Source organism: Streptomyces sp. MA5143a (assembly GCF_900290235.1).
Classification (GTDB): domain Bacteria; phylum Actinomycetota; class Actinomycetes; order Streptomycetales; family Streptomycetaceae; genus Streptomyces.
In genome coordinates this window covers 57672-115342 of record NZ_OLMK01000001.1, presented here as the reverse complement: position 1 = coordinate 115342, position 57671 = coordinate 57672, and the positions used below count along the sequence as shown (strand labels likewise).

At 71.6% G+C, this 57671-nt stretch carries 41 protein-coding genes (2 of these 41 cut by a window edge); 13 read left to right on the top strand and 28 right to left on the bottom strand.

Annotated elements, in window-relative coordinates; genetic code table 11:
* Positions 1 to 134, bottom strand: the beginning of a protein-coding gene (locus tag SMA5143A_RS00440; RefSeq protein ID WP_107460810.1) for a M16 family metallopeptidase. Its footprint begins 1255 nt before the window's first position; 134 of the gene's 1389 nt are visible here — the first part of the coding sequence; it begins with the start codon at positions 132 to 134; its stop codon lies beyond the left edge, outside the window.
* The gene (locus SMA5143A_RS00435; protein WP_107460809.1) at positions 131 to 1561 is read right to left on the bottom strand and encodes a M16 family metallopeptidase; all 1431 of its coding nucleotides are present in this window, start codon (positions 1559 to 1561) and stop codon (positions 131 to 133) included. Before SMA5143A_RS00435 ends, SMA5143A_RS00440 begins: the two co-directional genes overlap by 4 nt.
* Before the next feature lie 341 nt (positions 1562 to 1902).
* On the opposite strand from SMA5143A_RS00435, the gene SMA5143A_RS00430 reads away from it, so the two are divergent.
* Positions 1903 to 4359: a DNA gyrase/topoisomerase IV subunit A gene (locus SMA5143A_RS00430; RefSeq protein ID WP_107460808.1), complete on the top strand. Its 2457-nt coding sequence runs from the start codon at positions 1903 to 1905 to the stop codon at positions 4357 to 4359.
* 70 nt (positions 4360 to 4429) lie between these two features.
* On the opposite strand, the gene SMA5143A_RS00425 is transcribed toward SMA5143A_RS00430, so the two are convergent.
* Positions 4430 to 5611 (bottom strand): CobW family GTP-binding protein, encoded by a 1182-nt coding sequence (locus SMA5143A_RS00425; protein ID WP_107460807.1) that lies wholly within the window; start codon positions 5609 to 5611, stop codon positions 4430 to 4432.
* A gap of 373 nt (positions 5612 to 5984) precedes the next feature.
* On the opposite strand from SMA5143A_RS00425, the gene SMA5143A_RS00420 reads away from it, so the two are divergent.
* Positions 5985 to 6500 (top strand): DUF6082 family protein, encoded by a 516-nt coding sequence (locus SMA5143A_RS00420; RefSeq protein WP_107460806.1) that lies wholly within the window; start codon positions 5985 to 5987, stop codon positions 6498 to 6500.
* Positions 6501 to 6755: 255 nt separating this feature from the next.
* Positions 6756 to 6992 carry a hypothetical protein gene (locus tag SMA5143A_RS00415; protein WP_107460805.1) on the top strand — a complete coding sequence of 79 codons (237 nt, stop codon included), beginning with the start codon at positions 6756 to 6758 and terminating at the stop codon, positions 6990 to 6992.
* Between the two features lie 91 nt (positions 6993 to 7083).
* On the opposite strand, the gene SMA5143A_RS00410 is transcribed toward SMA5143A_RS00415, so the two are convergent.
* Positions 7084 to 8250: a citrate synthase/methylcitrate synthase gene (locus SMA5143A_RS00410; RefSeq protein WP_107460804.1), complete on the bottom strand. Its 1167-nt coding sequence runs from the start codon at positions 8248 to 8250 to the stop codon at positions 7084 to 7086.
* A 97-nt stretch (positions 8251 to 8347) separates the two neighbouring features.
* Here SMA5143A_RS00410 and SMA5143A_RS00405 point away from each other — a divergent pair, with 97 nt between their 5' ends.
* The 4 genes from SMA5143A_RS00405 to SMA5143A_RS00390 all read left to right on the top strand — a co-directional run bounded on the left by SMA5143A_RS00405 (position 8348) and on the right by SMA5143A_RS00390 (position 13255).
* A complete protein-coding gene (locus SMA5143A_RS00405) occupies positions 8348 to 9628 on the top strand; it encodes a citrate synthase (RefSeq protein WP_107460803.1) in 1281 nt (426 codons plus the stop codon).
* Positions 9629 to 9755: 127 nt separating this feature from the next.
* Positions 9756 to 10694 (top strand): sucrase ferredoxin, encoded by a 939-nt coding sequence (locus tag SMA5143A_RS00400; protein WP_107460802.1) that lies wholly within the window; start codon positions 9756 to 9758, stop codon positions 10692 to 10694.
* 114 nt (positions 10695 to 10808) lie between these two features.
* Positions 10809 to 12578: an ATP-binding protein gene (locus SMA5143A_RS00395; protein WP_258193187.1), complete on the top strand. Its 1770-nt coding sequence runs from the start codon at positions 10809 to 10811 to the stop codon at positions 12576 to 12578.
* Entirely contained in the window at positions 12575 to 13255 is a 681-nt protein-coding gene (locus SMA5143A_RS00390; RefSeq protein WP_107460800.1) for a DUF7342 family protein, read from the top strand. Before SMA5143A_RS00395 ends, SMA5143A_RS00390 begins: the two co-directional genes overlap by 4 nt.
* A 70-nt stretch (positions 13256 to 13325) precedes the next feature.
* Here the strand turns inward: SMA5143A_RS00390 and SMA5143A_RS00385 are convergent, their stop codons facing one another.
* The 3 genes from SMA5143A_RS00385 to SMA5143A_RS00375 all read right to left on the bottom strand — a co-directional run bounded on the left by SMA5143A_RS00385 (position 13326) and on the right by SMA5143A_RS00375 (position 17706).
* On the bottom strand, positions 13326 to 14918 hold the full coding sequence (locus SMA5143A_RS00385) for a solute symporter family protein (RefSeq protein WP_107460799.1): 1593 nt from the start codon (positions 14916 to 14918) through the stop codon (positions 13326 to 13328).
* Positions 14915 to 15442, bottom strand: a complete 528-nt coding sequence (locus tag SMA5143A_RS00380) for a DUF485 domain-containing protein (protein ID WP_107460798.1) — start codon at positions 15440 to 15442, stop codon at positions 14915 to 14917. Before SMA5143A_RS00380 ends, SMA5143A_RS00385 begins: the two co-directional genes overlap by 4 nt.
* A gap of 140 nt (positions 15443 to 15582) precedes the next feature.
* Positions 15583 to 17706, bottom strand: a complete 2124-nt coding sequence (locus SMA5143A_RS00375; RefSeq protein ID WP_107460797.1) for a DNA gyrase/topoisomerase IV subunit B — start codon at positions 17704 to 17706, stop codon at positions 15583 to 15585.
* A gap of 467 nt (positions 17707 to 18173) precedes the next feature.
* Between SMA5143A_RS00375 and SMA5143A_RS00370 the strand changes: the two genes are divergently transcribed.
* Complete coding sequence (locus SMA5143A_RS00370; protein ID WP_055512778.1) at positions 18174 to 18404, top strand: DUF7455 domain-containing protein; 231 nt, start codon at positions 18174 to 18176, stop codon at positions 18402 to 18404.
* A 256-nt stretch (positions 18405 to 18660) separates the two neighbouring features.
* Here the strand turns inward: SMA5143A_RS00370 and SMA5143A_RS00365 are convergent, their stop codons facing one another.
* The 8 genes from SMA5143A_RS00365 to SMA5143A_RS00330 all read right to left on the bottom strand — a co-directional run bounded on the left by SMA5143A_RS00365 (position 18661) and on the right by SMA5143A_RS00330 (position 33245).
* Positions 18661 to 19476, bottom strand: coding sequence for a serine protease (locus SMA5143A_RS00365; RefSeq protein ID WP_107460796.1), 816 nt, complete (start codon positions 19474 to 19476; stop codon positions 18661 to 18663).
* A gap of 156 nt (positions 19477 to 19632) precedes the next feature.
* Entirely contained in the window at positions 19633 to 21171 is a 1539-nt protein-coding gene (locus SMA5143A_RS00360; RefSeq protein ID WP_107460871.1) for an RNA polymerase sigma factor, read from the bottom strand.
* 678 nt (positions 21172 to 21849) lie between these two features.
* On the bottom strand, positions 21850 to 22737 hold the full coding sequence (locus SMA5143A_RS00355; RefSeq protein ID WP_107460795.1) for a FadR/GntR family transcriptional regulator: 888 nt from the start codon (positions 22735 to 22737) through the stop codon (positions 21850 to 21852).
* Positions 22738 to 22922: 185 nt separating this feature from the next.
* On the bottom strand, positions 22923 to 25013 hold the full coding sequence (locus SMA5143A_RS00350) for an ABC transporter ATP-binding protein (protein ID WP_107460794.1): 2091 nt from the start codon (positions 25011 to 25013) through the stop codon (positions 22923 to 22925).
* Positions 25014 to 25132: 119 nt separating this feature from the next.
* On the bottom strand, positions 25133 to 25891 hold the full coding sequence (locus SMA5143A_RS00345; RefSeq protein WP_107460793.1) for an NUDIX hydrolase: 759 nt from the start codon (positions 25889 to 25891) through the stop codon (positions 25133 to 25135).
* A 153-nt stretch (positions 25892 to 26044) separates the two neighbouring features.
* A complete protein-coding gene (locus tag SMA5143A_RS00340) occupies positions 26045 to 28264 on the bottom strand; it encodes an amylo-alpha-1,6-glucosidase (RefSeq protein WP_258193185.1) in 2220 nt (739 codons plus the stop codon).
* Positions 28265 to 28598: 334 nt separating this feature from the next.
* The gene (locus SMA5143A_RS00335; RefSeq protein ID WP_107460792.1) at positions 28599 to 30134 is read right to left on the bottom strand and encodes a DUF4192 domain-containing protein; all 1536 of its coding nucleotides are present in this window, start codon (positions 30132 to 30134) and stop codon (positions 28599 to 28601) included.
* 951 nt (positions 30135 to 31085) lie between these two features.
* Positions 31086 to 33245, bottom strand: a complete 2160-nt coding sequence (locus SMA5143A_RS00330) for a RecQ family ATP-dependent DNA helicase (protein ID WP_107460791.1) — start codon at positions 33243 to 33245, stop codon at positions 31086 to 31088.
* 350 nt (positions 33246 to 33595) lie between these two features.
* On the opposite strand from SMA5143A_RS00330, the gene SMA5143A_RS00325 reads away from it, so the two are divergent.
* A complete protein-coding gene (locus tag SMA5143A_RS00325; protein WP_055512474.1) occupies positions 33596 to 34222 on the top strand; it encodes a hypothetical protein in 627 nt (208 codons plus the stop codon).
* Between the two features lie 382 nt (positions 34223 to 34604).
* Here SMA5143A_RS00325 and SMA5143A_RS00320 read toward each other — a convergent pair whose 3' ends face one another.
* From SMA5143A_RS00320 to SMA5143A_RS00310, 3 genes are all read right to left on the bottom strand, one after another.
* Complete coding sequence (locus tag SMA5143A_RS00320) at positions 34605 to 35210, bottom strand: hypothetical protein (protein WP_107460790.1); 606 nt, start codon at positions 35208 to 35210, stop codon at positions 34605 to 34607.
* 68 nt (positions 35211 to 35278) lie between these two features.
* On the bottom strand, positions 35279 to 35980 hold the full coding sequence (locus SMA5143A_RS00315; protein WP_055512478.1) for a ribonuclease HII: 702 nt from the start codon (positions 35978 to 35980) through the stop codon (positions 35279 to 35281).
* Positions 35981 to 36061: 81 nt separating this feature from the next.
* A complete protein-coding gene (locus SMA5143A_RS00310) occupies positions 36062 to 36685 on the bottom strand; it encodes a TetR/AcrR family transcriptional regulator (RefSeq protein WP_107460789.1) in 624 nt (207 codons plus the stop codon).
* A 171-nt stretch (positions 36686 to 36856) separates the two neighbouring features.
* On the opposite strand from SMA5143A_RS00310, the gene SMA5143A_RS00305 reads away from it, so the two are divergent.
* Positions 36857 to 38404, top strand: coding sequence for an MFS transporter (locus SMA5143A_RS00305; protein ID WP_107460788.1), 1548 nt, complete (start codon positions 36857 to 36859; stop codon positions 38402 to 38404).
* Between the two features lie 150 nt (positions 38405 to 38554).
* On the opposite strand, the gene SMA5143A_RS00300 is transcribed toward SMA5143A_RS00305, so the two are convergent.
* From SMA5143A_RS00300 to SMA5143A_RS00285, 4 genes are all read right to left on the bottom strand, one after another.
* Complete coding sequence (locus tag SMA5143A_RS00300) at positions 38555 to 40429, bottom strand: DUF4153 domain-containing protein (protein WP_375136439.1); 1875 nt, start codon at positions 40427 to 40429, stop codon at positions 38555 to 38557.
* Between the two features lie 300 nt (positions 40430 to 40729).
* Positions 40730 to 41635: an ADP-ribosylglycohydrolase family protein gene (locus SMA5143A_RS00295; protein WP_107460786.1), complete on the bottom strand. Its 906-nt coding sequence runs from the start codon at positions 41633 to 41635 to the stop codon at positions 40730 to 40732.
* Between the two features lie 12 nt (positions 41636 to 41647).
* Positions 41648 to 42307, bottom strand: a complete 660-nt coding sequence (locus SMA5143A_RS00290) for a histidine phosphatase family protein (RefSeq protein ID WP_107460785.1) — start codon at positions 42305 to 42307, stop codon at positions 41648 to 41650.
* Positions 42308 to 42450: 143 nt separating this feature from the next.
* Positions 42451 to 43056, bottom strand: a complete 606-nt coding sequence (locus tag SMA5143A_RS00285) for a YdbC family protein (protein ID WP_055512486.1) — start codon at positions 43054 to 43056, stop codon at positions 42451 to 42453.
* 154 nt (positions 43057 to 43210) lie between these two features.
* Between SMA5143A_RS00285 and SMA5143A_RS00280 the strand changes: the two genes are divergently transcribed.
* Positions 43211 to 43744, top strand: coding sequence for a TerD family protein (locus SMA5143A_RS00280; protein ID WP_375136438.1), 534 nt, complete (start codon positions 43211 to 43213; stop codon positions 43742 to 43744).
* A gap of 68 nt (positions 43745 to 43812) precedes the next feature.
* On the opposite strand, the gene SMA5143A_RS00275 is transcribed toward SMA5143A_RS00280, so the two are convergent.
* Complete coding sequence (locus SMA5143A_RS00275) at positions 43813 to 46707, bottom strand: vitamin B12-dependent ribonucleotide reductase (RefSeq protein WP_107460783.1); 2895 nt, start codon at positions 46705 to 46707, stop codon at positions 43813 to 43815.
* A gap of 160 nt (positions 46708 to 46867) precedes the next feature.
* A complete protein-coding gene (gene nrdR / locus SMA5143A_RS00270; protein WP_107460782.1) occupies positions 46868 to 47431 on the bottom strand; it encodes a transcriptional regulator NrdR in 564 nt (187 codons plus the stop codon).
* Between the two features lie 560 nt (positions 47432 to 47991).
* Between nrdR and lexA the strand changes: the two genes are divergently transcribed.
* Positions 47992 to 48768, top strand: a complete 777-nt coding sequence (gene lexA, locus SMA5143A_RS00265; protein ID WP_055512494.1) for a transcriptional repressor LexA — start codon at positions 47992 to 47994, stop codon at positions 48766 to 48768.
* A gap of 138 nt (positions 48769 to 48906) precedes the next feature.
* Here lexA and SMA5143A_RS00260 read toward each other — a convergent pair whose 3' ends face one another.
* The 4 genes from SMA5143A_RS00260 to SMA5143A_RS00240 all read right to left on the bottom strand — a co-directional run bounded on the left by SMA5143A_RS00260 (position 48907) and on the right by SMA5143A_RS00240 (position 56158).
* Positions 48907 to 50901: an ATP-dependent DNA helicase gene (locus SMA5143A_RS00260; RefSeq protein WP_107460781.1), complete on the bottom strand. Its 1995-nt coding sequence runs from the start codon at positions 50899 to 50901 to the stop codon at positions 48907 to 48909.
* 273 nt (positions 50902 to 51174) lie between these two features.
* A complete protein-coding gene (locus tag SMA5143A_RS00250; RefSeq protein ID WP_107460780.1) occupies positions 51175 to 51924 on the bottom strand; it encodes a GNAT family N-acetyltransferase in 750 nt (249 codons plus the stop codon).
* A 70-nt stretch (positions 51925 to 51994) separates the two neighbouring features.
* Positions 51995 to 54136: an IucA/IucC family protein gene (locus SMA5143A_RS00245; protein WP_375136440.1), complete on the bottom strand. Its 2142-nt coding sequence runs from the start codon at positions 54134 to 54136 to the stop codon at positions 51995 to 51997.
* Between the two features lie 531 nt (positions 54137 to 54667).
* Positions 54668 to 56158 carry a diaminobutyrate--2-oxoglutarate transaminase family protein gene (locus SMA5143A_RS00240; RefSeq protein WP_107460779.1) on the bottom strand — a complete coding sequence of 497 codons (1491 nt, stop codon included), beginning with the start codon at positions 56156 to 56158 and terminating at the stop codon, positions 54668 to 54670.
* 376 nt (positions 56159 to 56534) lie between these two features.
* On the opposite strand from SMA5143A_RS00240, the gene SMA5143A_RS00235 reads away from it, so the two are divergent.
* On the top strand, positions 56535 to 57671 hold the 5' portion of the coding sequence (locus tag SMA5143A_RS00235) for a trypsin-like serine peptidase (protein ID WP_181361657.1). It continues 90 nt past the right edge of the window; only the first 1137 of its 1227 coding nucleotides appear in the window; the start codon lies at positions 56535 to 56537; the stop codon falls past the right edge of the window.

The window sequence follows — 57671 nt, the reverse complement described above, 5'->3', positions numbered from 1 at the left end:
TGGCCGGGGCGGTGGCAACGGAGCACCGTCAGGCCGTTGTCCAGGGTGCCGCGCTCGGGCGCCGGGAACGCCCAGGGCCTGGCCTCGCCGGCCTGGGGCTGCGGGTGGAAGTCCATGGTCGCGAGCTCGGTCACTTCGCCGACTCCTCGTTCTCGTCGGTGGTCGCGTCGGCGTCCGTCGCCGCGCTCTCGGCCTCGTCGTCGGCCGCGTCGTCGGCGTCGTCGGCGTCGTCGGCGTCGTCGGCGTCGTCGGCGTCGTCGGCGTCGTCGACAGGCTCGTAGACGAGCACCGCGCGGTTGTCGGGCCGCAGGCGCGCCTTGGCGACCTCCTGGACCTCCTCGGCGGTCACGTCGAGCACCCGGTCGACGGCGGTCAGGGCGAGCTTGGGGTCGCCGAACAGGACCGCGAAGCGGCACAGTTCGTCGGCGCGGCCCGCGACCGTGCCGAGGCGGTCCAGCCACTCGCGCTCCAACTGGGCGTGGGCGCGCTCCATCTCCTCGGCCGTGGGGCCCTCAGCGGCGAACCGGGCGAGCTCCTCGTCGACGGCGGCCTCGATGACGGGCACCTCGACGTCGCCGGAGGTCTTGACGTCCATCCAGGCCAGGGAGGGGGAGCCGGCCAGGCGCAGCAGACCGAACCCGGCCGTCACCGCCGTACGGTCGCGGCGCACGAGCCGGTTGTAGAGGCGGGAGGACTCGCCGCCGCCGAGGATGGCGAGGGCCAGGTCGGCCGCGTCGCACGCGCGTGTGCCGTCCTCCGGGAGGCGGTAGGCGGCCATCAGCGCCCGCGCGGGCACCTTCTCCTCGACGACCTCGCGGTGCTGCTCGCCGATGACGTCGGGCAGGCCGCCGTCACGCGGCTGCGGCTTGCCGTCGTAGGACGGGATGGAGCCGAAGTACTTCTCGATCCAGGCGAGGGTCTGCTCCGGGTCGATGTCGCCGACGACCGAGAGGACGGCGTTGTTGGGGGCGTAGTACGTCCGGAAGAACTGGCGGGCGTCCTCCAGGCTGGCCGCCTCCAGGTCCTCCATGGAACCGATCGGGGTGTGCCGGTAGGGGTGGCCCTCCGGGTAGGCGAGCCGGAAGATCCGCTCGAACGCGGTGCCGTACGGCACGTTGTCGTAGCGCTGCCGGCGCTCGTTCTTGACGACGTCCCGCTGGTTGTCCAGGTTCTTCTGGTCGAGCGCGAACAGCAGGCTGCCCATGCGGTCGGCCTCCAGCCACAGCGCGAGCTCCAGCTGGTGGGCGGGCATCGTCTCGAAGTAGTTGGTGCGCTCCCAGCTGGTGGTGCCGTTGAGCGAGCCGCCGGCGCCCTGGACCAGCTCGAAGTGGCCGTTGCCCGAGACCTGCTTGGAGCCCTGGAACATCAGGTGCTCGAAGAGGTGGGCGAGGCCGGTGCGGCCCTCGACCTCGTGGCGGGAGCCGACGTCGTACCAGAGGCACACCGCGGCGACCGGGGTCAGGTGGTCCTCGGAGAGCACCACGCGCAGGCCGTTGTCCAGGCGGTGCTCCTTCACTGTCAGGCCTTCGGAGCCTGCCTCGGCTGTGGCCGTGTGACCCATGGGCATGTACGTCCCTTCGATGGCGAGCGCGGTCGCTGGAACCGCGGTTGTCCTGCCGGTCCTGCCACTGTATGCAAGCGTGCGGACGCTCGGCGAAGTTCCCGGAGCGCGTACGCCGACGGCGAGAACGCCTTACGCCGAGAGCGAGAACCCCGGATGCCGGGAGCGGGACCGCCGGTGGTCACCGACGGGCAGTGGTTAAGGTCGGCGCACGCGGTTGACGCGGCGGCGCCGGGCACCCGCCCCGGCGGGGAATGCCGGGTCGTGTCCGGGTTGTCAGTGCGGCAGTCCACAATGGTCCGCGTCAGAGTCCGTTCACTTGCAGCAAGGAGCCGGCAGCGATGGCCCGCCGCAGCACGAAGACCCCGCCGCCCGACGACGCGTTCGAGGAGCGGATCCTCGACATCGACGTCGTCGACGAGATGCAGGGCTCCTTCCTGGAGTACGCGTACTCGGTCATCTACTCCCGAGCCCTGCCCGACGCCCGTGACGGTCTGAAGCCGGTGCACCGCCGCATCGTCTACCAGATGAACGAGATGGGTCTGCGTCCCGACCGCGGCTATGTGAAGTGCGCCCGCGTCGTCGGCGAGGTCATGGGCAAGCTGCACCCGCACGGCGACTCGTCGATCTACGACGCCCTGGTGCGCATGGCACAGCCCTTCTCGATGCGGGTCCCCCTGGTGGACGGCCACGGCAACTTCGGCTCCCTCGGCAACGACGACCCGCCCGCGGCCATGCGGTACACGGAGTGCCGTCAGGCCGCCGCGACGAGCCTGATGACGGAGTCGATCGAGGAGAACACGGTCGACTTCGCCCCGAACTACGACGGCCAGGAACAGGAGCCGGTCGCGCTGCCCGCCGCCTTCCCGAACCTGCTGGTCAACGGCGCCTCGGGCATCGCCGTCGGTATGGCCACCAACATGCCGCCGCACAACTTGGGCGAGGTCATCGCGGCCGCCCGGCACCTGATCAGATACCCGAACGCGGACCTGGACGCCCTGATGAAGCACGTCCCGGGCCCCGACCTGCCCACGGGCGGGCGGATCGTCGGACTCACCGGCGTCAGGGACGCGTACGAGACGGGCCGCGGCACCTTCAAGATCCGCGCCACGGTGGCCGTGGACAACGTGACGGCGCGCCGCAAGGGCCTCATCGTCACGGAGCTGCCGTTCACCGTGGGCCCCGAGAAGGTGATCGCCAAGATCAAGGACCTGGTCGGCTCGAAGAAGCTCCAGGGCATCGCCGACGTCAAGGACCTCACCGACCGCCAGCACGGCCTGCGGCTCGTCATCGAGATCAAGAACGGCTTCGTGCCGGAGGCGGTCCTGGAGCAGCTCTACAAGCTGACGCCGATGGAGGAGTCCTTCGGCATCAACAACGTGGCGCTGGTCGACGGTCAGCCCCTCACCCTGGGCCTCAAGGAGCTCCTGGAGGTCTACCTCGACCACCGCTTCGACGTGGTGCGCCGCCGCTCGGAATTCCGCCGCGGCAAGAAGCGCGACCGGCTGCACCTGGTCGAGGGTCTGCTCACGGCGCTGCTGGACATCGACGAGGTCATCCGGCTGATCCGCTCCAGCGAGAACTCCGCGCAGGCCAAGGAGCGCCTGATGGAGCGCTTCTCCCTGTCGGACGTCCAGACGCAGTACATCCTCGACACCCCGCTGCGCCGTCTCACCAAGTACGACCGCATCGAGCTGGAGGCGGAGAAGGACCGGCTCAACGCGGAGATCGCGGAGCTGACGCGCATCCTGGACTCGGACGCCGAGCTGCGCAAGCTGGTCTCCGGGGAACTGGCCGCGGTGGCGAAGAAGTTCGGCACCGAGCGCCGTACGGTGCTGCTGGAGTCCTCGGGCGCCCCGGTGGCCGCGGTTCCGCTCCAGGTCGCGGACGACCCGTGCCGGGTGCTGCTGTCGTCGACGGGGCTGCTCGCCCGTACGGCCGACGCCGAGCCCTTCGCGGCGGACGCGGACGCCAAGCGCACCAAGCACGACGTGATCGCGTCGGCGGTCCCGGCGACGGCCCGCGGCGAGATCGGCGCGGTGACGTCCACGGGCCGCCTGCTGCGGCTGAACGTGATCGACCTGCCCCAGCTGCCCGACACGGCGGCCGCCCCGAACCTCGCGGGCGGTGCCCCGCTCGCGGAGTTCCTCTCCCTCCAGGACGGCGAGACGGTGGTCTGTCTGACGACGCTCGACGAGTCGTCGCCGGGCCTCGCCATCGGCACCGAACAGGGTGTCGTCAAGCGAGTGGTGCCCGACTACCCGTCCAACAAGGAGGAGTTGGAGGTCATCACCCTCAAGGAGGGCGACCGGATCGTGGGCGCGATGGAGCTGCGCACCGGCGAGGAGGACCTGGTCTTCATCACGGACGACGCCCAGCTGTTGCGCTTCCAGGCCTCACAGGTCCGCCCCCAGGGCCGCCCCGCCGGCGGTGTGGCGGGCATCAAGCTCACCGAGGGCGCGAAGGTCATCTCCTTCACGGCGGTCGACCCGGCGGCGGACGCGGTGGTCTTCACGGTGGCGGGCTCGCGCGGCACGCTGGACGACTCCGTCCAGACCACGGCCAAGCTCACCCCGTTCGACCAGTACCCGCGCAAGGGCCGCGCCACGGGCGGTGTCCGCTGCCAGCGGTATCTGAAGGGCGAGGACTGCCTGTCCTTCGCCTGGGCGGGCCCGACTCCGGCCCGCGCCGCCCAGAAGAACGGCACTCCGGCCGACCTCCCGGAGATGGACCCGCGCCGCGACGGCTCGGGTGTCTCCCTGGGCAAGCCGGTGGCCTCGGTGGCGGGCCCCGTCTGATCGGGACGGACAGTGGCCGGGGCGCCCTCGGACGGAAGACGTCAGAGGGTGCCGCGGCCAGGCGGTCGCTTCACGGGGTGTCGTAGGAGGGGTCCGGTTCGCCGGCCTCCCGCTCCTTGTCCGGTACGTAGCGCAGGACGCCCCACATGCTGTGCTCGTCGGCGCGGGGGGCGTCGTCCTTGCACGCCTCCAGCTCCTTGGTGAGGGCGGCGGCGTCGATACCGGTGCCGATGAGGACGAGCTGGGTGAGTCTCGGCTCGTCGCCCGGCGCCCACGGCTCGGGGTAGAACCGCAGGAACCGCCCGACCGCGTGCACGGAGTACCGGTTGCGGGTGTCGTGCGGCCCGAAGTCGACGTACCCCTTGATGCGGTAGAGCCCGTCCGACCTGCCGTCGAGGAAGTCCAGCAGCCGACGGGGGTTCATCGGCAGGTCGGAGACGAAGGCGACGCTGTCGTACGCGGTGTGCAGATGCCCGAGGTGATCCTCGTGGGCGCCGCACTCACCGTGGGCGTCGCCGCCGTGGCCATCGATGGCGTCCTCCCCGCCATGCGGTCCGGCGCCGGCGTTCCCCTGGAGGCCGTCGTACAGGTGGAGGTCGTCGAAGGAGAGCTGCCCGATGCGTTCCTCGCTGGGACGGCAGTCGAAGAGGAACGCGGGGTCGATACGCCCGTACGTCGCGGCCACGACGGCCGCGCCCTCACCGAGCGACCGGACGAGTCCGAGGACACGCTCACCGTCCTCGGCCCGGTCGACCTTGTTGACGACGACGAGGTCGGCGATGGCGAGATGCCGGTCGATCTCGGGGTGCCGCTGCCTGGTGTCGAGGAACTCGGCCGCGTCGACGACCTCGACCAGTCCGCCGTACACGACCCGGGGGTTCTCACTGGCGAGCACCATCCGCACGAGTTCCTGAGGCTCGGCGAGCCCGCTGGCCTCGATGACGATGACGTCGATGCCGGTGGCGGGGTCCGCGAGCCGCTCCAGGTACACGTCCAGCTCACTGGCGTCGACGGCACAGCACAGACACCCGTTGCCCAGCGACACCGTGGAGTCGCCGAGCGCTCCGGCCACCGCCATCGCGTCGATCTCGATGGCCCCGAAGTCGTTGACGACGGCACCGATGCGGGTGCCGCCGCTGCGGTGCAGGAGATGGTTGAGCAGGGTGGTCTTGCCGGAGCCCAGGAATCCGGCGAGGACCACGACCGGGATCTGCTGCGGCCCCCCGGGGCCCGGACTCGACGACTGGCTCAACGCGCGCCCTCTCTCACACGGTTGCGTGCGCCGGCTCGCGGCCGGCCGCCGTACCGGGACGGCTCACGGACCGGCGTTCGCCGGAACACCGCGGCTCCCGTACGGCCCTGTACTGCTGCCCCAGGATACGAGTGGGCACACGGCCCACACGAAGAGAACGATTGTCAGCGGCGCCCGCGGGGCACACGATGTGCATGGCGCCGGTTTCTGACACCCGCACATCCTTCCGTGCGCCTCCTCTCCGCCTCCCAGCCCACCAGGGCCGCTCGGCGACACTGGGAGACGGCAAGCGCGCCGCCCACCGCTCGCCGGTCCCCATCCTGTCGACCCGTGTCCGACGACCGGCGGATGGACGCCTGAACCGGGGGTTGACATGGCCACACAGAACTTTGGGATGCGGAGGCTGGGTTCAGCCGCTCTGGACCGGCTCACCTCGGCCGCGCAGGCCCTGACGGAGAGAGGCGCCCGACGGCGCAGGCACGCCGCGCTCGCCGAACAGCACCGGCTCCACTTCGACCTGCTGTGCAAGGCCATGGAGGACCCGGCCCTGGCGGCCGTGCTCGACACCTACGAGACCGAGGTCCCGGCGGAGCGGCAGCGCCAGTACCTCTTCGCGAACGCCCTGTACGTCAACGCGCTCTACTACCACCGCATCGGTGCGCTCAGCCTGGGCGAGCTGTACGGGCACCTGCGGGTGATGGCGCGCAACCCGATCTTCCGGGAGTACTGGGCGGCCACCCGCCATCACCGGGACAGCCTGCCCGACACGTCGGAGGAGGCGGCGCTGGGCGACATGATGAACGGTCTCGTCGAGGAGATGGACCATCTGGTCGAGGACCCCGACGACGGAGACGAGTGGTGGGTCATAGGGCAACCGCCGGACGAGTGATTCACTCTCAAGTCCCGGGAAGCAGCGAGACGTTGCGACACCCGGACCGGTAATCTCTCCGCATCCTGCTCGGGAAGAACCTCCTGCTCAGGTCCTTGCATGTGCGGCGTAGGGCTGCAGATCCCCACCCGAGGCAGCAGCCCGTTCATGAGCATCCGTGGGCCCGCTCATGAACCGACCGGACGCACCATGGGTCATCAACTCACGCAGCGCCCCGGCTGAGGCCCCTCTCGCCCAATGCCTCTAGGACCGGACTTGAAGATCGTGCGTCGAGTTGGCGCCTCGCCCAGGGAGCGCGGCAGCTCCACGGGCCAGACCTGCCCCGACATCTTCGAACTCAGCGACGGCAACTTCGCTGTCATCGGCACCGAAGCCACCGCCGCCCTCGACGGTGAGCTGCCGCCCGACGCGGCGCGCGCTCCCTACGAACGCATCGTGATCATCTCTCGCGAGACCCTGGTCCGCGCCAAAGCCGACATCCCGGATGCGTGAGACGGCCGCGCTCCTATGAGGTGCGCGCCGCTCGAGCCCGGCACCTCCCCCGTGGTGTCGGGCTCCGTGCGTGAACCGGGACCGGGGAACGTCAGGCGACCAGCGGTACGGCTGCCGGGGGCACCGGTCCCACATAGCGTGCCGCCGGACGGATGATCTTCGAGTCCCGGGCCTGTTCGAGGATGTTGGCGCTCCAGCCGACGACGCGGGCGGCGGCGAAGGTCGGCGTGAACATCTCGCGGGGCAATCCGCACAGCTCCATGACGACGCCCGCGTAGAACTCGACATTGGTGTGCAGCGCACGGCCCGGCTTCAGCTCGGCGAGGATGGCCTCCACCTGCCGCTCGACCTCCACCGCGAAGGCGACGCGCGGGCCGCCGAACTGTTCCGCGATGCCGCGCAGCATGCGGGAGCGGGGGTCCTCGGTGCGGTACACGGGGTGGCCGAAGCCCATGATGCGGTCGCCGGCGAGGACGCGTTCCCGGATCCAGGCGTCGATGCGGTCCGGGGTGCCGATCGCGTCGAGCGTGTCCAGCGCGCGGCTGGGGGCGCCCCCGTGGAGGGGCCCCGAGAGCGCGCCCACCGCGCCCACCAGACAGGCCGCGACGTCGGCACCCGTCGAGGTGATCACGCGGGCGGTGAATGTTGATGCATTGAATCCGTGATCAATGGTTGAGATCAAGTATTGCTCGATCGCCCGCGCAGCACAGGGTTCGGGTTCCGTGCCCGTCAACATGTACAGGTAGTTCGCCGCGTACGGCAGATCGTCGCGGGGCTCGACCGGGTCGAGCCCCCGCCCCAGCCGGTACAGCGCGGTGAGCAGTGTGGGTACGGCCGCCGAGGCGGCGAGGGCGTCCGCGCGGCGCCGGTCCTCGTCGAGGTCGTACACCGGGCGGAAGCCCTTGGAGGCGCCGAGCAGCGACAGCGCGGTGCGCAGGCCGGAGAGCGGCCCCGAGTGCGCGCTCGCCGCCGCGATCGCGGGCAGGGCGACCCGCACGTCGTCGGGCAGCCGACGCAGGGGACCGACCTCCGCCGCGAACACGGCCCCCCGCGCGGCGTCCGGCAGCTCGCCGTGGATCATCAGGTGCCAGACGTCCTCGAAGCCGCGGGTCCGCGCGAGCTCGACGGCGGAGTACTGGCGGTAGTGGTAGAAGCCCTCCTGCCCTCTGACGTCACCCAATTCGGTGTCGGTGACGACGACGCCCGCGAGTCCTCGCGGCACGTCGACGGAGGCGGTCGCGGCCCGGTTGATCTGCATGTCTCCTCCTTGAACTTGATTTGACTGTCCATGCTTGACTCGATCTCTGTCAATATTGATTGAATCAATGTTGTGCTCAACGGATACGGTGACGCCCATGACGGAGCAAGGCGCGCGCGCATCGACGAACCCGGCGAACACCTCCGCCCGCCCGGGGCGGCGGCTCAGCACGAGGGAGACCGCCGAACTGCTCGGCGTGAAGCCGGAGACCGTGTACGCCTATGTGAGCCGCGGCCAGCTCAGCAGCCGCCGGGACGCGGCGGGCCGGGGCAGCACCTTCGACGCCGAGGAGGTCGCGGCACTCGCGCGCCGCAACCGGCGGGAGACCGGTACGGCCTCGCCCGGCGGGGGCGAGCTGTCCGTCCGCACCCGGCTGACCCTCATCGAGCAGGACCACTACTACTTCCGCGGCGTCGACGCGGCGGAACTGGCCGCGCGCCACTCCTACGAAGAGGTCGCCGAGTGGCTGTGGACCGGCGAGCCGCGCCCCGGCGCGACCTTCACCGCGCCGAGGACGTCCGTGACCGCCGCCCGGCGCGCGGTGGACGCGCTGCCGGAGCACAGCGGCCCCGTCGACCGGTTGCGGGTCGCGGCGGTCGCGGCGGCGGCCGCCGACCCCCTGCGCTTCGACCTCTCCGAGGAGGCGGTGCTCGGCACCGCGCGCACCCTGATCCCCACGCTCGTCGCCGCCCTCCCCCCGTTCTCGCGCGGCCAGCGCGACACCGGTCCGCTCGCCCACCGACTCTGGGCGCGGCTCAGCGGACGCGCGCCCGACGAAGCCGCCCTGCGGGCGCTGGACACCGCGCTCGGGCTGCTCGCCGACCACGACCTCGCCGCCTCCACCCTGGCGGTCCGCGTCGCCGCCTCGGCCCGCGCGCACGCGTACGCGGCCGTCTCCGCGGGGCTGGGCGCCCTGGAGGGCCCGCTGCACGGTTCGGCCAGCGCCCTCGCCCACCGGCTGCTCACCGATGTCCTGGACCAGGGCAGCGCCGTCCCGGTGATCGCGGAGGAGCTGCGCTCGGGGCGCGGCATCCCCGGCCTCGGCCACCGTCTCTACACGGGCGAGGACCCACGCGCGCGTGCCCTGTTCGCGCTCCTGGCCGACATGCCCCGCGCGGCCCCCGCCCTCGCGGCCGCCCGCGACATCGTGTCGACCGCCGCCCGGCACACCCCCCTGCACGCCAACGTCGACCTGGCCCTGGCGGTGCTCACGGCCTCCTGCGGCATGCCCCCGACCGCCGGCGAGACGATCTTCGCCGTCGCCCGCACCGCGGGCTGGATCGCCCACGCACTGGAGGAGTACGGCGAGCGCCCCCTGCGGATGCGCCCCAGCGGCCAGTACGTGGGGGTGCGACCGCCGCAACCACTGCCGAAGTGACCTGTCGGGGTGACCGGCCGGAATGGCCACCGCCGAGGCGCGCCGAACGCACCGCTCGCCACGTCGGTTCCACCCCTTCGGCCCGCCCGGAGGCCGTACGAGCCGAAGTCAGGTTAGGCTCACCTCTGTGAGTACGTGCACATCCGCGTCCCGACACCTCGCCGAGCCTCTCGCGGGGACCGCCGCCACGGCGAGGACATGGCTGCTGCTGGAACAGCCGGGCCCCTGGGGCGCCCAGGCGCTCACATCGAGCCACCTGGACCCCGCGCTCGGCCGCGCCCTCGAAGCCGCCACCGAGGGCACCGGCGTCCGCGTCGCGCTCATCCGGCGGCCGGGCCGCCACGCCGACTGCCGCGAGGTCCACGAGCGTCAGGTGTACGTGGCGCACACGGTCCCCGGGAACGTCTGGCTGCACCGCGCCACCACGACCGCCCCGGAGCGCCTGCTCGGCCTGGACTTCGCCGCGCTCGGGGACGGCGACCCCCGCTCCTTCGAGGCGGCCCTTCAGGGCCGGCCCCACACCGGCCGGCCCCTCGCGCTCGTGTGCACCAACGGCAAACGCGACCGCTGCTGCGCCCTCCTCGGCCGACCGCTCGCCGCCGAGCTGGCCGCCTCCGGCGTCGAGGGCACCTGGGAGGTCACCCATCTGGGCGGGCACCGCTTCTCGCCCACGCTCCTCGTCCTCCCCTCCGGCTACGTGTACGGCCGCGCCGAGGCCCACCACGTCAAGGAGGTCCTCCACGCCGTGCGGGAGGGGCGGATCGTCACCGAGGGCTGCCGCGGGAACTCCGCCTGGGAGCGCCCCGGGCAGGCGGCGGAGCTGGCGGTGCGCGCGGCGACGGGCGAGGACGCGGCCGACGCCCTCACCGTCCTGCGCACGGACGGCGCCGCCCCGCGCTGGGAGGTCACCGTCGCCCACGTCGACGGCCGCCGCTGGAACGTCACCGTCGCCCAGGGCGCGGCCCAGCCGCCCCGCCCCGAGAGCTGCGGTTCCCCCCTGGGCTCGCCGGCCCGGATGGACGTGACGGCCGTACGCGAACTGGTACCGACGGCGCTCGCCGGTTAGGGCCCGGCCCGCGCCGGGTCCGCCCTTCGCGCCCTGCCATACCCCCGCACCTCATTGAGATACCCGCCACACCCCTCTACGTCCGGTACACGCCGTCCACGTACCGTCAGGGGTATGAGCCCCACTCCCCCCGCACGTCGCCTGCGTCTCGGGATGCCGCGGCGGGTGTTCTCGCAGGTCCTGCTGATGCAGGTGGCGATCGCCGCCGGTGTCGCCGTCCTCGCGACCGGGCTGTTCCTCGCACCGCTCAGCGACCAGCTGGACGACCAGGCGATGCGCCGCGCCCTCGCGATCGCCCAGACCACGGCGGCCCAGCCGCAGATCGCCGAGGACCTGGTCACGACCGAGCCGTCCGTGAAGGGACCGGTGCAGGTGGAGGCCGAGCGGATCCGCAGGGCCAGCGGCGCCGAGTACGTCGTGGTCATGGACGACCGCGGGGTGCGCTGGTCCCACCCGGACCCCACCGAGATCGGCGGCCTCGTCTCGACCGACCCGCGCCGCGCCCTCGCGGGGAACGAGGTCATGGAGATCGACTCGGGCACCCTGGGACGGTCCGCCCGGGGCAAGGTGCCGCTGCGCGACGCCGACGGGAGGATCGTCGGGGCCGTCTCGGTCGGCATCGAGTACGACAATGTGCGCGCCCGGTTGATCCACGCCATCCCCGGTCTCCTCGCGTACGCGGGCGGGGCGATGGCGGTCGGCGCGCTGGCGGCGTATCTGATCTCCCGACGGGTCCACCGCCAGACCCGTGACCTGGCCTTCTCCGACATCGCGGGGCTCCTCGCGGAGCGCGAGGCGATGCTGCACGGCATCCGGGAGGGTGTGGTCGCCCTGGACCGCGCGGGCCGCGTGCGCCTCCTGAACGACGAGGCGCAGCGCCTCCTGGGCCTCGGCGACGAGGTGGTCGGCCGGTCGCTCGACGAGGCGCTCGGCGCGGGCCGTACGACCGATGTGCTGGCCGGCCGGGTCACCGGCACGGATCTGCTCACCGTCCGCGGCCGGCGCGTCCTGGTCGCCAACCGTATGCCCACCGACGACGGCGGTGCCGTGGCCACCCTGCGGGACCGCACCGAGCTGGAGCAGCTGGGCCGCGAACTCGACTCCACGCGGGGCCTGATCGACGCCCTGCGCGCCCAGGACCACGAGCACGCCAACCGGATGCACACCCTCCTCGGCCTGCTCGAACTGGAGATGTACGACGAGGCCGTGGACTTCGTCGGTGAAGTGGTCGGCGACCATCGCGCGACCGCCGAGCAGGTCACCGAGAGGATCCACGATCCGCTGCTCGCCGCGGTACTGGTCGGCAAGGCGACCGTCGCGGCCGAGCGCGGTGTGGCCCTGACGGTCACCGGCGGGACCCCGCTGCCGGACAGGCTGATCGATCCACGGGGACTGGTCACCGTCGTCGGCAACCTCGTCGACAACGCCCTCGACGCCGTCGCGGGCACTCCGCACGCGCGCGTGGAGGTCGAGTTGCGGGCCGAGGGACGTACGGCGATCCTCCGGGTCCGCGACACCGGACCCGGAGTCCCGCCCGAACACCGTGAGTTGATCTTCACGGAGGGCTGGTCCACCAAGACGCCCCCGGCCCACCGCGAGCGCGGTATCGGGCTCTCCCTGGTGCGCCGGCTCGCCGAACGGCAGGGAGGCAGCGCCCGGGTCACCGAGGCGGACGGCGGAGGCGCGGAGTTCACGGTCGTCCTGCCGGAGGCGCTGGCGGAGCCGGGACTGGTGACGCAATCGTCCGCGTCGGCGCTTACGTCTACGGCACCCGACGAGGGAGCCGGCCCGCGCGACGAGCCGACGGCGGGCCGTGACACGCGACCGGGCACGGCGCACGAGCCGGAGGACGCCGTCCCAGCCGCCGACAAGGAGTCGCGATGATCGAGGTCCTGGTCGTGGACGACGACCTGCGGGTCGCCCGGGTGAACGCCGCCTACGTCGAGAAGGTCGCCGGCTTCCGGGTGGCGGGCGTGGCGCACAACGCGGCCGACGCACTGGAGCAGTTGGAGGAGCTGCCCCAGGTGGACCTCGTCCTCCTGGACCACTACCTCCCGGACGACACGGGCCTCACGGTCGTCCAGGAGATGCGCCGGCGCGGCCACCAGACCGATGTGATCATGGTGACGGCGGCGCGTGACGTCTCGACGGTCCAGGCGGCGATGCGGCAGGGCGCCCTGCAATACCTGGTGAAGCCGTTCGCGTTCGCGGGGCTGCGGGCCAAGCTGGAGGCGTACGCGGAGCTGCGGCGCACCCTGGACGGCGGCGGCGAGGCCGAGCAGGCGGAGGTCGACCGGATCTTCGGCGCGCTCTCCGCGGGCGGCGAGCCGGACCTGCCCAAGGGGCACTCCGCCACCACCTCCGAGGTCGTGCGCCGGGCTCTGATGACCGCAGAGGGCCCGCTGTCCGCCCAGGAGATCGCCGATCGGACCGGCCTGAGCCGCCAGACCGCCCAGCGCTATCTGAAGCTCCTGGAGCGCACCGGACGCGCCCGCCTGACCCTCAAGTACGGCGACGCGGGCCGCCCGGAGCACCGCTACGAGTGGGCGACCCGCCCCTGACGTCACCCGCCCCCGGCCTCACCCGGGGACGCGTGCCTTGAGCGCCGCCGACGGGTTCCCCGGAAGGCCGTCAGACCGCCCCGGCGCCCGTCAGCGACCGCACCTCGGCCTCCGCGTGCTTCGCCTCGTCGGCCGGTTCGGCGGAGGTGACCGTGCCCAGCCAGCCGGCGAGGAAGCCCAGGGGCACCGAGACGAGGCCCGGGTTCTGCAGCGGGAAGTACTGGAAGTCGACGCCGGGGAACAGGGATTCGGGGCTGCCGGACACCACCGGCGACAGCAGCACCAGCACCACCGCCGGGACGAGTCCGCCGTACACGGACCACACGGCGCCGCGCGTGGTGAAGCCTCGCCAGAACAGCGAGTACAGCAGCACGGGCAGATTGGCCGAGGCGGCGACGGCGAAGGCCAGGCCGACGAGGAACGCCACATTGAGGTCGCGGGCGAGCAGCCCGAGCGCGATGGCGACGGCCCCGATCCCTACGGCGGAGGTACGCGCCACGGCCACCTCGCTGTACGGCTTCGAGCGGCGGCGCCGCAGTGACGCGTACAGGTCGTGGGCCACCGACGCGGACGAGGCGAGGGTGATGCCGGCGACAACCGCGAGGATCGTCGCGAAGGCGATGGCGGCGACGATCGCGAACAGAACCGTCCCACCCGTGGAGCCCGCTCCGCCGCCCAGATCGAGCGCGAGGAGGGGAACGGCGGTGTTGCCGGCCGCGTTCGAGGCTCGAACGGCCGCGGGTCCGACGATCGCGGCCGCGCCGAAGCCCAGCACGATCGTCATCAGGTAGAAGCCGCCGATGAGGCCGATCGACCATACGACCGAGCGGCGCGCGGCGCGTGCGGTCGGCACCGTGTAGAAGCGGGACAGGATGTGCGGCAGCCCGGCCGTGCCCAGGACCAGGGCGAGCCCGAGGCTGATGAAGTCGAGGCGGGCGGTCCAGTCGCCGCCGTACTTCAGCCCCGGCGCGAGGAAGGCCGCCCCGTGCCCGCTGCGCTCCGCGGCCGTCCGCAGCAGGTCGTCGAAGTCTCCGTGGAACCGCATCAGGACGAGCACGGTCAGCGCGATCGCCCCGCCCATCAGCAGGACCGCCTTCACGATCTGAATCCAGGTGGTGGCCCGCATCCCTCCCAGCGACACATAGACGACCATGAGCGCGCCGACGCCGATGACCGTCCAGGCCCGTGCCGCCGCGCCCTCGCCGCCCAGCAGCAGTGCGACAAGGGTGCCGGCGCCCACCATCTGCGCCACCAGATACAGAACGGACACGGTGACCGAGGAGGTTCCCGCCGCGATCCTGACCGGCCGCTCGCTCATCCGTGCCGCGACCACGTCGGCGAGCGTGAACCGCCCGCAGTTGCGCACCAGTTCGGCCACCAGGAACAGCACCACGAGCCAGGCCACCAGGAAGCCCACCGAGTACAGCAGTCCGTCGTACCCGAAGAGCGCGATGAGGCCGGAGATACCGAGGAAGGACGCGGCGGACATGTAGTCGCCCGCGATGGCAAAACCATTCTCCATCGGCGAGAACAAGCGGCCGCCGGCGTAGAACTCCTCCGCCGAACCGTGCCGGTTGCGACTGACCCAGGTCGTGATGCCCAGGGTGATCGCGATGAACACGCTGAACAGCAGCAGGGCCAGTGTCTGATGGTTCCCGGTCACCGCTCGCCCCCCGCGATGCCGCGCGTCAACTCCTGTGTGTCCCACCGCAGATCGAGGGCAGCCCGGTCCCGCCGCAGCCGTGCGTGGCGCGCGTAGGCCCAGGTGAACAGGAACGTCGTGAGGAACTGGCCGAGCCCCGCCAGCATCGCCACGTTGACCGCGCCCGCCACGGGTCGCGCCATCAGCCCCGGCGCGGTGATGGCCGCGACCACGTATCCGACGTACCAGCTGAAGAAGACGGCGACTCCCGGGATCACGAATCTCCGGTACCGGCGGCGGACCTCCTGGAAGGCGGCGCTGCGCTGCACCTCCACATACACGTCGCCTGCGGCCCGCCCCTCCTCCCGAGCGGCCGGCACGACGGGCGGCACCCCTCCCGTGCCGTCCACCTCTCCCCAGCCGGAGGCCAGCGCGTCATACCAGGGATCGTCGAACCGCGCGTTCGTCGGGGCCGCTCCTCGCCCCTCGACCGCGCTCTCGGAACCACCCGCGCGACGGCGGGACCGGCCGGTACTTGACTGCATGCCCAAGCATGGACAGACCGCAGTGATCCCCGCCGATGCCCTTCGGCATTGTTCACCCCATCAGGTGAAGCGCGGGCCGACTCGCACCCGGGACGGCGCGCCCACCCGACCGACCGGCGGCCGGCGGGCGGGCGCGGCGCTCACGCGTCGATACGGGACCGGTCCAGGGTGGCCGCGGAGCTGGAGATGAACTCCTTGCGCGGCGCGACGTCGTTCCCCATCAGCAGGTCGAAGACCTGTTCAGCCGCCTCCAGGTCCGACAGGTTGATCCGCCGCAGCGTCCGGTGCCGCGGGTCCATCGTCGTCTCCGCCAGCTGGTCCGCGTCCATCTCGCCGAGGCCCTTGTACCGCTGGATGGAGTCCTTGTAGCGGACGCCCTTGCTCTGGAACTCCAGCAGCTTGTCCCGCAGCTCCCGGTCGGAGTACGTGTAGACGTACTTGTCCTGGCCCTTCTTCGGCTGGACCAGCTCGATCCGGTGCAGCGGCGGCACCGCGGCGAAGACACGGCCCGCCTCGACCATCGGCCGCATGTACCGCTGGAACAGCGTCAGCAGCAGGCACCGGATGTGGGACCCGTCCACGTCGGCGTCGGTCATCATGATGATCTTGCCGTACCGAGCCGCGTCGATATCGAACGTACGTCCGGATCCGGCCCCTATGACCTGGATGATCGCGCCGCACTCGGCGTTCTTGAGCATGTCCGTCACGGACGACTTCTGGACGTTGAGGATCTTGCCGCGGATCGGCAGCAACGCCTGGAACTCGGAGTTCCGGGCGAGCTTCGCCGTACCGAGCGCCGAGTCGCCCTCGACGATGAACAGCTCGCTGCGGTCGACGTCGTCACTGCGGCAGTCGGCGAGCTTGGCGGGCAGCGTCGACGACTCCAGGGCGGTCTTCCGCCGCTGCGCGTCCTTGTGCTGACGTGCGGCGATACGTGTACGCGCGGCCGCGACGACCTTCTCCATGACGACCCGCGCCTGCGCGGCGGCGTCCCGCTTGGTGGAGGTCAGGAACGCCTTGAGCTCCTTGGAGATCACCTGCGCCACGATCCGGCGGGCCGCGGAGGTGCCGAGGACCTCCTTGGTCTGGCCCTCGAACTGCGGCTCGGCCAGTCGCACGGTGACGACGGCGGTCAGACCCTCCAGGGCGTCGTCCTTGACGACGTCGTCCTCGGCGACCCGGAGCATCTTCTTGGCGCGCAGCACCTCGTTCATCGTGCTCGCCACGGCCTGCTCGAAGCCGGCGACATGGGTGCCGCCCTTGGGTGTGGCGATGATGTTCACGAACGACTTGAGGGTCGAGTCGTAGCCGGTGCCCCAGCGCAGCGCGACGTCGACGCCGAGTTCCCGGGTGACCTGGGTGGGGGTCATCTGGCCGTGCTCGTCCAGCACGGGGACCGTCTCCCTGAAGGTGCCCTCGCCGGTGAAGCGGAGGATGTCGCAGACAGCCTTGTCGGTGGCCAGGTACTCGCAGAACTCGCTGATGCCGCCATCGAAGCGGAAGGACTCCTCGCCCTTGCTCCCGCCCTCGCCGAGCCCGTACTCGTCACGGACGACGATGGTCAGGCCGGGCACCAGGAACGCGGTCTGGCGGGCGCGCTGGTGGAGGTTCTCCAGCGAGAGCTTGGCGTCCTTGAGGAAGATCTGGCGGTCGGCCCAGTAGCGCACCCGCGTGCCGGTGCGCGTCTTCGGGATCCGCTTGGCCTTGCGCAGCCCGCTCGCGGCCTCGAACTTCGCGTCCGGGCCGTTGCCCGCGAAGGCGCCGGGCACACCGCGCCGGAAGCTGATGGCGTGGGTGCCGCCGTTACGGTCCACCTCGACGTCCAGACGGGCGGAGAGCGCGTTCACCACGGAGGCGCCCACGCCGTGCAGACCGCCGGAGGCCGCGTAGGAGCCGCCGCCGAACTTGCCGCCCGCGTGCAGCTTGGTCATGACGACCTCGACGCCGGACAGGCCGGTCTTGGGCTCGACGTCCACGGGGATACCGCGGCCGTTGTCCCGGACCTCCACGGAGGCGTCGTCGTGGAGGATCACCTCGATGTGGTCGCAGTAGCCCCCGAGGGCCTCGTCCACGGAGTTGTCGATGATCTCCCAGAGGCAGTGCATCAGGCCTCGACTGTCGGTCGAGCCGATGTACATTCCGGGGCGCTTCCGCACGGCCTCGAGCCCCTCGAGGACGAGCAGGTGCCGCGCGGTGTAGTTGGAACCGTCCCGGTCTGCTCCGGTCAGCAGCGCTGTGGACGGCACGGACGTCTCGGCGGTCACGCGGTTCGCTCCTCGCTGAATTTCAGGTGAGGCCCTTTTGGGTAAGGGGCCCGGCTCGGTTGCCGGTCCGAGGGTACCGAGCCCTGGTAGAGCCGTTGTAACGCCACCCTCGCTGGAAACTCAGGGTAGTCCAGGCTCGCATGCGTGTTCGATCCCTCGATGGGGTGAAGTACATATCACGTTCCCTTCGAGGCATGAACCATTTAGGCTCCGGGCACGTCCTCATGAACAACCGGCAACCCAGCCGGGAGGACCGTACAACCAAGAGAGCAACCGCCAGAACCACCGACAGACAGCGCGAACCCGTACGACACGAAGACACGCACTACGGCTCATTCGCCGCCAACCGGCAACAGACAGCCGGCCTGGAAAGATTTTTTCGAGGAAAAGCCGCGAGCGGGAACGTTTTCGGCCTGGTTGGATGTTGACCCTGGTACGACAGCTCGTCGAGCTAGAGAAGAGGCGACGTGACTACTGTTCTGACCCCCGCGACCCCGCTGACGGCCGCTGACCGATGCGACCGCTGCGGCGCCCAGGCCTATCTGCGCGTCGTCCTGCTGAGCGGTGGAGAGCTGCTGTTCTGCGCCCACCACGGGCGTAAGTTCGAGCCTGAGCTCAAGAAGATCGCCGCGGAGATACAGGACGAGACGGAGCGGCTGACGTCCGTTCCCGCCACCGCGGAAACCGACGAACGCTGACGCTTCGCACCAACGACGAGCCGACACCGGCTCGAGGCCGGTGACCGGGCGGCCACTCCCGCACACACGGGGTGGCCGCCCGCTCTCGTTCCGCGGCGGCGCTCGTTCCGCGTTCGCTGCCCATCCGCAGCCGCTCTCGCTCCGCGGCGACTTTCGCTCCGCGGTCCTCTACGGCACCGTGGCGGTGCCGCGTCGGGGGTGCGGCTCAAGCGCCGGTACGGCGCTCAAGCGACGCCGTACGGCGTTCAACGACCTCTCAGCGGCTCTCCGCCAGCACCTGGGCCGCGTAGGAGCCCCTGGTGTACACCCCCGGGCTCCCGGCCAGTCCGCAGCCGCTGCCCCACGACACGAGTCCGATCAGCTTCCCCTGGGCGACGAGCGGTCCTCCGCTGTCCCCCTGGCAGGCGTCCCGGCCGCCGTTCACCTCTCCCGCGCACACCATGGAGTCGGCCCGGTACCGACCCTCCGCGCCGCCCGGGTAGGCCCTCTCGCACGCGGAGTCGGCCAGCACCCGCACCGACGCGGCCCGCAGGCTCAGCGCGTAGTCCCCGGCGCCCGTCGTGTCACCCCAGCCGTAGACGGCCGCGGCCGTGTCCGCCCCGTACGCCGGATCGCCGGCTTCCGCCAACGGGAGTACGGAACTCTCGGGGAGCGGCGTCGCCAGCGTGACCACGGCGAAGTCCCCCGCGTTCGTAGAGGCGTCGTACCGCGGATTGACCCAGGTGTCGCTCACCGGGATCTCCCGGCCCTCGTTCGACCGCAGATCGGCGCGCCCCGTGATGACCTTCAGGTCGGGGAGCCGTGCCGGGGGCCCTCCCAGCACCTCCTCGCTGAGGCAGTGGGCGGCCGTCATGACCGTGGAGCGGCCCACCACGACCCCGCCGCAGAACTGCCCGGCTCTCGTACCCCCGAACCGGTCACGACTGGACAGTGCCACCGTCCAGGGCGCCTGGGAGATCTCGACGGGATGACCGCCGATGACGACATCGGCGGTCGCGGTCGGACGTGCGGCCAGCGATATGACGGCCGTGGTGGCCGCGAGGGCCAGCAGTCGGGCGATGGTGGGACGCATGCGCGCTCCTGACTCTGGGAGATGGATGGCACACCCAGAGTTATCCACGTGGCGGGCGCCCGCATGCCGCGCCCACGCCGAAGACCCGGCCCCTTCGAGGGAACCGGGTCTTCGATGCCTGTCTCGGCCTGTCGCGCGGACGGGTCCGCTGCGGGCTCAGTCCAGGTAGTCGCGCAGGACCTGCGAGCGCGACGGGTGGCGCAGCTTCGACATCGTCTTCGACTCGATCTGGCGAATGCGCTCACGCGTGACGCCGTACACCTTGCCGATCTCGTCGAGGGTCTTCGGCTGACCGTCGGTGAGACCGAAGCGCATGGAGACGACGCCCGCCTCGCGCTCGGAGAGCGTGTCGAGGACGGAGTGCAGCTGCTCCTGGAGGAGCGTGAAGCTGACCGCGTCGGCCGGGACGACGGCCTCGGAGTCCTCGATGAGGTCACCGAACTCGCTGTCGCCGTCCTCGCCCAGTGGAGTGTGCAGGGAGATCGGCTCGCGGCCGTACTTCTGGACCTCGATGACCTTCTCCGGGGTCATGTCGAGTTCCTTGGCCAGCTCCTCCGGAGTGGGCTCGCGACCCAGGTCCTGGAGCATCTGGCGCTGGACGCGCGCGAGCTTGTTGATGACCTCGACCATGTGCACCGGGATACGGATGGTGCGGGCCTGGTCGGCCATGGCCCGGGTGATCGCCTGACGGATCCACCAGGTGGCATACGTGGAGAACTTGTAGCCCTTGGTGTAGTCGAACTTCTCGACGGCGCGGATCAGACCGAGGTTGCCCTCCTGGATGAGGTCCAGGAAGAGCATGCCGCGGCCGGTGTAGCGCTTGGCCAAGGAGACCACCAGACGGAGGTTGGCCTCCAGGAGGTGGTTCTTGGCGCGGCGGCCGTCCTCGGCGATGATCTCCAGCTCGCGCTTGAGCTTGGGGGCGAGCTTGTCGGCGTTGGACAGCTTGTCCTCGGCGAACAGACCGGCCTCGATGCGCTTGGCGAGCTCGACCTCCTGCTCGGCGTTGAGCAGGGGGACCTTGCCGATCTGCTTGAGGTAGTCCTTGACGGGGTCGGCGGTGGCACCGGCGGCGGCGACCTGCTGGGCCGGCGCGTCGTCCTCGTCCTCGTCGGAGAGCACGAAACCGGCGCTCTCGGCGCCCTCGGGCTCGTCACCGGGCTTGCCGCCGGGGGTCTCCTCGAGGACTTCTTCCTCGAGGAGCTCGGCGTCGTCCTTCTTGCCGGCTGTCTTCTTCGCCACCGTCTTCTTGGCGGCGACGGTCTTCTTGGCGGGGGCCGCCTTCTTGGCAGTCGCCTTCTTGGCTACGGCCTTCTTGGCGGGGGCGTCCTCGGCGGAGGCTTCGGCCGCGGGTGCCGTCGGTGCGGCGGGGGTGGCCTTCTTGGTGGTCACCGTCTTCGCCGCGACCGTCTTGGTGGCGGTGCGCTTGGCCGGACTCTTCGCTGCGACGCTCTTTCGGGTGCGCTTGGGCTCCGCGGCACTGACCATCAGCGTCACACCCTCTTCCTCGAGGATCTGGTTGAGGCTGCGCAGTACGTTTTTCCACTGAGTGGCCGGGATCTGGTCAGCTTCGAAGGCCCGACGCACATCGTCGCCGGCGATCTGCCCCTCAGCCTTTCCCCGCTCAATGAGCGCCATGACAGAGACGGACTCGGCGATCTCCGGCGGGAGCGTACGGGATGTGCTGGCCGACACGAACAACCTCTCGGAACGTTGGAAAACGGCTTCCGGCCCCGTCCACTGTGGACAGGAGCCGACCACCGGCTTGGGGATGGGCCGACGGTGCGGGCGGGGGCCGGGAAGATGCACAGCGCCGTGAACGGCGTCCGTATTCCCTCCGCGGCTGTCACCTCTTAGGTCATCGCGTGGTTCCCGCGAGCGTTACGCCCAATCTGCGTGGCCCGAGTCACACCCCGTAAGCGCTCAAAAGCGGTCAGACATGGCCAGAGGTAGTCGAGCAGGGCCACGACCGGTGCTCTTGCCTCGTGTACCCACACGATTCCCGAACGAACTCCCCAGCAGGGGTCCGCCACATTTGCGGAGGGTTACGGTCCCGTTCTGAGAGCCGGGGGCCGACGGGGACGGGACAATCGGCGGCCGTCGATCCAGCGGCGATCGGGTCGACGCCAGCCGGTCGGGATGACGGGAGCGGGGCCGGCGCGTTTCGCACGCCCGGGAAGGACGGCGACCCAGGGCATCTACGCCCACGGACAGCCGCGCCCCGACCGTCGAACCTCGGCCCGTCGCGCCGCCGGGCCCCGCCGAATCCCGGAAGGATCCGATGGGGTCCGGCGGCACGCGGTTCGCCGGCCGATCAGGGTCGTCGAGGGCTCACACCGCGACCGGGCCGCTCCTGTCGCGCCCCGTGTGCCCTCAGTGCTCGCGCGGCGCGGGCACCACACGTTCCACCTCGGGGTGGACCGTCAGCAGCTGTCGCATGGCCGTCTCGGCCGCTCCGCCGTCGCCCGCGGCGAGGGCGTCGACGATCCGGGCGTGGTGCACGAGGGTCGACTCGCCCGGCCGGTCACAGCCGGTGGCGGGGCCGCCGGAGACCTGGAGCGCAGCCGAGACGATGCCGGAGAGGTGCTCCAGCATGCGGTTGCCGGCGACCTGGATGAGCAGCGAGTGGAACTCGGCGTCCGCGCGGGAGAAGGTCAGCGCGTCGCCCTGGGCCATGGCGTGCCCCATGAGCTCGACCATGTCGCCGAGCCTCTGCTGGACGTCGTCGCGGCCGTGCCCGGCGGCGAGGCGGGCGGCGAGCGGCTCGATCGTCCAGCGCAGCTCGCTGAGCTCGCGCCGCTGGTCGTCGCGCTGAGGGCCGAAGGCCCGCCACTCGATGATGTCCGGGTCGAGCAGGTTCCAGTCGCTGACCGGGCGGACGCGCGTGCCGACGTTCGGGCGGGCGCTGACCAGCCCCTTCGCCTCCAGTACGCGGAGGGTCTCACGGACGACGGTGCGGGAGACCTCGAACCGCTGACCGATCTCCTCGGGGACGAGCGGGCGGTCGGCCCCGAGGTCGCCGGAGACGATCATCTGGCCGAGCTGCTGGACGAGTTGGCCGTGGAGCCCGCGTCCACGGCTCCCGGCGGCGCGACGGCCCACGCGCCCCAGCTCGGGGTCCGCGCCGTCCCAGGAGGGAATGCCGACACGGTCGACGCCGGGGTGCTCGGCGTAGGGGTAGCGGTCGAGTTCGCCCGGTCCTGCGAGGCCGGAATCGGCGGAGCGGGCGGCGGTCATCATGGTGTGCGCAAGGGTACTCACGCATCCTTTGTCGGCTGCGTTCTCAACTCCCTTGAGGTCTTTGGTGAAAAGCACACGAAAGGGTGATCGCTCACCCCTTCGTAATTGACGCCTTATCGGAAAGAAATGGGCGTTCTACGAGGAGTTGTGCACATTGCGGCGACGGAAGAGCACGGAGGGTGAGCACGAAAGGGTGAGGGCGATCCTCATCGGACCCCGCTGCGTACCGTCGTGAACAGGTAGGCCCCCAGCAGCGCGGTCAGCGACAACAGCAGCGCGCCTCCCTCGGGTTGGACGATCACCTGCGCCGCCGCCTCCACGTAGCGATCACCTCCGAACGGCCACTGCGTCAGCACGAGCTCGCGCAGCCGCATCGGAAATCCGATCGCATGTCGCACAGTCGGCCCCTGTAGCGCCTTCTGCACCAGGGGGACGACGAGGAGGGGGACGGCGACCACGGCCGCCAGCCCCGCGCTGGTGGAACGGAAGACCCCCGCGGCGAGCACCCCCGCCCAGGCGCACCCCACGACGAGGCCGAGCCAACTGGCACCGAGCGGCAACCAGGCACCGGGGACGGAGGTGAGTTCCGGTCCGTGGAGCAGGTAGAGGACTTCCAGGTCGCAGCCGACGGTGAACAGGGCCAGCAGCAGCCCGGTGGCGGCCGAGACGAGGAGTTTCGCCGCCAGCAGCCCCAGGCGGCGGGGTACGGGGCCGCGGTCCACGGCCAGCGCCGGGTACCGGAACTCGTCCCCGAATGCCATCGCACCGAGCAGCCCCGCCCCGACGGCCGCGGGCGGCAGCGGAAGCTCCCGCGGCCACGCGGCCAGCAGCCGCGGCTGCGGCGTGTGCCCCATCCCGGCCAGCACCACGGCCATGACCGCGGAGACGACGATCACGACGACCGCGGTCACATATCCGGTCCCGACCCCCATGGCCCGGCGCAACTCGTAGAGCACCGGACGCAGGGGGTTCGGCGCCGGGCGAACGGCGATGGGGGGCGGGAGCGGGGGCAGAGCGCCGGCCTCGACCGACCGGGGCAGGCGGGGCAGGTGGGGCGATTGGTGGCTGAGTTGCCTCGAAGCGTCGGCGGTGTTGGTGTGATGTGTGTGGCTGATAGGGCTGGAGTGAGCAATGGGATCAGCGGGACCGGCGGAGTCCGCGAGGTTTCCGTGACTCACGGGACCGCGGTCAGCGGCGGGAGGAGTGGAGGGCGTTGAGGAGCCCGCCGGTGGCGTCCGGCGCTCTTGCGCAGCCACCCCGGGGTCATCGCCCACCCCCTGTGGATCCTCGACCGAGTCACCGGAATCCGCCTCCCCCGGTGTTCCGTCACCAGGCCGCGACGGTGTCGGTGTCGCGACCGCCGCTTCCGTCGCCGCCGAGGCAGTCGAGGCCGCCGAGGCAGTCGAGGCCGCCGAGGCAGTCGGCCCCATGTCACCGATCTCATCCGCGAGTTGGTGTACGAGGATGCCGTGCCGGAACGCGGTCTCACCGACCTCCGCGCAGGTACTCCCGTACACCGAGAGCCGGTTGCCGCCCTCTCGGACGATCTCCACGGAACGTCGTGCGGTCCGGGCCTCCTTGGCCAGCAGGGCGCCGAGGCGGGCGGCATGCGGGGTGCGGACGGCCACCCGGGGGCGGAGGCGGGTGCGGGAGAATTCGGCGACGTCCTGGTCGGCTACGAGCCGGCCCTGCTGGAGGGTGAGGACCCGGTCGGCGATCTGTGCGGCCTCCCTGGGGTCGCCGGTGGTGAACAGGACGGTGCCGCCCCGGGTCGCGTGCGCCCGCATGATCCCGTGCAACCAACGCCCTTCGCGCACGGACAACCCGTGGGTGGGCTCGTCGAGGACGAGGGCATGCGGGTCGGACAGCAGCGCACAGGCCAGGCCGAGTCGGCGGTCCATGCCCCGCGAGAGGGTGCTCAACCGGGCCTCGCGCAGACTGACCAGGCCCACCGCCTCCAGCACTTCGTCGGCCCGCCGCACCGGCAGTCCCGCGGCCGCGCACAGCATCCGCAGATGACCGCGGACCGTGCGGGCCGGATGCCCCGGCACTTCACCGAGCAGAACACCCACCTCACGGTTGGGGTGCGCGACGCGGTGCAGGGGGCGGCCTCTGAAGTAGGTGATTCCGCGGCCCTTTTGGAGTTCGAGCATCAGCCTCAGCACGGTCGTCCTGCCCGCACCCGGCGTTCCGAGGAGTGCGGTGACACGGCCGGAGTGCGCCTCGAACGACACGTCGTCGACGGCGGGCGGAAGCTCCTTGCGAGGGGTGCTGGTCAGTCCGATGGCCTGGATCACCCGAAGCAAGATAGCGCGATATGTCCGGTTTTCCGGGCACCTCGCGACTCACTTCGAGGCAGCGGGCTGCGCCGGGCCGAGTGGTCGGACAGACCTCGGCTCCGTGCGGTGCGCCCCCGTCAGACCTCGGGGCGGAGCATCGGCGGGTTGAGGAGGGTGGCGCCACCGGCACGGAAGAGCTGGGCGGGGCGGCCGCCCTGCCGGGTGGTGGTGCCACCGGTCGGCACCAGGAAGCCGGGCGTGCCCGTCACCTTGCGGTGGAAATTGCGCGGGTCGAGCGCCACGGCCCACACCGCCTCGTAGACGCGGCGCAGCTCACCGACGGTGAACTCCGGCGGGCAGAAGGCGGTCGCCAGTGAGGAGTACTCGATCTTCGAGCGAGCACGCTCCACGCCGTCCGCCAGGATCTGCGCGTGGTCGAAGGCCAGCGGCGCCACCGGTTCGCCGTCGCGCCCGTAGCCGTCCTGAGCCAGCAACTCCTCGACGGGCGCCCAGCGCGCGCTGTTCGCGTCGCCGCCCGGCCGGGGTGCCGGCAGGTCGGGGGCGAGAGCGAGGTGGGCGACGCTGACGACCCTCATCCGCGGGTCCCGCTTCGGGTCGCCGTAGGTCGCCAACTGCTCCAGGTGCGCACCGTTGTCCTGCGCCGGGGCGGACGGATCGTGGGCGGTCAGCCCGGTCTCCTCGGACAGTTCCCGCGCGGCGGCCTGCGCCAGATCCTCGTTGGGCCGCACGAAGCCGCCGGGCAGCGCCCACCGCCCCTGGAAGGGCTGTTCGCCCCGTCGCACGGTCAGTGCGCACAGCGCGTGGCGGCGGACGGTCAGCACGACCAGGTCGACGGTGACGGCGAAGGGCGGGTAGTCCGACGGGTCGTAGGGCATGCCGCGATCATAGTCGTCTTCCTGACGATAAACACTCCCTTCAGTGGTCGCTTCCGTTCTTGATCCGCTTCTGTCCGACACCTGACTCATGATCCACCCGGCGAGCCTTCGCAGCGTCCGCACAGGACGTGGTCGATCACGCGTCCACCGAGGTCACCCTCCCAACTGCAGACCGCCGGCCGCTTCCTCGACCATGGCGAGCCCCAGTCTGCTGACGCGCACGGCGAAGGGGGCGCCGGCCACGCGCAGGCCGGTCAGGCCGATCTCGCCCAGCGGTGCGCTGCTCACCGGACGCAGCGTCACGGTGCCGGCCGGAGTGTCCGGCCGGATGCCCACGAGGGTGGTGAGCAGCAGCACACCCGAGGCCGCCGCCGTCGCGGCCGGTCTGCAGGCGGCCGGATGCGGCAGCGGCGCGCCGCCCGCCGTGCGCTGCTCCCCCGCGTACATCTCCGGCAGCCGGTGGCCGAAACTCTCGGCCGCTGCCAGCACTCCCCGCATCAGAGCGCTCGCCTGCTTCTCGTAGCCCGCCGCCGCGAGCCCGGCGACCGCGATCGCCGTCTCCTGCACGCGCACGGCACCGCTGCGATGCCCGAACGGGTTGTGCGCCACCTCCTTCGCGCCGAGGCTGCGCAGCCCCCACCCGGAGTCCATGGCAGGTCCTCCGAGCAGCCGCGCGAGCTGCTCGGTCTGCACCTTGCCGAGCAGGCCCGGAGCCTGGCGGCCCCCGCCCAGCAGTCCCGTGTCGAGGAGGTGGGCGCCGGCCGCGCCCAGATGCGGGACGAGGCGCCCGTCGGGGGTGCGGGCGGCGGCGGGTCTGCCGCCGCCGCGGTCCTCGACCCAGAAGTCCACCTGGAATCGGGTGCGCAGTCGTATCGCCCACTCCCTCAGCTCGTCCGCGCCGGGGCGGTCGTACGCGTCGAGCAGGTCGGCGCCCAGCAGGGCGGCCCGGTGGGCGTGTGCCTGGGTCTCGCAGCGCAGCGGGCCGCCGGGGCCCGGGTCGGGCAGATAGGTTCCGGCGCCGACGGTGGCCCGCAGCCACCGCAGACAGCGCTCGGCGGCGGGTAGCAGGTCCTCCGTCTCCTGCTCGGGCATCCCCCAGCGTCTGGCCTCGGCCAGGAGTACGGGGAAGAGGAGGGTGGCTTCGGTGCCGGTGCAGCCCGGCGGCAGATGAGGGCCCGCGTCCCTCCGTGGGCCGGGGATCATGCCTGACCTGGCCGCCGGGCCCGCGAGTTGGGTGCGGGCCAGGGTGCGCAGGGTGCCCGCGGCGAGACGCGTGCCGAGGGGCAGCGTCATGCGGGCCGCGATCAGGGCGTCGGCCGGGGCCATGCCGCAGCGCCAGGGAGCGCCCGCCGCGAGATGGATGTCGGACGGGTTGGCGGGGTCGCGCAGCAGCAGAGCTTCCAGGTCTTCCAGGCATGTGTGCAGCAGCGCCCCGGCCCGGGAGTCGTCACCCGCGGCCTCCGCCTGGGCGAGGGGGCTCGTGGCTCCGCGTCCCACCGGTCTGAGGGGGCCCGCCCCGTCCGGTCGTACCCGTAGCTCCACGCTGCGCGAGCCACCGGGAGGCAGTTCCAGCTCCCAGCGCAGCAGTCCGGCCGAGGCCAGGGCGTCGGCGGGTGGCGGGGAGGCGGTGACGGTCGAATGACCTGTGGCGCAGGACCAGCGCAGGCCCGCGTCATGGACGCTGGCGGGCAGCTCCTTCCCGGCGCTGCCGGAGGCGACGGCGCCCAGTTCCGCGAGGTCCGTGCCCAGGGACACCTCGACGGGCAGGCGCAGTGGGCGGCGGGCCGTACTGTGCAGGGTGATCCGCTCGGTGCCGTCGGCGTGGCGGGTCCGTTCGACCATGACGTCCGGGTCGGGGCCGGCGTCGGCGGAGACGCGCAGCGTGCCCACGAAGCGGGCCCGGTCGGCCGTGACCATCCGTGCCTGTACCGGAAGGGGCTCTCGTCCGGCCACACGGATCTGACAGCGGGAGAGCATGCGCCGCCCCCCTCGGTAGAAGCCTTCCAGCCCCTCGCCGGTCAGCTGACCGTGTTCGCCGGAGATCGCGAGGCCCGGCAGAGCGACGCAGATCAACGTGGTGTGGGCGGGGGGCAGCTCGGTGGGGCGGCGGGGGCCCGGAAGCGACGGTTGGGTAGGGGCCTGGTTTCCGGCAGGCGTGCCGGTCGGTGGGGTGGGGGCACCCCGGCCGGTCGTGGGGGACTTGGTGCCGCTCGGGTGTCTCGGGCGCACGCCGATGGCGGGCGATGACGGGTTGCGCATCTCCGGGCGCGGGGCCGGGATGCCGTCCCCGCCGCGGGTGCGGGGCGTGGGCTGGCGGAGCCTGCCGAGCGACGGGATGTCGTCGTAGGCGTCGGGCAAGGAGGGCAGGGACATGGGGTGGCTTCTTCTGCGTATGGGGTTGCTTCTTCTGCGTTCGGCGCGCGGTGGGTGCGCTCGGCACCTGGTGGAGAACAGCGGTGGCGGTGTGACGGGGCGGGGTGGCGGCGAGGGCAAGCCACGGATACCGCCACTCAGGTGAACGGAACGGCTCCACTCCGGGTCACGGCCGTTCATCGGCTACGTCCCATCCGGGGCACGGCCGTTCATCGGCTACGTCCCATCCGGGGCACGGCCACTCATCGGCGTCGTCTCTTCCGGTTCACGGCTACCCCGGCGGCGTACCGTCCCTCCGGGCCATGGCCGTGCATCGAAATGCGTCCCTTCCATGTCACGGCTGTTCATCGCTGTGCGTCCCCTCCGGCTTCGCACCCGGGCCGTCGACGGCCCGACGGGCCCGTGCTCGGCCGCTGGGGCCGTCGGCGGCCCGTGCCGAGCGGCGGCCTCCCGGCACGGCGCCGTCGGTGGAACGCGGGCGACGTGGCTGGGCCGCACCGCCGGGCGAACGACGGCCGGCGCGGGTGTCCGGGCTCCGCTCCGGTCGTGACCGGCGCCGGCGCCGAGAACCGGTGCCGCATGCCTTGTCAGCGGATGCCACGTCACCGGGCGACGCCTCGACGGCGGTTGTCACCTCGCTCGGCAGTTCGGCAACGTCCGGTGCTTCCTCGGCGTCGGCCTCCGTCGTGGTCGTCGGAAGGTTCGGATGCTCCCGTCCCCTGCGTTCCGCGCGGAGGCAACGGCGGATCGACTCGGGGTCGAGGCCTTCGTTGCAGGCCTGGTGGAGGAGTCGGGCGAAGAGGTAGTCGCGGTCGGCGGCGAGGGCCATGGCGAGGGCTTCGCGGGCCTCCAGCTCGTCGCCCGTGGACCACGCCACCCAGCCGGCCAGCGTGAGAGGGGCGGCGGCGTGTTCTCCGTAGGGGCCCACGCAGCGGCGGGCGAGAGCGCGCCAGAGTCGGAGCGCGGGACTCGCCTCGTCACCCTCCATCCACTCCGCGGCCCGATCCCGGGTCGCCCTGTCCTGGAGGCCCAGAATCATGGTCGCGGCGTCGTCATGACCGATCAGCTCGTCGTCGCGCAGATCCGCGTCGAGGGTGCCGGACACGGTCGGTACGGCCGCGAGGCGCTCCATGGCGCGCCGGACCACCGCGATCGTCTCCTCCGCCACGTCAGCGCGGCTCTCCGCTTCCAGGATGCGCGGGACGAGGGCAGCCTGGGCAGTGTCGAGGGCGGCCTCCTGCTGCAATGCCGCCGCGGTCTCCCAGGGCATGAGCCGTGCACGCAATTCCCTCAGCGTGCCGCGCACCTGAAGACCCGCGTAGGTCGCGGCGGCGGCCAGTACGGAGGTGCCGGGCAGCCCCATCGCCTCGCCGTCGGGGGAACAGCACCCGTTGCCCGGGCAGCAGTACGACCAGAAGCGGCCGTCGGAGATGCACAGTGCCTCGACCACCGGGACGTCGAGAGCGCCGCATGCCCTGCGCAGGAGCTGGGCCAGTGGCCGCAGGCGCTCCATGACGTCGCGCGCCGACTCGCCGTCCGCCGGGTCCTGGCACAGGAAGGCGACCATGCTCTCCGGTTTGGCGCCCCGGCGCTCGCTGCCGGTCACCAGCCCTTGGGCCAGTTGCTGCGCCACGGACGGCCAGTCGTCCGTGTGCGGCGGGATCCCGAGCCGGGCACGCCCGCCGAACCGCCCCTTCGCCTCGCCGTCGTGCAGTGCGACGAGGACGATGCTGTCCTCGGGGCGGTAGCCGAGCAGATACGGCAGGGCGTCGGCCAGCTCGGCCGGGGTCCGCAGTGTGACCTGCTGCTCGCCGCCGGGTCCGGCGGCCGTGCCGTGGCCCGCGTACGCCCTGCGTTCACCGTGCCCCATGAGCGGGCCTGTCCCCTCGGGTACCGCCGCGTGCCCCACGATCGGCACCGCCCTGTCAGGTACGGCCCCGTGCCTGTCAGACACCGCCCCGTGCCTGTCGTGCACCGCCCCGTGCCCTGCGGACTCGTCGTGCCCGGGCTGATGCTGCGGGACCCACTCGTCGCGCTCCGACCGAGACCGCGACCGCCACTCGTCACGGTCCGGGAGAGGACGCCGCTCGCGGTCCTCGTACGCGGTGGTCTCCCCTCGCCCACTCCATCCGTTCTGCCCGCTGATGTCACCGTTGCCGGAGGTCCCGGCCGCTTCGCTGTGATTCGTCATGCGGCGACCATCTCGCGGATCTTGAAATTCCGCTTTGACCTGTGGATAAGTCCGACCATGACCACGTCAGAGGTTGTCCACAGATTTGCACCGCTCGTCCCCGCGATGTCGGAGGCGTCGGCTTGCATGGGGCCATGAACGACGCGAACCCGCCCACCCCGGATCCCCGGCATCCGGCCGCAGTCGACTCCGTCCACCCGCTTGGTTTCGGGGCGGAGGCCGGCCCCGAGCCGACCAGGACGTCACTGTGCGGAAAACGAGCCTTGATCCGCTGCCCACCTCGGCCTAGGCCTGAGCGGGGCCGCGGTGGCCGACGACGACCGCGGCATGCGGCCGGACGGGTGACGGAGGCACGGCCGGCCTGCGTCCGCCGAGCTCATCGGAGGTCGGCGAGTCGAGGAACCGCCCGGGGCAGACCGCCAGCACATCCGCGTCCTCGGGACGCTCGTCGCGATCAGCTCGCGAGGCGGGTGCCGGACGGAAGCGTCAGTCGCAGGACGCGGGAGCATCCGTCGCCCGGACTCAGGGAGATCGACTCGCCGCACTGCTCACTCGGGATCAGACAGAAAGTCCCGGCCGGCCCACCGAACTGCCCGACATCCCGCCTGTGTCCGCAGGTGAGGGGAATGCTCAGCCCGCCGTGGCGAGCACCAGGGGCAGCACCGGGCCGGCTCCCGCCCGGCGCAGCAGACGGGCGGAGACGGCGAGGGTCCAGCCGGAGTCGACGAAGTCGTCCACCAGCAGCACGGGGCCCGAGGCCGCGCCGAGAGCCGCGGCCAGTTCGTCGGGCACGATGAGGGCGGCGGACAGTGCCTGGAGGTGCCGTGCGGAGTTGCTGCGGCGGGCCGTGTGCTCGCCGCCCTGCGCGGTGTACGCCAGGCTGCCGAGGAAGGGCAGACGCCCGATGGCGGCGACGCGTTCGGCGAGCGAGGCGACGAGCCGGGGGCGCCGCAGGGAGGGCATGGCGACGACGCCGACGGGTCGGGCGGCGGAGCCGGGACCGTCGGACGCCCAGCCTTCCGAGGAGCGGGCCCAGTCGGCGAGGACCGTCACCACGGCCTTGAGGACATCGTCGGGGACGGGTCCGTCCGAGGCGTTCTCGGCCAGCAGCGGGCGCAGCCGGTTGCCCCACCCGATGTCCGAGAGCCGCCCCAGGGCTCGCCCGGTGGAGCACTGCTCGGCGGCCGGGATACGGCCCTTGAGGTCGACGCCGAGGGCGGGCATCCCCGTCGGCCACATCTTGCGCGGCTCGACCTCGACGCCGGGGCGGGCCAGTTCCTGCGTCGCGCTGGTCAGCGTGTCCGTCGAGACGGAGGAGTCGGCCCAGGCCCCCGCGCAGTTGTCGCACCGGCCGCAGGGGGTGGCACCCTCGTCGTCGAGCTGGTGGCGCAGGAACTCCATCCGGCACCCGGACGTGCTCACGTAGTCGCGCATGGCCTGCTGCTCGGCCGCCCGCTGCTTGGCGACCCACGCGTACCGCTCGGCGTCGTAGTACCAGGGCTCGCCGGTGGAGATCCAGCCGCCCTTGACCCGCTTGACCGCCCCGTCCACGTCGAGCACCTTCAGCATGGTCTCCAGCCGGGTGCGCCGGAGGTCCACGGACGTCTCCAGGGCCGGCACCGACAGCGGCCGTCCCGCTTCGGCGAGGGCCGTGAGGGTCTGCCGGACCTGCGCCTCGGGAGGGAAGGCGGTGTCGGCGAAGTAGCGCCAGATGGCCTCGTCCTCCTTGCCCGGCAGCAGCAGGACATCGGCGTGCGCCACACCGCGCCCCGCGCGCCCCACCTGCTGGTAGTAGGCGATCGGCGAGGACGGCGAACCCAGATGGACCACGAACCCCAGGTCCGGCTTGTCGAAGCCCATACCGAGGGCCGAGGTCGCGACCAGCGCCTTCACCCGGTTCTCCTGGAGGTCGGTCTCGGCCTGGAGCCGGTCGGCGTTCTCCGTGCGCCCCGTGTAGGACGTCACCTCGAAGCCGCGCTGCCGCAGGAAGGCGGTGGCCTCCTCGGCGGCGGCCACCGTGAGGGTGTAGATGATCCCGGAACCCGGGAGCTCCTGGAGGTGCTCCGCCAGCCAGGCCAGCCGGTGTGCCGCGTCGGGCAGGCGGACGACCCCGAGGCGGAGGCTCTCCCGCTCCAGCGGGCCGCGCAGCACCAGGGCCTCGCCGCTGCCGGTGCCCAGCTGCTCGGCCACGTCGGCCGTCACCCGCGCGTTCGCGGTGGCCGTGGTGGCGAGCACCGGTACGCCTGGGCGGAGTTCGGCCAGCATCGCCCTCAACCGGCGGTAGTCCGGCCGGAAGTCGTGTCCCCAGTCGGAGATGCAGTGCGCCTCGTCGACCACCAGCAGACCGGTGGTGGCCGCGAGCCGGGGCAGCACATGCTCGCGGAAGTCCACGGAGTTGAGGCGCTCGGGGCTGACGAGGAGGACGTCGGCCTCACCGCGCTCGACCTCCCCGTAGACGGTCTCCCACTCCTCCGGGTTGGCCGAGTTGATGGTGCGCGCCTGGATGCCGGCGCGCGCCGCCGACTCGACCTGGTTGCGCATCAGCGCCAGCAGGGGCGAGACGATCACCGTCGGACCGGATCCGCGGCGGCGCAGCAGGGCGGTGGCGACGAAGTACACCGCCGACTTGCCCCAGCCGGTGCGCTGCACCACCAGGGCGCGTCGGCGCTCCTCCACGAGGGCCGCCACCGCCTGCCACTGGTCCTCCCGGAGCCTCGCCGACCCCGTGGGGTCGCCGACGAGCTCGGCGAGGATGGCGTCGGCTTCGGCACGGAGCTTCTCGGTGTCCATGTCCCCATGCAACCCGATACCTCGGACAGTCAGCCACCTCACCCCCCGCGACCCCTCCCTCACAAGCAGCCACGACCGGTGTCCCGCCCCGGATCGACACGTCAACAGCGCGCTGCCACCCGCCCCCCGGGGCGTTGCCGACGACTCCCACAGGGCGGGGATATAAACGGTGGATCACCACAAAACCGCCAGTGGCCCCAATTGCTCGTTGCCGCAACCAAGTTCGGCAGGAAGAATTGAGGTCCGCTCCCCGCACGGCCCACCGGTGAACCGGTAGGGCTTCTGCTGCGGCGTGCGCTCCCCCAGTCCGACCCCGCCCGCAGTGTGGGCGCGTAGCCGAAGGGAGGATCGTGACCTTCGGATTCGCTCCGTCCTCGGCGGCCTCCATGTCGACGTCTGCCGACCTGTCCGCCGCTTCCGCCAACCGGTTGCTCGAGCCCGCGGAATGGGCCGCCGCGGGGATTCCGCTGCTGCGTAATCCCCGGGAGGTCGTCAGCGGACTGCACGCGCGCCACCAGCCGCGGCCCGCGACGGCGGTCATCGCCGTCCTGGACCCCGACGAACGGCTGCGGGCGAGCGCCTCGTTCATCAGGCGACCGGCCCCGGCGGACGGCTGGATGTTCCGTAACGCGCTCCTCGCGCAGCTGCGCCGGGTCATCCCGCACGACCTGCGCCGGCGCGCGCCGGTCCGGACGGCCGTCCTGCTGTACTGCCGCGACGGGGACGCGCGTTGGACGGAGGAGGACGGGGCGTGGATGTGGGGACTGCGGGACGCCTGCACCCTGCACGGACTGCGCTGCGGGGCGTACATCACGCTGACACGTGACGGCTGGCAGGTCCTCGGCGAGGGCCGCGGCGGCCGCCGCCCCCACGCGGACTCACCGGCCGAGCCGTTCGCCACGGCCATGGCACCGCCGCCGATACCGCGCACCGGCGGGGTGGCCTCCGAGGTACTGCGCCGAGCGGCGGCCCGCTGACCCGGGGCCTTCGGGCCCTCCCGTCACGCCGACCCCGGCGGCGCCGGCACACTTCAGGCCACGCACGCGCCCCCACACGCCACAGGGCACTCGCGCGTGCGTGCACCTACGGGTACGTGCGCCCGCGCACACACATGCGTAGGGCGTACTCCACCCTCCCGGCCCCGCGCCTCCCCGGCCTCGCACCAGCACCAGCACCAGCCGAGCCTTGCCCGCCCCTCGCTCGCCGTCCCGCCCCGCGCGCGGGCACGCGAAACACCCCGCCGGCACGCCGAAGCGCCCCGTCGCGGGGTGTGGCCGTCACGGCGCCCCGGGGGCCGTGACGGGCACGCGTCGCTCCCCGGTGTGCCCGGACGGGCCTACCGGGAGGGTCCGCGGTCGTTCAGACTCCGGCGCCCAGCAGCGCGTTGATCTTCTGCGGGTCGCCACAGACGATCAGCAGCGCACGCGCCCGGCCGAGAGCCTGGGGCAGTGTCTGCGCGGCGAGGGCCTCGGTGCCGCCGTTGACGGCGACCACGACCACGGGACGCGGCGCGGCGCGCCCGACGGCGGAGGCGTCGGCGTAGAACACGTCGTCTCCCGCGTCGTGCTGGGCCCAGTACGCGCTCTCCCCGAAGGAGAGCTCGTGGGCTGCCCACGGGTGCTGCTCACCGGTGGTGATCACCAGTACGTCGCCGGGGGCGCGCCCCGACTCCAGCAGCAGGTCGACGGCTTCCTCCGCGGCGTCCAGCGCGCCCTCGGCCGAGGCCGGGAGAAGCTGGATCTGCGGATTGGCGGCCGGAGCGGACGGCCCGGGCTTTGCCGCGGTGTGCGACGCGCGCTGGGCCGGCACCGGCCGGGCAGGACCCGGGCGGCCGGGACGCGGCGGGGCCGCGGGACGGGGTCCGGGTACGGGACGAGGGGTCGGCGCGACGCGGCCGCTGGCCGGAGTGGCGCGCGGACCCTGGGCACTCTCGTGAATCTGAGGCTCCTCGGGAATGAGAGGCATGAGCTGATGTTTATCAAACGCCGCGACGACTCGCGTCAGCGGGTGGCACATGAGTGCGAACGAATCCGTCAGAAATCGAAGCCGAGCTGACCCTCGATCTCCGGAACGCTTCCGTCCGCCCAGTTGCGGGCCTTCTTGAGGTGCCGCCACTGGGGCAGCGCATCAAGATACGCCCACGACAACCGGTGGTGCGGGGTGGGCCCCCGCTCCGCCAGAGCGGCCTTGTGCACGGGCGACGGATAGCCGGCGTTGGCCGCAAAACCGAAGTCTGCATGCTCGACACCCAGTTCGGCCATCATTTTGTCGCGCCGAACCTTGGCGATCACCGAGGCCGCCGCGACGGCGACACAGGACTGGTCGCCCTTGATCACCGTACGGACGCGCCAGGGCGAACCGAGGTAGTCGTGCTTGCCGTCGAGTATGACCGCGTCGGGACGCACCGGGAGCGCGTCCAGGGCCCGTACGGCGGCGAGCCGCAGTGCGGCCGTCATCCCCAGGTCGTCGATCTCCTCCGGGGAGGCATGACCGAGGGCGTACGAGGTCACCCACTTCAGCAGTTCCTCGGCGAGCGCCTCGCGGCGCTTGATCGTCAGGAGCTTGGAGTCGGTGAGGCCCTCGGGCGGTCGGCGCAGTCCGGTGATCGCCGCGCAGACGGTGACGGGGCCGGCCCACGCACCTCGCCCCACCTCGTCGACACCGGCAATGACCTTCGCTCCGGTCGTGGCGCGCAGGGAGCGCTCGACGGTGTGAGTAGGTGGTTCGTACGGCATGGCGCCCTTAGCCTACGCCGCCCGTGAGGCGGTGCGACACCCAGGTTCCCGGGGCGGGCGCGGTCCCGCGGCGGGACCGGGTCAGGCGCCCGGCGAGCGCAGCAGCGGCACCATCAACTGGTCGATCATCTCCGCGATCTCCCGCTCACTCCATTCGCTGCCGCACACCTTCGAGCGGTACATCATCATGGCGGGAATGGCGTCGAGGACATAGCCGTTGGCCGCGTCGGGACGGACCTCGCCGCGCCGGATTCCTCGCTCCAGGACCTCCTTCAGCAACTTCACCGTGGGCTCGACGACCCCCCCGATGATCACGGTGTGGAAGCGCTCCGCCTGGAGGGTGTCGCATTCGTGAATCACCGAGCGCAGGGCGAAGCCGGGGCGGGAGAACATCGCCTCGCGGGCCTGGCGGCACAGCTCCAGGAGATCGTCGCGCACGTTTCCGCGATCGGGCGCCTCGTCGAAGCGGGGCAGCCCGGCCTGGAGCGCGTCGGCGACGAGGTCCTCCTTGGACGGCCAGCGCCGGTAGACCGCGGCCTTGCCCGTCTGGGCGCCCGCGGCGACGCCCTCCATGGTGAGGCCGTTCCAGCCGACCGTGCTGAGCTGATCCAGCGCGGCGTCGAGGATCGCGCGTTCGAGTACGGCGCCGCGCCGACGCGGGGAGGCCGTCTGAGCGGGAGCGGCCGTCCAGCGCGAAGTGACCATCTGTGTTTCTCCGTTGAGCCTGGGGGTGGGGATCTCGGCGGGTGCGAGCGGGCGGTCGGGGCGCGCACGGCGGCGACTTCGGTGAACGCTTGCGTTCACTAAGGGGGACTCACTACCGTTGACGCGACAGTGAACGCGAGCGTTCACTAAGGCATTTGTGGGGGACCCATAGTGACAACCTCTCCGTTGATTCAGGATCAGAAGCCGGGAGCAGCCCGCCGGGAGGGGCGTCCCGGCATCGCGCTCACGGTCATCGCGGCCTGCCAACTCATGGTGGTACTGGACGCGACGATTGTGAACATCGCCCTCCCGCACATTCAAGAGTCGCTCAAGTTCAGCACCACCGACCTGACATGGGTGGTCAGCGCGTACACGCTGACGTTCGGCGGGCTGCTGCTCCTGGGGGGCCGGGCCGGGGACATCCTCGGTCGTCGCCGGGTCTTCATGACCGGCATCCTCGTCTTCACGCTCGCCTCGCTCCTCGGCGGTCTCGCCCAGGAGCCCTGGCAGCTGCTGGCCGCGCGCGCCCTCCAGGGTGTGGGTGGCGCGATCGCGTCGCCGACCTCGCTGGCACTGATCACCACGACGTTCCCGGAAGGGCCCGAGCGCAACCGGGCGTTCGGGGTGTTCGCCGCGGTCTCGGCGGGTGGCGGCGCCATCGGTCTGCTCGCGGGCGGCATGCTCACCGAATGGCTCGACTGGCGGTGGGTGCTCTTCGTCAACGTGCCCATCGGTGTGCTGATCGCCGTGCTCGCGCCGATGTACATCAACGAGTCGGAGCGGCACCCCGGACGGTTCGACATAGCGGGCGCGCTCACCTCGACGGCCGGTATGGCGTCCCTGGTGTACGGCTTCATCCGCGCGGCCGAGGAGGGCTGGCGGGACGGCCTGACCATCGGTTCGTTCGCGGCGGCGGTGGTCCTGCTGCTGGCATTCGGCTACATCGAGAGCCGGGCCAAGGAGCCGATCACCCCGCTGAGGATGTTCGCCGACCGCAACCGGTCGGGCACGTACGTGATCATGCTGAGCCTGGCCGCGGCGATGTTCGGCATGTTCTTCTTCATCGTGCTGTTCGTGCAGAACGTGCTGCGGTACACGCCGATCGAGGCCGGTCTCGCCTTCCTGCCGGTGACCGTCGCGATCGTCACGGGCGCCGGTCTGTCACAGCGGTTCCTGCCGGTGCTGGGGCCGAAGCCGTTCATGCTGGGCGGCTCGACGTTGGTCGCGCTCGGTCTCGCCTGGCAGACCCTGATCAGCCCGGACAGCTCCTACGCCAGCGGTGTGCTCGGCCCGATGCTGCTGTTCGGCTTCGGCATGGGGCTGAACTTCGTGACGCTGACCCTGACGGCCGTCTCCGGCGTCGCCCCGCACGAGGCGGGCGCGGCGTCCGGGCTGCTCAACGCCACGCAGCAGGTGGGCGGTTCGCTGGGTCTGTCCATCCTCACCACGGTCTTCGGTACGGCCAGCCGTGAGGAGGGCGAGAAGCAGGTGCGGCTGTTCATGGCGGAGGCGTCCCCCGAGCAGAAGGCCGAGTTCGCGAGGACGCAGCAGCTTCCGGCGCCCTGGAGCCATGAGGTGCTCGCCCATGGCATCGCGACGGCGTTCATCCCCGCCATCGCGATGGCCGTCCTCGCCCTGGCCACCGCCGCGGTGGTCATCAGGGTCCGCAAGAGCGACCTGGACGCCCTCGCGGGAACGGCGGGGCCCGCCGGAGGCTGACCGCCCCCCGCCGACGCCGGACCACGTCCCTGGCCGAGCCGTGGGCAAGGGACGTGGTCCGGCCCGCGAGCCCCGTCCCAGCGCCCCGGCGTCACGGGAGCGCACCGCGGGGACGGCCCCCGGGACGAGGCCAGGGCTCAGGCACCTGCCTCAGTGGAGCAACGGCTCCGGCTCCCACTCCGGCTCACCGCAGGTCGGCCCACTCGCCGGCTCGCTCACCTCGGACGCCACCGGCCGTTCCGCCAGGACGCGCCGGGCCTCGGCCTCGCCCCAACTCGTGGCGTACCAGGGTGTGTCCCGCTCCTCGTCCAGTTCGGCGGCGATGTCCCGCAGCGCGCACGAGCGCATCGGCTCCTCCAGCCGGTCGAGGACGGGTACGGCGTCGGCGGACAGGCCCCTCGCGTACTCCAGGTCGAACCGGCCCGTGGTCTCGTACCGCTCGACGTTGCGCTCGGCGATCAGCTCGTCCGGCGACACGAACCCGAACGCGAGCACCCCGGCGAGCGCGCTGACCGCGACCGCCCGCGGCAGCAGACGGGCACCCCACACCCCGGCCGCCATGATGAGCACGATGACCAGGCCGAGCCACAGCTCCATGGCCACCACCGAGATCCTCAGTCGCGTCAGCCCATAGGCCTCCACATACATGTCCATACGGCGCACAGCGGATGCCACGACAACGAGCGCCAGCGCGCACAGGGTTCCCAGCACGGCCCGCACGAGCGTGCGGTCACTCGATCGGGTGCGCGGCGCCCAGCGCAGCGCCACGACGATGACGGCCAGGGTGAGCAGGGTGGCGGTGAGCAGCTGCCAGAAACCCTGCCGCGCGTACTGGGCGTAGCTCAGCCCGGTCTCCGCCAGTACGGCGTCATAGCCTCCGAAGAGCACGGCGAGCTGGACGGCGTTGAAGGCGGCGAAAAGGACGATCAGTCCGATCAGCGGGAGCGCCCACTCGACGCGGCCACGGGCCCGTGCGGCAGGCACCCGGACCCGGTCCCAGCGGGCCGGCGCCGCGGCCGTGCGGGCCGCGGCGAGCGTCCCGAACAGGCCCAGCGTGAGGAGCAGGACCCGCCAGGGCCCGTCCTCCGTGGAGACGTCCGGTACCAGGGCGCCGAGGAGGTCGGCGAAGGCGGCGTCCGCCTGGGCGAACAGCACGCCGAAGACCAGCAGCAGCCCCGCGGCCACGGCGAGCGAGCGCAGCGCGGGCCCCACCTTGCTCCGGTCGCCGCCCGCGCGTTCCCGCAGCCCCTGCCAGGCCCAGGCGGGGCCGGTGACCAGCGCCGTGCACACGCCGAGGGGGCCGAGCAGGACGGCCGGCCAGGTGCGGCCGCCGTGCAGGGCGAGCGAGCCCGCCGCGAGCGCGGTGACGACGGCGAGGAACGAGGGCCACTCCGCGGCCCGCACGGAGGGCACGACCAGCAGGGCGAGCCCTCCCGCACCCCAGACGAGCGACCAGGCGCGTGGCCGCCGGCCGGCCTGTCGCCCGGCGACGTACACGGCCAGTGTCGCGGGCACGGCGACGACCAGCAGGTTGACCGCCATCCCGTCCCCGAGCAGCAGCATGCTCAGCAGCCCGGTGGCCAGCGCGGCCCAGAGCGTCGCGGTACGGATCGGCGCGGGCTCCTCCACACCGGGCCCGGCCGCACGTGACGGCGGAGACGCCGCCCCACCGGCAGCCGTCCCGACCCCGGCGAGCGACCGTGCCGACTCCGCCCCGGCGACCGACCGTGTCGACCCCGACCGGCTGACCGACTGCGTCGATTTCGACCGGGTGTCCGACTGCGTCGACCCCGACCGGGTGTCCGACCCCGCCGACTCAGCGGCCGAACGCTCCGCCGTGGCGTCCCCCGCCTCCCCCGCACGATCCGCACCCTCCGCAGCCTCCGCGTCCGCGGCATCTGCCGCGACGGCGTCCGCAGCGGCTTCCTTGCCCGCCCGCGCGGGCTCTCGCGCTTCCGAGTCGCGCTGCTCGGCCGAGGCTCGCGTCCGGGGCGTTCGCCCGTCGGACCCGGGCGCTGCCGGCATGGATGGTTGGTCGGACACGGGACCCCCTCCCCCGACCGGCCCTCATCGCCCACCACCGGCGGAATGCCGCTGCGGCGGAAGGCTCGTGGGCCGGTGTCTCGGCGCCGCACCTTGTCAAGATCAACAGCGGCGTGCGGGTCAGGCTATGCGGCACGCCGGGCCATGACAGAGACCGAGAAGCACTCTGTGGCACGCCTGTGACACTTGAGGCGGTTGTGGCGCCGAGCCCAGGGAAGCGGGCCGTCGCCACGCGACCGCCTCGCCCAACGGCCTCGCCGAACCGGCTCCCTCCAGCCGGAACTACCGCACAGGCGCCCAGTCCGGCAGGGCCTCGGTCTGCCCCACCCATCCCTCGGGAGGTGCCCCGTCCTTGCCGCCGGAGGCGACCACTCCCCCGACGATCGCGCAGGTCGTGTCGACGTCACCGCCGGCCTGGGCGGTGGTCCAGAACGCCGTCTCGTAGTCACCGAGGGCGCGCGCGGCCGACCACAGCGCGAACGGCACCGTGTCGTGCGCCGTCGTACGCCGGCCACACCCCAGTACGGCCGCGACCGTGTCCGCGTCGGCGTAGTCGAGCATGTCCCGGGCACGCCGCAGCCCCGCGCCGACGGCACTCTTCGGGACGAGCGCGATGACCCCGTCGAGCAGCGCCTCGGCGGTCGGCGGCCCCGCGGGGTCGGCCACCAGGGCGGCGGCCGCGGCGACGGCCATGGCGCCGACCACGGCCTCGCGGTGCTGGTGGGTGGGGTACGCGGAGATCTCCGCCTGGTGCGTCGCCTGCTCGGGGTCGTCGGCGTACCAGGCGCCCAGCGGGGCGATCCGCATGGCCGCGCCGTTGCCCCAGGATCCCTGGCCGTTGAAGAGGGCGGAGGCCAGTTCACGCCAGTCCCCGCCCTCGCGGACCAGCCGCAGCAGACGGTTGACCGCGGGCCCGTAGCCCCGGTCGAAGTCGTGGTGGACGGCGAAGGAGCGGGCGAGCTCGTCCTGGTCGATCCGCTGGTGGGCGGCGAGGACGGCCACGACGGAGCAGGCCATCTCGGTGTCGTCGGTCCACTGCCAGGGGCCGGGCGGTGTCTCGCGGCGCTTGAGCAGCGGATAGTTCACCGGCACGAAGTACTGCGAGCCCAGCGCGTCCCCCACCGCGAGTCCGCGCAGGCTGGCCAGGGCGCGCTCCAGGCGGCCGTCGGGAGAGGAGTCAGCGGTCATCGCCCTGCCACTCTAGCTGGTGGCCCCGTACGACTCCGGGTCACGCCAGCGGGCGAAGGGCCGGTCGATGGTGTACTTGCCGTTCTCCGCGAGCACGAGCATCCGCATCTCCGCGTTCCCCGGGTTCGACAGGGACTCGAACTCGGCGACCGTCCAGTGGAACCAGCGCATGCAGAACAGCCGCATGGCGAGCCCATGGGTCACGATCAGGACGTTCGGCGGATGGTTGGGGTCCTCGAAGCTACGGAACAGGCTCTCCAGGAAATTGCCGACCCGGTCGTACACATCGGCCCCGGACTCCCCCTGCGCGAAGCGGTAGAAGAAGTGGCCGTACGCGTCCCGGTAGGCCTTCTGGAGGCGTACCTCCTCGGGGTCCTGCCAGTTGCCCCAGTCCTGCTCCCGCAGACGGGGCTCCTCTCGTACGCGCACCTGCTCGGGGTCCAGATGGAAGGCCTGGAAGGTCTCGTGCGTCCGGCGGTACGGGGAGACGTAGACGCTGACGCGCTCCCGGCCGAACAGCTCCCGGAGCCGTTTGCCGGTCTCCTCGGCCTGCTGCCAGCCCAGGTCGGTGAGCGCCAGAGCGTGGTCGGGCTCGCGTTCGTACACGGTGTCATCAACATTGCCCGTTGACTCGCCGTGCCGGACAAGGACGATGCGCCGTGGTCGTGCCATGCCAAAACCCTAAAGGGGGCGAGGCCGGAACGAGCACCTGTCCGGGTCACCTACGGCGTAGATCACACGGATCCTGACAGTCCGGTTGCCGGACCCCGCCCGAGTCCGGCGTCCCGGCGTGCCGGGGCGGGCCCCTCTCGGTGTCAGACCGTCCAGCTCGGCTCCAGCTCCACGATGTCGCCCGCGAGGGCGGCGACATCCGCCTCGATCTGGGCCCGCAGGGCGAGGCGCTCGATGCGTTCGACACGGTATTTGCCGTGCTCGGCGGCCGACTGCCACATGGAGAGGATCAAGAACTCATGGCCCGGCGCCTCGCCGAACAGGCCCCGCAGCATTCCGGGGGAACCGGCCATCGCGGGGTTCCAGACCTTCTCCTGCATCAGCGCGAAGTGCTCGGCGCGCTCCTCGTGGACACGGCAGTGCGCCACCCGTACGAGGTCGGCGTCCCCGAAGCGCGGCTCGAAGCCGGTCTTCACGTCGAAGCGGTAGTCGAACAGCTTGACCTGCGTGTCCTTGTGGGTGCCGGACTGCGAGGCGGCCAGACGGTCGTGGGACCGTGCCATGAAGGAGTCGTAGAAGGCACGGCTCTCCCAGAACGAGAAGATGTGCGCCACCCCGGGTCGTGCCCGGCTCCAGCCCCCACCCTGTCCACGGAATCCCGGCTCCCCCAGAAGCCCCGCCCACTTTCGCTGCCCCCGCTCGAAGCCGCGGCGGTCGACCACGGTGCAGCGAATCCACTTGACCAGCACCGCGCCATGGTAAGGCCACGGAGCGTGGCGCCGGTCACTCTCCGGCGGGTTGTGGCCCGGCGAGCGCCGGCGTACGCATGCGAGGATGGGCAACTGGCCTGGACTGGGGAGCAGTTCGGCCCTCACGCACCGGAGAACGGGGAGGAGAGTTCTGTTGAACGGCCTCAACAAGGGCATCCGCAAGGTCGAGGTGTCGCTGAAGTGGGATCCGAGCCCCGCCGGTCAGCCGCCCTCGGACCTCGACATCGTCGCGGCGACCTACCCGGCGGCCGACCCGAACGGCGATCCTGCCTACGTCGTGCACTTCGACAGCCGCTCGCCCGACGGCACCATCACCCTCAACCGTGACAGCAAGACCGGCCAGGGCTTCGGCTGGGACGAGGTGATGACGGTCGAGCTGAACCGCCTCGACAGCCGGTACGGGCGGGTGGTGATCGGCGTCGCCATACAGCAGGGGGCGAGCCCGAAGACCTTCGGTGACGTCAGCAATCCGGCCCTGCGCATCCGCGAGGACTACACCGTCCTCGCCGAGGACGAGTTCGCCTCCGTCCAGGGCTCCACGGCCGCGGTCATCGCCGAGTTCGTCCGGGACGGCTCCGGCTCCTGGAGCTTCCTCCCCGGCCTCCACGGCTACGACGAGGACCCGGCGACCTTCGCCCGCGTGATGGGCGCCCCGCGCGAAGCCTGACGCATCGCGCCACGGACGCCGAAGGGCGGCACGGCCGGAGCCGTGCCGCCCTTCAGTGCCTCAAGAGGTCAGCTGCAACCGCTGGTCGAGCCGCAGCCCTCACAGATGTAGCAGGAACCGGCCCGCTGCATCTTCGTACCGCAGGAGAAGCAGAGCGGGGCGTCGGCGTGGATGCCCAGCTGCATCTCCACCAGCTCGGCGCTGGTGTGCGCCTGCTTCGGGGCGGGCTTGGCCGCCTCGACCTCGGCCCGCGGCGTGGCCACGGCCTTCAGGTCCGTCTGCCGCGGGGCCGACTGGGCCAGGCCCTCGACGTCCACGTCATCCTCGGCGGGCTCGTACGAACCCGTCTCCAGGTGGCGCTGGCGCTCCTCGGCGGAGTGGATGCCGAGCGCGGAACGCGTCTCGAAGGGCAGGAAGTCCAGCGCCAGGCGGCGGAAGATGTAGTCGACGATCGACTGGGCCATCCGCACGTCCGGGTCGTCCGTCATACCGGCCGGCTCGAAGCGCATGTTGGTGAACTTCGAGACGTACGTCTCCAGCGGCACGCCGTACTGGAGGCCGACGGAGACCGCGATGGAGAAGGCGTCCATCATGCCCGCGAGGGTGGAGCCCTGCTTGGACATCTTCAGGAAGACCTCGCCGAGACCGTCGTCCGGGTAGGAGTTGGCGGTCATGTAGCCCTCGGCACCGCCGACGGTGAAGGACGTGGTGATGCCGGGGCGTCCCTTCGGGAGGCGCTTGCGGACCGGGCGGTACTCGACGACCTTCTCGACCGCGGTCCGGATGGTTTCCTCGGCCTTCTCGGTGATCTCCGCCTTCTCCGAGTCCTTGGTCTTGGCGGAGAGCGGCTGGCCGACCTTGCAGTTGTCGCGGTAGATCGCCAGCGCCTTGACGCCGAGCTTCCAGGCCTCGAAGTAGATCTCCTCGACCTCCTCGACGGTCGCCGTCTCCGGCATGTTGACCGTCTTGGAGATGGCGCCCGAGATCCACGGCTGGATCGCGGCCATCATGCGGACGTGGCCCATCGGGGAGATGGCCCGCTCGCCCATGGCGCAGTCGAAGACCTCGTAGTGCTCCGGCTTGAGGCTCGGGGCGTCGATCACATTGCCGTTCTCGGCGATGTGGGCGACGATCGCCTCGATCTGCTCCTCCTGGTAGCCCAGGCGGCGCAGGGCCTGCGGGACCGTGCCGTTGACGATCTGCATCGAGCCGCCGCCGACCAGCTTCTTGAACTTGACCAGCGCCAGGTCCGGCTCGACACCGGTGGTGTCGCAGGACATCGCGAGGCCGATGGTGCCGGTGGGGGCGAGCACCGAGGCCTGGGAGTTGCGGAAGCCGTTCTTCTCGCCGAGGCGGACCACGTCCTGCCAGGCCTCCGTGGCGGCGGCCCAGACCGGGGTGTCCAGGTCGTCCATGCGCACGGCGGTGCCGTTGGCGTCGGAGTGCTGCTTCATGACGCGGTTGTGGGCGTCGGCGTTGCGGGCGTAGCCGTCGTACGGGCCGACGACCGCGGCCAGTTCGGCGGAGCGGCGGTAGGCCGTACCCGTCATCAGCGAGGTGATGGCGCCGGCGAGGGCGCGCCCGCCGTCGGAGTCGTACGCGTGGCCGGTCGCCATGAGCAGGGCGCCGAGGTTGGCGTAGCCGATGCCGAGCTGGCGGAAGGCGCGGGTGTTCTCGCCGATCTTCTGGGTCGGGAAGTCCGCGAAGCAGATCGAGATGTCCATCGCGGTGATGACCAGCTCGACGACCTTCTGGAACCGCTCGACGTCGAAGGACTGGCTGCCCTTGCCGTCGTCGTTCAGGAACTTCATCAGGTTCAGCGAGGCGAGGTTGCAGGACGTGTTGTCCAGGTGCATGTACTCGCTGCACGGGTTCGACGCGGTGATCCGGCCGGACTCGGGGCAGGTGTGCCAGTTGTTGATGGTGTCGTCGTACTGGATGCCGGGGTCGGCACAGGCCCAGGCGGCCTCGGCGATCTTGCGGAACAGCGCCTTGGCGTCGACCTGCTCGATGACCTCGCCGGTCATCCGGGCACGCAGACCGAAGTCGCCGCCCGCCTCGACGGCCGTCATGAACTCGTCGTTCACCCGGACCGAGTTGTTGGCGTTCTGGTACTGGACGGAGGTGATGTCGTCGCCACCGAGGTCCATGTCGAAGCCAGCGTCGCGCAGGACGCGGATCTTCTCCTCCTCCTTCACCTTGGTCTCGATGAAGTCCTCGATGTCCGGGTGGTCCACGTCGAGAACGACCATCTTGGCGGCGCGGCGGGTGGCACCGCCCGACTTGATCGTTCCTGCGGACGCGTCGGCGCCGCGCATGAAGGAGACGGGACCGGAGGCGTTGCCACCGGAGGAGAGCAGTTCCTTGGAGGAACGGATACGGGAGAGGTTCAGGCCGGCACCGGAGCCGCCCTTGAAGATCATGCCCTCTTCCTTGTACCAGTCGAGGATCGACTCCATGGAGTCGTCGACGGCCAGGATGAAGCAGGCGGAGACCTGCTGGGGCTGCGGGGTGCCCACGTTGAACCAGACGGGGCTGTTGAAGCTGAAGATCTGGTGCAGGAGGGCGTACGCCAGTTCGTGCTCGAAGATCTCGGCGTCGGCGGGCGAGGCGAAGTACTTGTAGTCCTCACCGGCCTTCCGGTACGTCTTCACGATGCGGTCGATGAGCTGCTTCAGGCTCACCTCGCGCTGCGGGGTGCCCACGGCGCCCCGGAAGTACTTGCTGGTGACGATGTTGACCGCGTTCACCGACCAGAACTCGGGGAACTCGACGCCACGCTGCTCGAAGTTGACCGAGCCGTCGCGCCAGTTGGTCATGACGACGTCACGGCGCTCCCAGGCCACCTCGTCGTACGGGTGCACGCCGGGGGTGGTGTGGATGCGCTCGATACGCAGGCCCTTGCTCGCCTTGGTGCCCTTGGCGCGGGAACTCCGTGCCGGACCGCTCGCCGTCTCTGTCATGCCGCCTCCCTGTATCGGGCTAAAACGCCCTGAAGTGCCACTTTGTTCCTGTGACACGGTGTTCTGTCTTGTGTCGCGACCCGGCCCGCACAGCCGTCCGCGACAGGTCTCGATCGCCGCCGATCACCCGGTCCTGGCGGTCCGGAGGTGCGGCCCGCCCTCAGTCGGCGGCGTTGGCGGGCACGGGGACTTGAGCAGCCCCTCCGGACCCGCGGTCGTTCCCCTGGCACCCCTCGACCGCGTTGCCGACGCCGTCGTCGTCCGCGTCGGGGCGCTTCCCCTGCTCTTCCCTGAGTTCCGCGATGGCGGCCTCGAAGTCCTCCAGCGAGTCGAACGCCCGGTAGACCGAGGCGAACCGCAAGTAGGCGACGAGGTCGAGTTCCTGCAGCGGACCGAGTATGGCCAGACCCACGTCGTGGGTGGTCAGTTCGGCGCTGCCGGTGGCGCGCACCGCCTCCTCGACCCGTTGGCCGAGCTGGGCGAGCGCGTCCTCGGTGACAGGCCGTCCCTGGCATGCCTTGCGGACGCCGTTGATGACCTTGGTACGACTGAAGGGTTCGGTCACACCGGACCTCTTGACCACCATCAGCGAGCACGTCTCCACCGTCGTGAAACGACGGGAGCAGTCCGGACACTGGCGGCGCCTGCGGATCGACGTGCCGTCGTCCGTCGTACGACTGTCGACGACACGGCTGTCGGGGTGCCTGCAGAAGGGACAGTGCATAACTCCAACCCTCCTCACAGCACGACTCAATAGCCCCACGAGCCTCTTGGACCCCGCGGAAGCAGCCCCAAGCATAGGGGATGACCATGAGCCCTCAGACCGGGGGGACCACAACTTCTGGGCTGTTACCGCAATCCAAGCACTAGATGTAGGGCCTGGCAGGTAAATCCCCACACGACGCGCGTGTCGCACCCGTACCGGCGAGCGCCGGACGGAGGAGTCGTCGCGGAGCGCATCCGCGCCGTCGCGGAACGGACCCGAACACACCGGAACGGACCGGACCGCGAGGAGAACCGGAGAAAGCCGGGTACCGGTACCCGACGAAAGAAGGGGGGAGTGGCAGACTGTGCCGCGCGGCGACAGCGGCCCACGAAGCCCCCGCCCCGGCGGTGAAGAGTACAGCAATCAGCGGTTTTGTCCGCCCGGAGCAGCCGAGCCATACACCTGCACACATGGTCACGTCAGGTAATCCACGGTTTTTCACTCGAACGTGTGTTTGGCGCAACCTTTCGAAAGCAACTACCGTTGTGCTGCACGGGAGACCATCGAGAGGGGCCGACGTGACCACGACCGCAGACAGCGCCACCATCACTGCCCAGGACCGCTCCCAGGGCCGACTCGAGCCGGTGCACGCGATGAACGAAGTTCCGAACCATGAGGGGCCCAAGCGGGCCCTGCCCGGCCGACCTCCAGGCATCAGGGCGGACAGCTCCGGACTGACCGACCGGCAGCGCAGGGTGATCGAGGTCATCAGGGACTCCGTGCAGCGGCGCGGATACCCGCCGTCGATGCGGGAGATCGGTCAGGCGGTCGGCCTGTCGAGCACGTCTTCCGTGGCGCACCAGCTGATGGCCCTGGAGCGCAAGGGCTTCCTGCGCCGCGACCCGCACCGCCCTCGTGCCTACGAGGTCCGCGGGTCCGACCAGGCGGCGGCGCAGCCGACCGACACCGCCGGCAAGCCCGCCGCGTCATATGTGCCGCTCGTCGGCCGGATCGCGGCCGGTGGCCCGATCCTGGCGGAGGAGTCGGTGGAGGACGTGTTCCCGCTTCCGCGCCAGCTGGTCGGTGACGGCGAGCTGTTCGTCCTGAAGGTCGTGGGTGACTCCATGATCGAGGCCGCGATCTGTGACGGCGACTGGGTGACGGTCCGGCGCCAGCCGGTCGCCGAGAACGGCGACATCGTGGCCGCCATGCTGGACGGCGAAGCCACGGTCAAGCGCTTCAAGCGCGAGGACGGCCATGTGTGGCTGCTGCCGCACAACGCCGCCTATGAGCCCATCCCGGGTGACGACGCGACCATCCTCGGCAAGGTGGTGGCGGTCCTGCGCCGCGTCTGACCCCTCACGACGGACGGCCTCCCGTGCCGGTCCGCGCCCCTGATCCGGGCCCCGGAACCCACTGCGCCGGTTCCGGGGTCCTGGGCTTTCTGTGCCCGGTGGCCCGTCCCCTGTCGGGGGGCGGGCCACCGGCTTTTCCTAGGCCTCTTCCAGGGCCTTCGCCTCTTCCAGGGCCTTCGCCGCCTGGTCGATCGCGGCGAGCGACTTCCGCACCTGGTTACGGTCCGTCGTGTACCAGAAGTCGGGCAGCGATGCCTTCAGGTAGCTGCCGTACCGCGCTGTGGCCAGCCTCTGGTCGAGGACGGCGACGACACCCCGGTCGCCCTGGGCCCGCACGAGGCGGCCGGCGCCCTGGGCCATCAGCAGGGCGGCGTGGGTGGCCGCCACCGCCATGAAGCCGTTGCCGCCCGCTTCCTCTACGGCCTTCTGGCGGGCGCTCATCAACGGATCGTCGGGACGCGGGAACGGGATCTTGTCCATGACGACCAGCTGGCAGCTGGGGCCCGGCACGTCGACGCCCTGCCAGAGCGAGAGCGTGCCGAACAGACAGGTCTTCGGGTCGGCCGCGAAGCCCTTGATCAGCTCGCCCAGTGTCTCCTCGCCCTGGAGGAGGATCGGGAACTCCGGGATGCGGACCCGGAGGTCCTCCGCCGCCAGTTGGGCCGCCCGCATCGACGAGAACAGGCCGAGTGTCCGGCCGCCGGCCGCCTGGATCAGCTCCGTGAGCTCGTCCAGCATGTCCGCCCGGTCACCGTCCCGCGCGGGCCGCGACAGATGCTTGGCGACGTAGAGGATGCCCTGCTTCGGGTAGTCGAACGGCGAGCCGACGTCGACGCCCTTCCACTGTGGGACGTCGTCCCCCTCGGTGCCCTCGGGCGCCAGCCCCAGGGACGCCCCCACGCCGTTGAAGTCGCCACCCAGCTTCAGGGTGGCCGAGGTCAGGGTGACGGAACGGTCCGCGAAGAGCTTCTCCCTGAGGAGGCCCGACACGGACATGGGGGCCACGCGCAGGGAGGCGCCGAAGCGGTCGTGCCGCTCGTACCAGACGACGTCCCACTCGGAGCCGTTGCTGATGCGCTCCGCGACCTCGTGCACGTTCTCCACGGCGGCCAGGGCCTGCTTGCGGACGGCGTCCTCGTCCTGGACGGACTTGTCGCGGGTGGTGCCGATCGCGGTGATCACCGTGCGGGCGGCGTCGCGCAGCGCCATCAGGGCGTACGCCAGGTCCTCGGGGATCTCCTCCAGGCGCCCGGGCAGCGCCAGCTCCATCAGCCGTTCGAAGCCCTCGGCGGCGGTCTGGAGCTGGTCGGCGGCCTTCTCGTTGACGAGTTTCGCCGCTCGCTTCACCGCGCGGTTGACCTGCCCCGGGGTCAGCTCGCCGGTGGCCACGCCGGTCACCCGCGAGACCAGTTCGTGGGCCTCGTCGACGATCAGCACCTCGTGCTGCGGGAGCACCGGGGCGCCCTCGATGGCGTCGATCGCGAGCAGGGCGTGGTTGGTGACGACGACCTCGGCGAGCTTGGCGCGCTCCCGGGCCATCTCGGCGAAGCACTCGGCGCCGTACGCACACTTCGAGGCACCCAGGCACTCCCGCGACGACACGGACACCTGGGACCAGGCGCGGTCGGAGACACCGGGGGTGAGGTCGTCCCGGTCGCCGGTCTCGGTCTCCTGCGACCAGTCCCGCAGCCGTAGCAGGTCCTGGCCCAGTTTGCTGGAGGGGGCGGCCGCCTCGAACTGGTCGAAGAGGCCGTCCTCCTCGTCCTGGGGCACGCCCTCGTTGAGGCGGTGCAGACACAGGTAGTTCGACCGGCCCTTGAGCATCGCGAACTCGGGGCGGCGGCGCAGCAGCGGATGCAACGCGTCGACCGTTCTCGGCAGGTCCCGCTCCACGAGCTGCCGCTGTAGGGCCAGGGTCGCCGTGGCCACGACGACGCGCTCCCCCTGCGCCAGGGCTGGCACCAGGTAGCCCAGCGACTTACCGGTGCCGGTGCCCGCCTGGACCAGCAGATGGGAGCCGTCGTCGATCGCCTCCGCGACGGCTTCGGCCATGGTCACCTGGCCGGGGCGCTCCATGCCGCCGACGGCGGTGACGGCGGCGTGCAGGAGTTCGTGGAGTGAGGGCTTCGTCATAGCGCGACCACCCTACGGCGCGGCACTGACAAACGGGTGATCACGGCGGAGGAGGCGGGGGTGGAGAGAGGGGCGAGGGTGGGGACGGGTGGGGCGGGACGGAGATCGGGACGGAGGGCGGGGCGCGGGATCACGAGGGTTCTCTTCGGTGGGGAGAGGGAGGGAAGCGGGCGCCGGTCGGCGTGCGCGGCATGTCGTCCGACCCGATCGGGAACCGGATCGGGCCGGGCGGTGTACCAGGAATGACGGCGTCACAGCAGGTGCACATCGGATCTACATCAGATCGCGCAGCAGCCGGTCCCGGATCATGAGGGCGGCCCGTTTGTCGGGCAGGTCGACCTCCGCGGAGAACCGGAAACCGGCGGTGAGGAAAGCGGAGACGGAGGGGAAGTTGCGAAGGTCGGGTTCCGCGACGACGCGGGCGCAGGAAGGACGGTTGTCCAGGACGAGATCGGCGACGGCGCGGAGCAGGGCGGAGCCGAGACCTCTCCCCCGGTCGGCCACCGGACCGATGAGGAGGTGGACGCCTGTGTCGTGGGGGCGGGCCGGGTAGTGGCGGGCGATGGGGTCGAGGTCCGCCCGGTAGATCTCCCAGTAGCTCATCGGGGTGCCGTCCAGCACACCGAGGCAGGGCACACTGCGGCCGTCCCCGTCGAGCTGGGCCCGGAGGTGGTTCGCGGTCACCTCCTCGGGTCCGGCGAGTTTCCAGGACGAGGCCACGGCGGAGTCGTTCATCCATCGGGTGATCAGCGGGAGGTCCCGTTCGAGGCGGACGGGGAGGAGGCGCAGCGTTCCTACCGGGGTGACCGCGGGTCTCCAGGCGGCGAGGTGATCCAGCAGTTCCCCTGTGCCCGACAGTGCCGCCCCGCCCGGGTCGGTTCCCCCACCGTCCGGGTCGGTGTCCTCCGCGAGGAACGCGGCCAGGTCGTCGGGCAGGCGCAGTTCGAGTGTGTCCTCGTTGCTCGGGGCCCGGGTGGTGCCCGTGTCGGTGCCGGATGTGGTGCTCGCATCGGTGGGAGGCACGCGACGCTCCTCTCAGGGGATGGGGTGGGTCATGTTCCTCGGGGCGTGAAGGGAGTCGACGGTGATCGGGTCAGCGGTGGAGGGGGTTGGCGATGGTGACGTAGACGGACTGGGTGTCGACCGGGCCGACGAGTTCGTCGAGGCCGTTCAGCCGGGTCAGCAGGTTGGCCTTGCAGCGCAGGACGGGTGAGTCGAGCAGCAGGGCCGGCAGGGGGGTGGCCAGCCGGGCGGGGCCGGTGGCGACATCGGTGAGGAAGCGGCGGAAGGCGGCGAGCAGCAGTCGCTCGTCGGCGAGGCCCTGCGAGCCGAACGCACCGATGAGACCGAGCACGTTGTTGATGCCGAGGTAGTAGGCGAACCGTTCGTCGGTGACCTCGTCGGAGACGAAGGTGTCGCTGTTCTCGCCGATGCCGGGCAGTCGGGCGTCGAGGTCCGCGCGGCGGGACTCGCGGAAGTAGTAGCCCTGGTTGTCGCGGTATCGCCCGCCCCTGGGCCAGCCGTCGGGGTCCAGCAGGAGGACGGTGTTCTGCTGGTGGGCTTCGAGGGCGATCCCGGCCTCGCTGTCCAGCCACAGCACGGGCCGCACGACTTGCTCCAGGTAGCGCAGGAACCACTCGGCGGCGACGGCGCCTCGGGGGCGCCTGGTGCTCCCGGCGAGCCGGGTGACGGCCTCGGCGAGCCGGGACCGCATGACGGGCCCTTCCGGAAGACGGTCGGCATGGCCGGGCGCCTGCGGGTCCGCGTGGTGATGGGGCGCCCACCCGGGGAGGGAGGCTCGCTGCCCGGGGATGCGGGGTGCCTGGTGCTCGCCATGCGGGTGCGGTTCGTCCGCGAACGGCCCCTCAGCCAGTGGCCCGCCCGCCGGCGCTCGGTCCCTGTACGGCCTCGGTGATACGAGCCCGGCCACACAGCACGCGTCGTCCGCCGGGCCGAACGGGTTGTGCCGGATCACCACGTCCAGGCCGGGCACAGGGTCGCCGCCCGGCCCGGTGACCGCCAGCCAGGCCGGGTCGCGGACGATGTCGAACCCCGGATGGACGGCCTGCCACTCCATGGCCAGACCGGTGCGCAGCAGGCGGTGGACCTCTACGCCCCGGTGGAGTTCCTTGCGGAGGTTCTCCCGACGGGAGTTGGTGATCCGCAGCCCCAGCGACAGCTTCAGCATCGCGGGGGCGGCGGTGCGGTGCACGGTACGGACGGAGGAGGTGGGGTGCCACGGGGAGCCGTGGGGGCCGAGGTCGAGCAGCAGTCCGGCGTCCAGGAGGGCGGCGACGGTCGGGCGGTGTCGGACCTCGCGCAGTTGCCAGGGGTGGACGGGCAGGGCGGCGTAGCCGTCGGGCAGTGGTAGGCCGGGGCCGGCCAGTCGTGCGGTCAACTGCTCGGCCGGAACGACTCGGCCGCGCTCCGTCCACGCCGAGTCGGTCGACAGAACGGAGGGTGCGACAGCCAGCCAGTGCAAGCGGAAGGAGCCACGCGACTCGGGTGAGTAGAGCTGCGCCTCCGCCTCGGACAGCCCTACCCGACTCTTCGGGGTGGGGTGCAGCGGGTGTCCCAGGACGAGGGCCTGCTCAGCGGCGAGGAACAGATCCGGCGCGTCACCCGGCTGGACCCGACGTTCGGCGATGAAGCCGGCGACGCGCCGGACGGAGTCGGCGACCCGACCGACGAGGTCGAGTGAGTCGAGCGGGGTCGACTGGCCGAAGGAAACCGACTGGTCATGTGGGGCCGGTTGGCCGAGTGGGGCCGGTTGGCCGAGTGGGGCCGGTTGGGCGTGCGGGGCGGACTGGCTGTGCGGGGACGCTTGGTCGTGCAGTCCCGCTTGACCGTGCGGTGCGGGCCGGCCCTGGGGTGGCGCGTGACCACCCCAGGCCAACTGATCGGCAGCCGACGGCACCGGGGGGCGTGTCGCGGCGGTCCGCACCACGGCCGCGGGCAAGCCGTCGACGACCATCGCGTCGAGCGCACCCGTCGCGGCCGTGTCCGCCCCTGCCGCCGCCTCTCTGGACAGCAACGCCGCCACCGTCACCGCGTCGGCGGGCGGTGCCGTCTCGGGGGCGTCGGCGAGGCGGGGGAAGCCGAAGCGGTGCCAGCCGGTCGGGGACCAGTAGTGGATGGGGACGAGGAGGGCCGTACCGGTGGCGGGGAGGGGGATGCGGAGGGTGGCTTCGTCGTCGCGGGTGAGGTCGTGCTCGCGTACCCAGCAGCGCAGCAGGTTCTCGACGGCCGCGGCCTGGGCCGCGATGTTCGGGTCGGGGTGGTCGAGGAGTTCGGCGGTGGGGTGGGGCTCGTGGCCGGTGGCCCGGTGTCGGGAGGATGTGTCTGCCGGCACGGCGGCCTCAGGCTCGGCTGGGGCAAGGGGCGCCCGTGGGGCGGGGGCATCGTCCTCGGACGCGTCGGTGCGGCCTTCGGAGGCGGGGGTCGCGGTCAAGGGAGTTCCTGGATGTGGTGGTCCGGGCGGGAGCGGTCGTGCGGTGGTCCCGCGCGAGGCGGTCGTGCGGGGTGGTCGTGCGGTGGTCCGCGCGAGGCGGTTGCGGTGGTCCGGGCGGGGTGGTCCCGCGGTCGTGCGGGGGGAGGCTGGTGCGGATCGGTGAGGGGTGAGCGCGTGGCGGGGACGAGGCCGGGGCGGGACGTCCTCGGGGTCTGGGCGGGCCGGCTGCTGAGCGGACTGGTGGGGTGCCGTGGGGGTGACCGCACGGACCGGCTGTCCGAGCCGCCCGCACCGGCCGGTGCGGTCACCCCGCGCTCAGCCGCCGGGCGCGAGCCCCGGGTTCACCGCGGCCTCGTGCCGTACCGCTCCCGGCCCTCGCGCCGCGGCGGTGGCCACGGAGGCGATCGCGTCGGTGAGGCGGTCGAGTACGGCGTCGGCCTGTTCGTCGGTGAGTGTCAGCGGAGGGAGGAGACGTACGACGCCCGCGTGGCGGCCGCCCAGTTCGACGATCAGACCGCGGCGGAGGCACTCGCGCTGGACCGCGGTGGCGATGGACGGGGCGGGAGGGTGTGGGCCGGTGGCGCCGGGGGGCAGGGCCGCCTCGGGGTTGACCAACTCGATGCCGATCATGAGCCCACGCCCCCGTACGTCGCCGACGCAGGCGAACTCCTCGGTGAGGCGGCCGAGGTGGGCGAGCATCCGGGCGCCCAGGGTCTCGGCGCGCTCGGCGAGGCCGTTCTGCCGGACGTGGGCGAGGGTGGCGGTTCCTGCGGCCATGGCGAGCTGGTTGCCGCGGAAGGTGCCCGCGTGGGCGCCGGGCTGCCACACGTCGAGGTCGTCGCGGTAGACCACGACGGCCAGGGGGAGGCTGCCGCCGATGGCCTTGGAAAGGACCATGACGTCGGGGACGACCCCGCTGTGTTCGACCGCCCAGAAGCGCCCCGTGCGCCCCACACCCGTCTGGACCTCGTCGGCGATCAGCGGGATGGACCGCGCGGCCGTGATCTCGCGCATCCGACGGAGCCAGCCGTCCGGCGCCGGGATGACACCGCCCTCGCCCTGGACGGGTTCGAGGATCATCCCGGCGGGCGACGGGACACCGGACTTGGCGTCGTCGAGGACGGACTCCGTCCAGCGTGCGGCGAGTTCGGCGCCGCGTTCGCCGCCGACGCCGAACGGGCAGCGGTAGTCCTGGGGAAACGGCAGTCGGGCGACCCGTACGTCACCGGCGCCCCCGGACGCTTCGAGCGCCCCGGCGGTCATGCCGTGGTAGGCCCCGGTGAAGGCGAGCATCCCGGTGCGGCCGGTCGCGGCCCGCACCAGCTTGAAGGCGGCCTCCACCGCGTCCGTGCCGGCGGGCCCGCAGAACTGCACGCGGGCACGGTCCGCGAGGCCGGGAGGGAGGGTGCGGAACAGTTCGGTGGTGAAGGCGTCCTTGACGGGGGTGGCCAGATCGAGGACGTGCAGCGGGGCGCCGGAGTCGAGGACCTTGCGGATCGCTTCGAGGACGACCGGGTGGTTGTGCCCGAGAGCGAGGGTGCCGGCGCCGGACAGGCAGTCGAGATAGCGGCGGCCGTCCGCGCCCTCGATGGTCAGCCCTCGTGCCCGCACCGGCACGATCGGCAGCGCACGCGCATAGGTGCGCGCCGCCGACTCGCGCGCCGCCTGCCGCCGCAGAATCCCCTCGTGCGCCGAGGGCGCCCCCTCGTACTCCCGCCGCGCGGGCGCCCGTTCGTCCTCGTGTCCCGCGCGCGCCCCCTCGGACCCGCTCCCCACAGGTGCCACCGCAGACTCGGTCACCGCCACGACTACACTTCCTCCCGCTGCTCAGAGGCGAGTTGGCAGGGGTCACCGAGCACCGGCGGGTCCCCGCCCGTACCAACGACGCGGCACGCACTCGGAAGCGGGTGAGGCGAAGATCCTTGCCGTGACGGAACCGTTGCCGTTCCATCGGATGTCCCCCACAGGGACCGCATAGTGTGTGGTGCCGTTCCGGAGGGACGCCCGGCTCGGCGGATCCGTACCAAGCCGCGCGTACGGCGACCACGTACGAAGAAGCAGACGTGGGACCGAGCGCGAGTCGTGTCGGAGCCGTACGAAGAGGCGGCGGGCGTGCGGCAGGGCCGTACGCGCACCGCCTCGGCAGCACAGAGTTCTTCAACGCCCCAGGGGAGTTCAGACCATGCGACCCATACGCCCGCTCTTCGCCGCTCGTCGTGGAAGGAGCGCGCGCCGCAGAACCTCCCCCGTCCTGGCAGCGGTCGGTCTCGCCACGGTCCTGTCGCTCACCGCCACCGCCTGCGGCTCGGGGGACACCACGGCGAACGCCGAGGCGTCGTCGTCCGCCCAGGACAACGGCGGCGACGGCAAGATCCGGATCCCGGACAACATCAAGGAGAAGCTCAAGGAGCACGGGATCGACCTCGACAAGTGGCGGGGCGGGGCCTGGAAGAACTGGGACAAGGACGACTGGCTGCGCGAGGCCGAGGACTACGTCAACCCGATCATCAAGGACCTGTGGGACCCGGACCGGATGCGGGACGCCGAGGAGCCGGAGAAGGAGGTCGACGAGAGCGACCTCACCGGCGACCAGGGCGTCACCGACCCGACCCCGCAGGCCGTGCAGGCGGAGGCGGTGTCGACGAAGTACCACACGAACGCGCCGGCGGCGGGCAAGGTCTTCTTCGACGCGCCCGAGGGCACGATGGTCTGCTCGGCGACGGTGGTGAAGGACCCGGCCAACCCGGGCAGGTCCAACCTCGTGTGGACGGCCGGGCACTGTGTGCACGCCGGCAAGTCGGGCGGCTGGTACCGCAACATCGCCTTCGTCCCCTCCTACAACGACAGCGGTCTGTCGGCGGCACAGATGCGGACGGCCACCAAGGACCAGGTCGCCCCGTACGGCATGTGGTGGGGTGACTGGGCGCAGACCTCGGACCAGTGGATCGAGCAGGGCGGCCAGAAGGGCGGCGACGGAGCGCCGTACGACTTCGCGGTCATCCATGTGACGCCGGAGGAGGGCAACGGCGGCAAGTCCCTGGAGGAGACGGTCGGTTCGGCGCTGCCGGTGGACTTCGACGCGCCGGCCGTGCCGCAGGTGGACAGCATCACCGCGACGGGCTACCCGGCGGGCGCCCCGTACGACGGCGAGGCGATGTACCAGTGCACGGACAAGCCGGGGCGGCTCTCGCTCGTCGAGTCCGACCCGACGATGTACCGCATCGGCTGCACCATGACCGGCGGTTCGTCGGGCGGCGGCTGGGTGGCGACCGGCTCCGACGGCAAGCCGGCGCTGGTGTCCAACACCTCCATCGGCCCC

What these genes read in the sequence shown, in the direction of transcription:
- SMA5143A_RS00260 (WP_107460781.1), bottom strand. Translation starts at nt 50,901, where the DNA reads ATGACGAAGCCCTCACTCCACGAACTCCTGCACGCCGCCGTCACCGCC.
- SMA5143A_RS00295 (WP_107460786.1), bottom strand. Translation starts at nt 41,635, where the DNA reads ATGACCGCTGACTCCTCTCCCGACGGCCGCCTGGAGCGCGCCCTGGCC.
- SMA5143A_RS00380 (WP_107460798.1), bottom strand. Translation starts at nt 15,442, where the DNA reads ATGCAGTCAAGTACCGGCCGGTCCCGCCGTCGCGCGGGTGGTTCCGAG.
- SMA5143A_RS00430 (WP_107460808.1), top strand. Translation starts at nt 1,903, where the DNA reads ATGGCCCGCCGCAGCACGAAGACCCCGCCGCCCGACGACGCGTTCGAG.
- SMA5143A_RS00435 (WP_107460809.1), bottom strand. Translation starts at nt 1,561, where the DNA reads ATGGGTCACACGGCCACAGCCGAGGCAGGCTCCGAAGGCCTGACAGTG.
- SMA5143A_RS00345 (WP_107460793.1), bottom strand. Translation starts at nt 25,891, where the DNA reads ATGCCCTACGACCCGTCGGACTACCCGCCCTTCGCCGTCACCGTCGAC.
- SMA5143A_RS00320 (WP_107460790.1), bottom strand. Translation starts at nt 35,210, where the DNA reads ATGCCTCTCATTCCCGAGGAGCCTCAGATTCACGAGAGTGCCCAGGGT.
- SMA5143A_RS00290 (WP_107460785.1), bottom strand. Translation starts at nt 42,307, where the DNA reads ATGGCACGACCACGGCGCATCGTCCTTGTCCGGCACGGCGAGTCAACG.
- SMA5143A_RS00420 (WP_107460806.1), top strand. Translation starts at nt 5,985, where the DNA reads ATGGCCACACAGAACTTTGGGATGCGGAGGCTGGGTTCAGCCGCTCTG.
- SMA5143A_RS00315 (WP_055512478.1), bottom strand. Translation starts at nt 35,980, where the DNA reads ATGCCGTACGAACCACCTACTCACACCGTCGAGCGCTCCCTGCGCGCC.
- SMA5143A_RS00410 (WP_107460804.1), bottom strand. Translation starts at nt 8,250, where the DNA reads ATGCAGATCAACCGGGCCGCGACCGCCTCCGTCGACGTGCCGCGAGGA.
- SMA5143A_RS00390 (WP_107460800.1), top strand. Translation starts at nt 12,575, where the DNA reads ATGATCGAGGTCCTGGTCGTGGACGACGACCTGCGGGTCGCCCGGGTG.
- SMA5143A_RS00340 (WP_258193185.1), bottom strand. Translation starts at nt 28,264, where the DNA reads ATGTCCCTGCCCTCCTTGCCCGACGCCTACGACGACATCCCGTCGCTC.
- SMA5143A_RS00310 (WP_107460789.1), bottom strand. Translation starts at nt 36,685, where the DNA reads ATGGTCACTTCGCGCTGGACGGCCGCTCCCGCTCAGACGGCCTCCCCG.
- SMA5143A_RS00335 (WP_107460792.1), bottom strand. Translation starts at nt 30,134, where the DNA reads ATGGGGCACGGTGAACGCAGGGCGTACGCGGGCCACGGCACGGCCGCC.
- SMA5143A_RS00300 (WP_375136439.1), bottom strand. Translation starts at nt 40,429, where the DNA reads ATGCCGGCAGCGCCCGGGTCCGACGGGCGAACGCCCCGGACGCGAGCC.
- SMA5143A_RS00405 (WP_107460803.1), top strand. Translation starts at nt 8,348, where the DNA reads ATGACGGAGCAAGGCGCGCGCGCATCGACGAACCCGGCGAACACCTCC.
- SMA5143A_RS00365 (WP_107460796.1), bottom strand. Translation starts at nt 19,476, where the DNA reads ATGCGTCCCACCATCGCCCGACTGCTGGCCCTCGCGGCCACCACGGCC.
- SMA5143A_RS00395 (WP_258193187.1), top strand. Translation starts at nt 10,809, where the DNA reads ATGAGCCCCACTCCCCCCGCACGTCGCCTGCGTCTCGGGATGCCGCGG.
- SMA5143A_RS00275 (WP_107460783.1), bottom strand. Translation starts at nt 46,707, where the DNA reads ATGACAGAGACGGCGAGCGGTCCGGCACGGAGTTCCCGCGCCAAGGGC.
- SMA5143A_RS00330 (WP_107460791.1), bottom strand. Translation starts at nt 33,245, where the DNA reads ATGGACACCGAGAAGCTCCGTGCCGAAGCCGACGCCATCCTCGCCGAG.
- nrdR (WP_107460782.1), bottom strand. Translation starts at nt 47,431, where the DNA reads ATGCACTGTCCCTTCTGCAGGCACCCCGACAGCCGTGTCGTCGACAGT.